At 68.4% G+C, this 57,671-nt stretch carries 47 protein-coding genes and 1 pseudogene (2 of these 48 running past the window's edge); 28 read left to right on the forward strand and 20 right to left on the reverse strand.

Annotation, left to right across the window (positions count from 1 at the left end; all coding sequences use genetic code 11):
• The 5 genes from pheT to CMC5_RS30260 form a co-directional block, all read left to right on the forward strand.
• Window positions 1-2,145, forward strand: the 3' portion of a protein-coding gene (pheT, locus tag CMC5_RS30240) for a phenylalanine--tRNA ligase subunit beta (protein WP_050433652.1). It extends 345 nt beyond the left edge of the window; only the last 2,145 of its 2,490 coding nucleotides appear in the window; its start codon lies beyond the left edge, outside the window; the stop codon is at window positions 2,143-2,145.
• A 291-nt stretch (window positions 2,146-2,436) separates the two neighbouring features.
• Window positions 2,437-4,194 carry a fatty acyl-AMP ligase gene (locus tag CMC5_RS30245; RefSeq protein WP_082362934.1) on the forward strand — a complete coding sequence of 586 codons (1,758 nt, stop codon included), beginning with the start codon at window positions 2,437-2,439 and terminating at the stop codon, window positions 4,192-4,194.
• 10 nt (window positions 4,195-4,204) lie between these two features.
• Window positions 4,205-5,089 (forward strand): class I SAM-dependent methyltransferase, encoded by an 885-nt coding sequence (locus CMC5_RS30250; RefSeq protein WP_050433653.1) that lies wholly within the window; start codon window positions 4,205-4,207, stop codon window positions 5,087-5,089.
• Between the two features lie 36 nt (window positions 5,090-5,125).
• Window positions 5,126-5,377 carry an acyl carrier protein gene (locus tag CMC5_RS30255; protein ID WP_050433654.1) on the forward strand — a complete coding sequence of 84 codons (252 nt, stop codon included), beginning with the start codon at window positions 5,126-5,128 and terminating at the stop codon, window positions 5,375-5,377.
• Between the two features lie 104 nt (window positions 5,378-5,481).
• The gene (locus CMC5_RS30260; RefSeq protein ID WP_050433655.1) at window positions 5,482-6,783 is read left to right on the forward strand and encodes a beta-ketoacyl-[acyl-carrier-protein] synthase family protein; all 1,302 of its coding nucleotides are present in this window, start codon (window positions 5,482-5,484) and stop codon (window positions 6,781-6,783) included.
• 43 nt (window positions 6,784-6,826) lie between these two features.
• Here CMC5_RS30260 and CMC5_RS30265 read toward each other — a convergent pair whose 3' ends face one another.
• Both CMC5_RS30265 and CMC5_RS30270 read right to left on the reverse strand, forming a co-directional pair.
• Window positions 6,827-7,150, reverse strand: coding sequence for a hypothetical protein (locus tag CMC5_RS30265; protein WP_156338966.1), 324 nt, complete (start codon window positions 7,148-7,150; stop codon window positions 6,827-6,829).
• A complete protein-coding gene (locus CMC5_RS30270) occupies window positions 7,131-8,918 on the reverse strand; it encodes an OmpA family protein (protein ID WP_245677836.1) in 1,788 nt (595 codons plus the stop codon). The genes CMC5_RS30265 and CMC5_RS30270 overlap by 20 nt, the downstream gene beginning before the upstream one ends.
• Before the next feature lie 394 nt (window positions 8,919-9,312).
• Here CMC5_RS30270 and rpmH point away from each other — a divergent pair, with 394 nt between their 5' ends.
• From rpmH to CMC5_RS30330, 13 genes and pseudogenes are all read left to right on the forward strand, one after another.
• On the forward strand, window positions 9,313-9,462 hold the full coding sequence (rpmH, locus tag CMC5_RS30275) for a 50S ribosomal protein L34 (protein ID WP_050433657.1): 150 nt from the start codon (window positions 9,313-9,315) through the stop codon (window positions 9,460-9,462).
• A gap of 9 nt (window positions 9,463-9,471) precedes the next feature.
• Window positions 9,472-9,855, forward strand: coding sequence for a ribonuclease P protein component (rnpA, locus tag CMC5_RS30280; protein WP_050433658.1), 384 nt, complete (start codon window positions 9,472-9,474; stop codon window positions 9,853-9,855).
• Window positions 9,856-9,938: 83 nt separating this feature from the next.
• Window positions 9,939-10,181, forward strand: a pseudogene (gene yidD / locus CMC5_RS48700) (membrane protein insertion efficiency factor YidD); the annotation flags it as partial.
• A gap of 252 nt (window positions 10,182-10,433) precedes the next feature.
• Window positions 10,434-12,188 (forward strand): membrane protein insertase YidC, encoded by a 1,755-nt coding sequence (gene yidC / locus CMC5_RS30285; RefSeq protein WP_050436215.1) that lies wholly within the window; start codon window positions 10,434-10,436, stop codon window positions 12,186-12,188.
• On the forward strand, window positions 12,181-12,759 hold the full coding sequence (locus CMC5_RS30290) for a Jag family protein (RefSeq protein ID WP_245677837.1): 579 nt from the start codon (window positions 12,181-12,183) through the stop codon (window positions 12,757-12,759). The genes yidC and CMC5_RS30290 overlap by 8 nt, the downstream gene beginning before the upstream one ends.
• A gap of 121 nt (window positions 12,760-12,880) precedes the next feature.
• The gene (gene rplS / locus CMC5_RS30295) at window positions 12,881-13,237 is read left to right on the forward strand and encodes a 50S ribosomal protein L19 (protein WP_050433660.1); all 357 of its coding nucleotides are present in this window, start codon (window positions 12,881-12,883) and stop codon (window positions 13,235-13,237) included.
• 237 nt (window positions 13,238-13,474) lie between these two features.
• Window positions 13,475-14,719: an FHA domain-containing protein gene (locus CMC5_RS30300; RefSeq protein ID WP_050433661.1), complete on the forward strand. Its 1,245-nt coding sequence runs from the start codon at window positions 13,475-13,477 to the stop codon at window positions 14,717-14,719.
• 99 nt (window positions 14,720-14,818) lie between these two features.
• Complete coding sequence (locus CMC5_RS30305; protein ID WP_082362936.1) at window positions 14,819-16,987, forward strand: FHA domain-containing protein; 2,169 nt, start codon at window positions 14,819-14,821, stop codon at window positions 16,985-16,987.
• A gap of 35 nt (window positions 16,988-17,022) precedes the next feature.
• Window positions 17,023-18,399: a PP2C family protein-serine/threonine phosphatase gene (locus tag CMC5_RS30310; RefSeq protein WP_156338967.1), complete on the forward strand. Its 1,377-nt coding sequence runs from the start codon at window positions 17,023-17,025 to the stop codon at window positions 18,397-18,399.
• A gap of 149 nt (window positions 18,400-18,548) precedes the next feature.
• Window positions 18,549-21,560, forward strand: a complete 3,012-nt coding sequence (locus CMC5_RS30315) for an FHA domain-containing protein (RefSeq protein WP_050433662.1) — start codon at window positions 18,549-18,551, stop codon at window positions 21,558-21,560.
• A 14-nt stretch (window positions 21,561-21,574) separates the two neighbouring features.
• On the forward strand, window positions 21,575-24,358 hold the full coding sequence (locus CMC5_RS30320; RefSeq protein WP_050436217.1) for a TonB-dependent receptor domain-containing protein: 2,784 nt from the start codon (window positions 21,575-21,577) through the stop codon (window positions 24,356-24,358).
• Window positions 24,359-24,361: 3 nt separating this feature from the next.
• Window positions 24,362-25,462 carry a hypothetical protein gene (locus tag CMC5_RS30325; protein WP_050433663.1) on the forward strand — a complete coding sequence of 367 codons (1,101 nt, stop codon included), beginning with the start codon at window positions 24,362-24,364 and terminating at the stop codon, window positions 25,460-25,462.
• Between the two features lie 253 nt (window positions 25,463-25,715).
• Entirely contained in the window at window positions 25,716-28,040 is a 2,325-nt protein-coding gene (locus CMC5_RS30330) for a RecQ family ATP-dependent DNA helicase (RefSeq protein WP_082363546.1), read from the forward strand.
• A 36-nt stretch (window positions 28,041-28,076) separates the two neighbouring features.
• Here CMC5_RS30330 and CMC5_RS30335 read toward each other — a convergent pair whose 3' ends face one another.
• The 5 genes from CMC5_RS30335 to CMC5_RS30355 form a co-directional block, all read right to left on the reverse strand.
• A complete protein-coding gene (locus tag CMC5_RS30335; protein ID WP_050433664.1) occupies window positions 28,077-29,243 on the reverse strand; it encodes a sensor histidine kinase in 1,167 nt (388 codons plus the stop codon).
• A gap of 517 nt (window positions 29,244-29,760) precedes the next feature.
• Window positions 29,761-29,988, reverse strand: a complete 228-nt coding sequence (locus CMC5_RS30340; RefSeq protein WP_050433665.1) for a hypothetical protein — start codon at window positions 29,986-29,988, stop codon at window positions 29,761-29,763.
• A 235-nt stretch (window positions 29,989-30,223) separates the two neighbouring features.
• Window positions 30,224-31,357, reverse strand: coding sequence for a tyrosine/phenylalanine carboxypeptidase domain-containing protein (locus CMC5_RS30345; RefSeq protein ID WP_050433666.1), 1,134 nt, complete (start codon window positions 31,355-31,357; stop codon window positions 30,224-30,226).
• 7 nt (window positions 31,358-31,364) lie between these two features.
• Window positions 31,365-32,690 (reverse strand): PhoH family protein, encoded by a 1,326-nt coding sequence (locus CMC5_RS30350; protein ID WP_050433667.1) that lies wholly within the window; start codon window positions 32,688-32,690, stop codon window positions 31,365-31,367.
• 53 nt (window positions 32,691-32,743) lie between these two features.
• On the reverse strand, window positions 32,744-33,727 hold the full coding sequence (locus CMC5_RS30355; RefSeq protein WP_050433668.1) for an aminopeptidase: 984 nt from the start codon (window positions 33,725-33,727) through the stop codon (window positions 32,744-32,746).
• Between CMC5_RS30355 and CMC5_RS30360 the strand changes: the two genes are divergently transcribed.
• Complete coding sequence (locus CMC5_RS30360; RefSeq protein ID WP_050433669.1) at window positions 33,726-34,205, forward strand: hypothetical protein; 480 nt, start codon at window positions 33,726-33,728, stop codon at window positions 34,203-34,205. The genes CMC5_RS30355 and CMC5_RS30360 overlap by 2 nt on opposite strands.
• Window positions 34,206-34,308: 103 nt before the next feature.
• On the opposite strand, the gene CMC5_RS30365 is transcribed toward CMC5_RS30360, so the two are convergent.
• Together CMC5_RS30365 and CMC5_RS30370 are read right to left on the reverse strand one after the other, a co-directional pair.
• The gene (locus CMC5_RS30365) at window positions 34,309-34,851 is read right to left on the reverse strand and encodes a GNAT family N-acetyltransferase (protein ID WP_050433670.1); all 543 of its coding nucleotides are present in this window, start codon (window positions 34,849-34,851) and stop codon (window positions 34,309-34,311) included.
• A complete protein-coding gene (locus CMC5_RS30370; RefSeq protein ID WP_050433671.1) occupies window positions 34,851-36,212 on the reverse strand; it encodes a sigma-54-dependent transcriptional regulator in 1,362 nt (453 codons plus the stop codon). Before CMC5_RS30370 ends, CMC5_RS30365 begins: the two co-directional genes overlap by 1 nt.
• Before the next feature lie 789 nt (window positions 36,213-37,001).
• On the opposite strand from CMC5_RS30370, the gene CMC5_RS30375 reads away from it, so the two are divergent.
• From CMC5_RS30375 to fabZ, 4 genes are all read left to right on the forward strand, one after another.
• Entirely contained in the window at window positions 37,002-38,708 is a 1,707-nt protein-coding gene (locus tag CMC5_RS30375) for an aminotransferase class I/II-fold pyridoxal phosphate-dependent enzyme (protein ID WP_245677838.1), read from the forward strand.
• A 319-nt stretch (window positions 38,709-39,027) separates the two neighbouring features.
• Window positions 39,028-39,918: a hypothetical protein gene (locus CMC5_RS30380; protein ID WP_050433672.1), complete on the forward strand. Its 891-nt coding sequence runs from the start codon at window positions 39,028-39,030 to the stop codon at window positions 39,916-39,918.
• A gap of 61 nt (window positions 39,919-39,979) precedes the next feature.
• Window positions 39,980-40,591: an OmpH/Skp family outer membrane protein gene (locus CMC5_RS30385; protein ID WP_245677840.1), complete on the forward strand. Its 612-nt coding sequence runs from the start codon at window positions 39,980-39,982 to the stop codon at window positions 40,589-40,591.
• A gap of 18 nt (window positions 40,592-40,609) precedes the next feature.
• Window positions 40,610-41,077 carry a 3-hydroxyacyl-ACP dehydratase FabZ gene (fabZ, locus tag CMC5_RS30390; protein WP_082362939.1) on the forward strand — a complete coding sequence of 156 codons (468 nt, stop codon included), beginning with the start codon at window positions 40,610-40,612 and terminating at the stop codon, window positions 41,075-41,077.
• A gap of 25 nt (window positions 41,078-41,102) precedes the next feature.
• On the opposite strand, the gene CMC5_RS30395 is transcribed toward fabZ, so the two are convergent.
• From CMC5_RS30395 to CMC5_RS30410, 4 genes are all read right to left on the reverse strand, one after another.
• Window positions 41,103-41,708: a hypothetical protein gene (locus CMC5_RS30395; protein ID WP_050433674.1), complete on the reverse strand. Its 606-nt coding sequence runs from the start codon at window positions 41,706-41,708 to the stop codon at window positions 41,103-41,105.
• Entirely contained in the window at window positions 41,705-42,316 is a 612-nt protein-coding gene (locus tag CMC5_RS30400; protein ID WP_218920093.1) for a hypothetical protein, read from the reverse strand. Before CMC5_RS30400 ends, CMC5_RS30395 begins: the two co-directional genes overlap by 4 nt.
• 5 nt (window positions 42,317-42,321) lie before the next feature.
• The gene (locus tag CMC5_RS30405; RefSeq protein ID WP_050433676.1) at window positions 42,322-44,505 is read right to left on the reverse strand and encodes a DUF3570 domain-containing protein; all 2,184 of its coding nucleotides are present in this window, start codon (window positions 44,503-44,505) and stop codon (window positions 42,322-42,324) included.
• Between the two features lie 181 nt (window positions 44,506-44,686).
• The gene (locus tag CMC5_RS30410; protein WP_156338970.1) at window positions 44,687-45,436 is read right to left on the reverse strand and encodes a hypothetical protein; all 750 of its coding nucleotides are present in this window, start codon (window positions 45,434-45,436) and stop codon (window positions 44,687-44,689) included.
• 225 nt (window positions 45,437-45,661) lie between these two features.
• On the opposite strand from CMC5_RS30410, the gene CMC5_RS30415 reads away from it, so the two are divergent.
• Together CMC5_RS30415 and CMC5_RS30420 are read left to right on the forward strand one after the other, a co-directional pair.
• Window positions 45,662-46,237 (forward strand): TlpA family protein disulfide reductase, encoded by a 576-nt coding sequence (locus CMC5_RS30415; RefSeq protein WP_050433678.1) that lies wholly within the window; start codon window positions 45,662-45,664, stop codon window positions 46,235-46,237.
• Between the two features lie 138 nt (window positions 46,238-46,375).
• Complete coding sequence (locus tag CMC5_RS30420; RefSeq protein WP_050433679.1) at window positions 46,376-47,449, forward strand: dipeptide epimerase; 1,074 nt, start codon at window positions 46,376-46,378, stop codon at window positions 47,447-47,449.
• 71 nt (window positions 47,450-47,520) lie between these two features.
• On the opposite strand, the gene CMC5_RS30425 is transcribed toward CMC5_RS30420, so the two are convergent.
• Window positions 47,521-48,723 (reverse strand): PP2C family protein-serine/threonine phosphatase, encoded by a 1,203-nt coding sequence (locus CMC5_RS30425; RefSeq protein WP_245677841.1) that lies wholly within the window; start codon window positions 48,721-48,723, stop codon window positions 47,521-47,523.
• Window positions 48,724-48,888: 165 nt separating this feature from the next.
• Here CMC5_RS30425 and CMC5_RS45155 point away from each other — a divergent pair, with 165 nt between their 5' ends.
• A complete protein-coding gene (locus CMC5_RS45155) occupies window positions 48,889-49,038 on the forward strand; it encodes a hypothetical protein (protein ID WP_156041040.1) in 150 nt (49 codons plus the stop codon).
• A gap of 429 nt (window positions 49,039-49,467) precedes the next feature.
• Window positions 49,468-50,445, forward strand: a complete 978-nt coding sequence (locus CMC5_RS30435; RefSeq protein WP_050433682.1) for an FHA domain-containing protein — start codon at window positions 49,468-49,470, stop codon at window positions 50,443-50,445.
• A gap of 149 nt (window positions 50,446-50,594) precedes the next feature.
• Here CMC5_RS30435 and CMC5_RS30440 read toward each other — a convergent pair whose 3' ends face one another.
• The 4 genes from CMC5_RS30440 to CMC5_RS30450 are packed head-to-tail and all read right to left on the reverse strand — an operon-like array spanning window position 50,595 to window position 52,945.
• Window positions 50,595-51,734: an acyl-CoA dehydrogenase family protein gene (locus CMC5_RS30440; RefSeq protein WP_050433683.1), complete on the reverse strand. Its 1,140-nt coding sequence runs from the start codon at window positions 51,732-51,734 to the stop codon at window positions 50,595-50,597.
• 48 nt (window positions 51,735-51,782) lie between these two features.
• Window positions 51,783-51,926 (reverse strand): hypothetical protein, encoded by a 144-nt coding sequence (locus CMC5_RS46145; protein ID WP_169796710.1) that lies wholly within the window; start codon window positions 51,924-51,926, stop codon window positions 51,783-51,785.
• Window positions 51,926-52,213: a CcmD family protein gene (locus CMC5_RS30445; RefSeq protein ID WP_245677843.1), complete on the reverse strand. Its 288-nt coding sequence runs from the start codon at window positions 52,211-52,213 to the stop codon at window positions 51,926-51,928. Before CMC5_RS30445 ends, CMC5_RS46145 begins: the two co-directional genes overlap by 1 nt.
• Window positions 52,214-52,216: 3 nt before the next feature.
• Window positions 52,217-52,945 carry a cytochrome c biogenesis protein gene (locus CMC5_RS30450; protein WP_050433684.1) on the reverse strand — a complete coding sequence of 243 codons (729 nt, stop codon included), beginning with the start codon at window positions 52,943-52,945 and terminating at the stop codon, window positions 52,217-52,219.
• A gap of 149 nt (window positions 52,946-53,094) precedes the next feature.
• On the opposite strand from CMC5_RS30450, the gene CMC5_RS30455 reads away from it, so the two are divergent.
• Window positions 53,095-54,810, forward strand: coding sequence for a serine/threonine-protein kinase (locus tag CMC5_RS30455; protein WP_050433685.1), 1,716 nt, complete (start codon window positions 53,095-53,097; stop codon window positions 54,808-54,810).
• Between the two features lie 57 nt (window positions 54,811-54,867).
• On the opposite strand, the gene CMC5_RS30460 is transcribed toward CMC5_RS30455, so the two are convergent.
• Together CMC5_RS30460 and CMC5_RS30465 are read right to left on the reverse strand one after the other, a co-directional pair.
• Window positions 54,868-56,283 (reverse strand): TolC family protein, encoded by a 1,416-nt coding sequence (locus tag CMC5_RS30460; RefSeq protein ID WP_050433686.1) that lies wholly within the window; start codon window positions 56,281-56,283, stop codon window positions 54,868-54,870.
• A gap of 236 nt (window positions 56,284-56,519) precedes the next feature.
• A protein-coding gene (locus tag CMC5_RS30465; RefSeq protein WP_063796375.1) for a sigma-54-dependent transcriptional regulator crosses the window boundary here: on the reverse strand, window positions 56,520-57,671 show its 3' portion. Its footprint extends 468 nt past the window's final position; only the last 1,152 of its 1,620 coding nucleotides appear in the window; its start codon lies off the right edge, out of view; its stop codon occupies window positions 56,520-56,522.

The raw sequence follows: 57,671 nt of genomic DNA on the forward strand, positions 1-57,671 counted from the left end.
GTGGTCAGCGAGGGCATGCTGTGCTCCGAGGTGGAGCTGGGGCTCTCCTCGGGGGGGAAAGAGGGTGGAGAGGATCCTGGTATCCTGATCCTGGAGCCCGGGAGCGCGACGCCAGGGACGCCACTTCGGACCGCACTTCCGGGATGTCACGACACGATCCTGGAGATCGGGTTGACCCCGAATCGCCCGGACGGCCTGGGACACGTCGGGCTCGCACGCGAGGCGGCGGCGCTCTACGGGCTCTCGTTCGACATGCCGCGCCCGGGGGCTCCAGAGCGCATCGCCGAGGGCGACGTGCTCAGCCGGCGCTTCGCCGTCGATGTCCAGGATCCGGAGGGATGCCCCTGGTACGGCGCGGCCATGGTGGTCGACGTGGCGGTGGGTCCCTCCCCGAGCTGGCTGCGCTACCGGCTGGAGAGCCTCGGGATCCGCTCGATCTCGAACATCGTCGACATCACCAACCTGCTCTTGCTGGAGTACGGGCACCCCACGCACGCCTTCGACGCGGACCGGATCCGGGGAGGTCGGCTGGTCGTGCGGCGAGCGCATGCGGGTGAGGCGTTGAAGACGCTGGACGGGGTGGCGCGCAAGCTGGAGGCCGACGATCTGGTGATCGCCGACGGCGAGGCCGCGGTCGCCCTGGCAGGGGTGATGGGCGGCGCAGGGAGCGAGATCGACGCCACGACGCACAACGTGCTCCTGGAGTGCGCCTACTTCGCGCCGCGGGTGGTCCGCAGGGCCTCCAGGCGCCACGGGATCCACAGCGAGGCCAGCCACCGCTTCGAGCGCGGCGTGGACCCAGGAGACACGCCCGACGTGCTCGCGCGCGCCGTGGAGCTCCTGACGCAGCTCGGGGGAGGAAAGGCCGTCCCCGGGGTGATGCTGGAGGGGCCTGGACCGGGCGCGCGGCGCTCGATCCGCTTGCGGTCGGAGCGGATGAACCAGCTGCTTGGAACGAGGGTGCCGTTCGGGGAGGCGCTGGAGATCCTGAAGCGCCTGGGGTGCATGCCGCGCACGCAGGATCCGACGCTGGGCAGCTCCGACATGCCCCGATCCCCCTACGCCGAGGTGCTGGCGCCGTCGCACCGCCCCGATCTCAACATCGAGGCCGATCTGATCGAGGAGGTGGTCCGTGTCCGCGGCCTCGACACGGTGCCGACGGTGCTGCCAGCGATCCGGCCGCAGCCCCCTCGCGGCGCAGGCAAGCTCGAGGGGCGCTTCCAGCACGTCGCCGCCGAGCTGGGGCTGAGCGAGGCGATCACCTTCAGCTTCATCTCGCCGAAGGACGTCACGGCGCTGGGGCTGCCGGACGAGGGGCTCCGCCTGATGAACCCCTTGAGCGAGGATCGCAGCGTGATGCGTACGACGCTGCTCCCGGGGCTCCTGGAGGTGCTGCGGCGGGCACGCCGGCGCGGGGTACCGGACGTCCAGATGTTCACGGTGGGCGCGAAGATCCTGCCGGTCGGGGGCGCGGCGCTGCCCGACGAGATCCCCTCGTTCGCCGCGGTGCTCGCCGGGTTCCGGCGTCCGACGCTCGCCCCCGCCGTGCCGCTCGACATCTACGACGCGAAGGGCGTGGCGGTGGAGCTGCTCGAGCGGGTGACGCGGCGGACGGTCGACATCGATCATCAGCCCGCGGAGAAGCGGGTCCCCTACCTGCACCCCCGCGGAGCGGCACAGCTCTTCATCGATGGCACGCCCGTCGGGACCTTCGGCTTGCTGCACCCCGATGTGGTCGACGCGCTCGATCTGGGTGGCGCAGCGTTCGTGATCGAGGTGGACATCCGCGCGGTCGAGGCCATCGGCCAGCGCACACCCCACTTCCGAGGGCTCCCGATGCTGCCGGCGGCCACCCGCGACATCGCCCTCGTGGTGCACGACGACGTCAGCGCGGGCGCCGTGGGCGACGCCATCAGGGAAGCGGCAGGCGATCTGTGCGAGTCCGTTGCGCTCTTCGATCTCTACCGCGGTGCCAACATCACCGCCGATCACCGGTCGCTGGCGTTCCACGTGGTCTACCGCGATCCGCTCACCGTCACGAACCCGGAGAAGGCGCGCACCCTCACCGACCAGGAGGTCGACGCTCGTCATGCCGCCGTGGTCAAATCGGTCAACGAACGGTTCGGGGCGGTGCTCCGAGGGTGATGGTACTCACCCGCGAGAGCGTCCAGGATGCGACGAAGCGCGAAATACACTTCCCACTTCGCCCCGTCAGAGCGTCGAATTTTCGACGCGGCCTTCCGTAAAGTGCGTATCCATGGCCCCGCCCTGAGATCATAAATCCAATCATTCCAACAGGTTGCGACTTTCGCTTTGCTCTGGCCTGGGATTCGCTTATGGCATCGCTCACGAACGGACGATGGTCAGGATTCTCCTGTACCAAAAAGGTGCTGATGCGAGGCGTCACGCCGTGGCTGTCCGCTCCGGGCTCAACTCATGCGCACGCTCATTGAGGTCCTCCGAGACAACGCGGTGCACACGGACCGCTCCGTCACCTTCGTCCGGTCGAACGGTGAGGAGCTGTCGGTCAGCTACCCCGATCTCTGGCTCACCGCTCGAAAGCGCGCTCATGCGCTGCGGTCGCTCGGGCTCGCGCGCGGCGATCGGGTCGCTCTGATCCTGCCTGATCCGGACGAGTTCGTCCTGACGTTCCTGGCAGCACTCACCGCAGGCATCGTGGCGGTCCCGATGTATCCGCCGCAGACCCTCGCCAAACTCGAGGCCTACGGCGACACGGTCCGGCACGTCCTCGCCGCGTCGGGCGCGCGCGCCGTCGTGACGACCGAGGCGCTCCGCGGGATGCTGGAGGAGCACCTCCTGGCGGGTGGCGGAGTGAAGACGCACGGCGGGGTCCGGGTGGTCCTGGAGCGCGAGATCCACGAGGCGGACGGGTTCGATCCCGACGCAGACTGGTCCGTCGAGCTCGACGAGACGGCATTCCTCCAGTTCACCTCGGGCAGCACGTCCAGCCCCAAGGGCGTGATGGTGACCTTCCGCAACCTGGCGGTGAACAGTCACGCCATCATGTTCGACGGGCTCCGCTCGACGCCCGAGGATCGCGGGGTGAGCTGGCTGCCGCTGTACCACGACATGGGCCTGATCGGGTTCGTCATCGCGCCGCTGTACGCGCTGGTGCAGGTGATGTTCCTGCCGACGACGGCGTTCATCCGCAGGCCTTCCATCTGGCTGGACGCGATTCATCGGTTCCGCGGGACGATCACGTTCGCTCCGAACTTCGCCTACGCCCTGGCGACGCGGGCCGTCACCGAGACGCAGGCCGCTGGCTGGGATCTGTCGTGCATGCGGGCACTCGGCTGTGGCGCCGAGCCGATCCAGGCCGAGGTGCTTCGCGGGTTCCTGACGCGCTTCGCCAAGAACGGGCTCCGGCCGGAGAGCATCCTGCCGTCGTACGGGATGGCGGAGGCGACACTGGCCATCACCTTCAGCGACATCGACGCGACGCTGACCACCGATCGGGTCGATCTGATGGCCATGCGCGCAGGGATGGCCAAGCCGGCGGCCGATGGCGCCGCGGCCGCCCTCGAGCTGGTCGCCTGTGGGCGCAGCTTCCCGGGGCACGAGATCTCCGTCGTCGCGCCCGATGGGACGCACCTCGAGGACCGGCAAGTGGGTGAGGTGTGGCTGCGCGGGCCGAGCGTGACGGTCGGTTACTTCAACGAGCCGGCGTCGACCGAGGACACCTTCGGCGGCGGCTGGTTGAGGACGGGCGATCTCGGCTACCTGGCCGACGGGCAGCTCTACATTTGCGGGCGGGCCAAGGATCTCATCATCCTCGGCGGCAAGAACTACTACCCGCAAGACGTGGAGCGCATCGTGTCGCGCGTCGACGGGATCCGCGATGGACAGTGCGTCGCGTTCTCGCGGCTCGATGCGAGCGGTGGGGAGCAAGCGGTGGTCGTCGCGGAGTGCCGGAAGAGCACGCCGGAACTGTCACAAGCGGTGATGCGCGCGGTTCGTGCTGAAGTCGGTGTTCAACTCGCCGAGGTGATACTGATCAAGCGCGGCACGCTCGCAAAGACGTCGAGCGGCAAGGTGAGGCGCCGCGAAATGAAGCGTCGACTGGAGACCGGGGAGCTGGAACTCGCAGTCGCAGAGGACAAAGGTGGCGTTGCGCCGCCGCCCGTTCCTTCCCGGAGCGGGGTGTTCCCCCCGCTCCTGAGTGGAGCGAGCTGAGGAGATACGGATGGGATCGACGAAGACCGAGGTCGAGGTCAGCTACGACGTCTCTAATGAGTTCTTCCGGCTCTGGCTGGATGAGCGGATGAACTACACCAGCGCCGTCTTCGAGACGCCGGAGCAGTCGCTGGAGGCAGCGCAGCTCAACAAGCTCCGCATCCTGTCCGACTTCGCGAAGCTCACCCCCGAGAAGAGGCTTCTCGACATCGGGTGTGGCTGGGGCGCAGCCGTGGAGTACGCCGTCACGACCCGGGGCGTGAAGCGCGCCGTGGGCCTGACGCTGTCGACGGCGCAAGCGCAGGAAGTGAACGCGCGGAAGCTGCCCGGTGTCGAGGTGGTGTGCTCCGACTTCCGGACCTGGGAGCCGGCAGAGAAGTTCGACAGCCTGATCAGCATCTGCATGATGGATCACCTCTGCTCGCCGGCCGAGGCGCGGCAAGGCAAGGCCGTCGACATCTACCGCTCGTTCTTCAAGCGCTGCTGGGACGCGACGAACCCCGGCGCCTGGTTCGGGCTGCAGACGATCCTCCGCAACCGCACGCCGCGCATGACGCCCTGGGGCGGGCTGCCGGCCGGCACGAAGAAGGAGCTGGAGGACATCTACTTCTGCACCCACGACATCTTCCCCGGGGGCCTGAACCCGCGGATGGAAGACATCATCCAGGCCGTCAATCCCTGGTGGGAGGTCGTGACGGTGCACACCCGGCGCGAGCACTATCAGCGCACCACGGGGGAGTGGCTGCGGCGGCTGCGTCTCAATGAGAAGACCATCCGTTCGACGTGGGGGGACAAGGTGTTCGACGATTACGATCGGTATCTGTCGACGTGCGTGAACGCATTCGACAAGCACTACGAATCGCTCGCTCAATACGAACTCCGCCGGATCGACTGAACCCGATCCCTGGCGATAGCCTCAGAGACGACTGACATGACCGACGAAGCCAAGCTGCTGGACATCTTCAAGACCGTCGCTGCCCGCGTGGACAAGCGACAATTCCCCAACGTCACGATGGACTCGGTGATCACCGATCTCGGGATCGACTCGCTCTCGATGATGCAGATCATCGGGGAGATGGAGACGTCGCTGAAGATCATGATCCCCGACGAGGACCTCGTCGAGCTGATCACCGTCGGCGATCTCTGCCGGAAGGTCGGCGAGCGCCTCAGCGCGACGGCGTGAGCCACTCTTCGTCGCGTCCCCTCCCCTGCAGCTGGTGATGCTGGCATTTCCCGCCGGTCACCTCCCCTCGCCCCCTGATTCCACCCCCAAGCCACCCGAGATCCATGCGAAGGCGTGTCGTTGTCACCGGTATCGGCGTCGTGAGCCCTCTGGGCAACGACGCAGAGACGACCTGGCGTAACCTGCTGGAAGGTCGCTCCGGCATAGGAAAGCTCGAGGGCTTCCCCACCGACAAACTCCGCAGCGATGTCGCTGCCTCGGTGAGGGATTTCGAGGCCGAGCGGTATCTGTCGGCCAAGGAAGTGGAGATCCACGGGCGCGTCACGCATTTCAGCGTGGCCGCCGCCGTCGAGGCGATGAACCAGGCGGGGATCTCTCCCAGCGCGGGGTCGCTCGCCGCGGACGACGAGGAGGACGCTTCCGGCGCCGGGGATGTCTCTGGAAGCGCCGAGCGAGCGCGTTACGGGTGTCTGATGTCGACGGGGATGGGCTCCGTCGACATCTTCGAGGAGCAGATCGCTCGGAGCGCCCAGCGGGGGCCGCGAGCGGTGTCGCCGTTCTTCATCCCGGGCGTGATGCCCAACAGCGCGACGGCGGTCATCGCCATCCGTTACGGGCTGATGGGGCCGTCCTACAGCCTGGCCAGCGCCTGCTGCACCGGGACCCACTCGATCGCGACCTCGGCGCTGATGATCGAGTCGGGCGACGCCGACGTGATGGTTGCTGGGGGCGCAGAGGCCGCCACGCGAATGAACACGGTGGCCGGGTTCGGGAACGCCCGAGCCCTGGCACGCGCGGTCGACGGAGACCCGACGAAGGCGAGCCGACCTTTCGATCGAAAGCGTCAGGGCTTCGTGATGGCCGAAGGCGCGGGCGTGCTGGTCCTCGAGGAAGAGCAGCACGCGCTGCGGCGAGGAGCGAAGCCGCTCGCGTACATCGCCGGCTTCGGGATGACCACGGACGCGACGCACCTCACCCGGCCCGACACCTCGGGCTCAGGGCTGGTGCGGGCGATGCAGCGTGCGCTGGAGCGCGCCGAGCTCGGTCCAGAGGTCATCGGGTACATCAACCCGCACGCGACCTCCACGCCCCAGGGCGATGCGGCAGAGGTGCTGGCGCTCCGGAGCGTCTTCGGCGAGCGGCTGGAGCAGATCCCCATCTCGGCAACGAAGTCGATGCTGGGGCACATGCTCGGCGGCGCCGGGGCGGTGGAGACCATTGCGGTCGTCTGCTCCCTGCGCGATCAGGCGCTGCACCCGTCGATCAACGTCGAGGATCTGGATCCGGCCTTCTCCTTGGAGCTCGTGAAGGAGCGTCGTTCGCTGGATCTGCGCTACGCGATCAAGGTCTCCGCCGGCTTCGGCGGCCACAACTGTGCGCTGGTGCTCGAGCGAGCCCAGGGCTGAAGACACCGAGCCAGGAGGCCCGTCAGCCCCTGCGCGCCTCACGTCAGTCGTCGCGCACCAGCGCGCAGTTCCCCACGTCACAGGCCGCTGGCGGGCTCACCGGCTGACACGAGCACGTCTGCACCGGGCCCGGGGCCCCCGACTGGGCGCACCCCCGCGCAGTAGCGATGGAGCGCGCAGCGTCCGCGGCGCAGACCGTGACCCGTTGCCTCGACTCGTCGTCGAAGTCCGTGACGAAGGTGCACGTGCAGTCGTAGGGGGAGCCTCGCTCCGAACGGCAGCCCGACGCGAGCGCGCTCGATGCGCTCAGCGTCAGGGCCAGCGCGAGGCAAGCGCCCCGCGCTCGGTCACGGCGGCGCCGCGCCACCACCACCGCCCTCGGTTCCCTCGCCTCCCACGCGGCTGCGGATGTGGAACTCGACGCGGCGGTTCTTCTGCCGCCCGTCGGCGGTGTTGTTGTCCGCGATGGGAACCTTGGGACCGAAACCCTTCGCCGACAGGCGCCCTGCGTCGATGCCACCCCGGTCGATCAGGTACTTCATGACCGAGTGGGAGCGATCGTTCGAGAGCTTCTCGTTCAGCTCGTCAGAGCCACGGTTGTCGGTGTGACCCTCGATCGCCAGGTGCTGGATCTCGGGGTTCACCTTCAGAAGCCGCACAACCTCGTCGAGGATCGGGTAGCTGCCGGGGAGGATCACGGCGCTGCCCGTGGCGAACTGAACCTGCTTGAGGATCTGGATTTCGCTGGAGCCCGAGATGCGCCGGATGAACTGCGGGCAGCCGTTCTTCGCGGGGTCGGTGCTCGGCTCACCAGGCTCCTTGGGGCAGGCGTCTTCCGCGTCCGGGATGTTGTCCTGGTCCGCGTCGTCCTCGGGGCAGCCGTCCAGATCGTCGATCTTGTCGAAGTCTTCCGGCTCATCGGGGCACTTGTCCGAGGAGTCGGGGATCCCGTCGCCGTCACGATCCGGCAGCGCAGGGCAGCCGTCGTCCGTGTTCGGCGGCTTCCCGTCCTCGGGCTCGGTCGGGCAGAGATCGATGTCGTCCGGCAACCCGTCCTTGTCCGTGTCCGCTCCGTGATCCGCGTAGCGCTGGGACTTGAAGCGGCGGTCCGGGGACGGCGGGTCGGTGTCGCGAATGCCGAAGGAGTAACCGGCCAGGAGCACCCCTCGGAAGTCGGGGGCGTAACCCGCGCTGATGCGCGTACCGCCGCCCAGGCCGATCCATCCTTGCTTCTTCTCCCCGAGGTACATGCGCCCGTCCGCCATCCACTCGATTGGCGTGTTCGACCCCTTGAAGAACTTGTCGCCGGTGATCCCCGTCGAACCGAAGACCTGCAACCCGAGGCGCACCTGCCCGTCACGCAGGGGTACATACCCACCGACGCCCCAGCGCCACTCGCTGGAGGTCGAGAAATCCGTGGTGGAGTCACCGAGCCCTCGCGCAGGCCGGAAGTGCAGGCCCGTGTTCATGATCACGAACAGCTTCTTGAAGTCGAGTTCGCCGGAGACCATGAACCCGCCGGTCGCCTGCGTGTCGCTGCTGAACGAGTAGCGATCCCCCGACGGCACCCAGACCATGCCGTTCACGCCGATCTTGAAGAAATTGTCGTTGGTGTGCCACGCAAGGAACCGGAGATCGAAGCGCGCGTCCATCAACGCCGCGGTGCTGGGAGACGCCAGGTTGGCCGTCTGCACTGCGATGAAGGGGAGCGAGACCTGGAGGCCGAATTTGCCCAGCAGCTCGACGCCAGCGTCGAGGTACGTGATGAGCTGCGTGGAGACGGGCGTGTTCTGGTAGATGATGCTGCGGTCGTAGACGTTCTCGTTGCGCAGCGGGTTCAGGCCGAAGCCGAGGCCGAGCTGCCCGTAAAAACGAGTTTCGGGCGCCATCTGAGGCCGCCAGACGGCGATGCCGTCGTCAGGAGCGCCAGCCATGTAGAGGCGGTCCAGGTAGAACGTCGGCTGCTGCGCCGCGGCGTCCGGAGCCCAGAGCGATGCCGCGAGTCCAGTGAGCGCGCCGATGCACGCGAGCCCCCACCGCGCTGCGCTCTTCCGCCGCTTCGCGCCGCTGGCAGGAGTGCCCTCTGCCTTCGCCTGTCGACCCATCTTGCTGCTGTCCTCTGCTTCGCGTTCCATATGCCGGTCGGCGCAAAGCGCCGGGCTCTGGCGTTCATCGCGCGCGGCTGACATAGCCACCCGCGACGAGGAGGCTACACCAGGCACTCTGGAAGGGGCGAGAGAACGTAAAGCCAGGACAGTCGCAGAACATGGCCGAAGCCGCGAAGAACACGGCACATCTGCGTGACCTGCGAGGTGCGAAGTGTGCCCGTCAGGCGCGGCGCTCGCTTCGCGCACCCCGAGTTCTCGCGTCACCCGCGCGCTCGATCCCGCAAGTTGCGCCCCTCGCCTCGACCTGGGGAAGCCCACAGTGGGGTTGACCGGGCAACCCCCCTGTGCTTAGTTGCGCGCCCCGCGTATCCGTGAGTCTCCGCGACTCCAGCGCGTGATCCAGTTTCGAGGGACTATTGCGATGAAACGCACATACCAGCCGCACAACACGCGCCGCGCTCGCACTCATGGTTTCCGCGCTCGGATGGCGACGTCCGGAGGCCGCAAGGTCATCAACAACCGCCGCCGCAAGGGACGCACCCGCCTCGTCCCCTCCATCTACAAGAAGTAACCGGACGCCATGGGGCGCCTCTCGCGGGCGCAGCGTATCCGGAAGCGGCCCGACTTCATCCGAATCCAGGAGGGTGGAATTCGGGTGACGAGCAGGCACTTCCTCCTGTTGCTTGCCCCCTCATCCGATCGAAACCTCCCCCCGCGCCTCGGCGTGGTCGCCTCTCGCAAGGTCGGAGGGGCCGTCGAACGGAACCGCTCGAAGCGCCTCGTACGTGAGGTCTTCCGTCAGAGCGGCGCTGTCTTCCCGGCTGGCATCGACGTCGTGGTGATCGTCCGTCCTGGAGCGCACTTGCTTTCCTGTGCCCAGATGGAGGCAGAGCTTCAGGGCGTGGCACCGTTCATCCGGCGGCGCGCCCAGGAGGTCCTCCGGCGCGCCCATCCGTCCTCGTGAACGCAAGTTTCCTCCGGGCGTCGGAGGGTAGAGGCTTGCGCACGGAAAGATGGCGACCCAAGCTGGGAGGCGCTGATCGAGCCATGGTGGCAAAGCTTCTCCTCGCGCTCATCCGAGCTTACCAGCTCACCCTTTCGCGGCTGATCCTCGCCACGCTCGGCCCCGTGTGCCGGTTCGAACCCTCCTGCTCCCGCTATGCAGCAGCCTGCATTTCCGGGCACGGACCGCTCCGGGGAAGCTTGCTTTCGCTGAAACGACTGTGTAGATGTCACCCGTTTCATCCAGGCGGGATCGATCCCCCACCGCCACCCCGTATCAGCCCCTCCGTTCCGGTCCAGAAAGCAACGTGGCAGGACAGATCGGCCGGCGAAGAACCCAGCCGTCAGGCTGACCCAGGATCCACCGGCAGCGCTTGGCCCAACGCCACCTGAGAGGACCAGAGCCTAGACGCTTCCTCGTCACATCCCCCGCCGTCTGGTACGCCCCGCAGCGCCCTCGCTGCTGTGTGCCTGCCGCCCCCCGTGGAGGACAGACGCAATCGAAGCGATTCGCTGGAGTGGAACGACCCGAAGGATCTCATGGAACGCAGCAACCTGTTGAAGTGGCTGTTCATCGGCCTCGCCGTCCTGCTTTTCATCCAGTTCGGGCCGAAGTTGTTCGGCGAGGAACAGGTCGAGCGGCAGCCGCTCGGAAGCCTCCGCGATGATACGCAGGCTCCGGAGCGCGCCGCCGAAGAGATGTGTGTCATCGAGGGCGAGGGCTTCAAGGCCGAGCTGTCGAGCCGTGGCGGATCACTCCGGCACTTCTGGCTCACCTTGCCGAAGTACCAGATCGTCAAGGAGCAGGATCAGAAGCTGCCCCTGGATCTGGTCAGCACGACCCTCGAATCGCGCAGCCCCTTGAGGACCGATCTGCGCCTCCTCGCAGACGCCCCGCAGCAGCAGGTCGAGTTCCACGATCTCGACTGGAAGCTCGCCGCGCAGGACGGCAAGAGCTGCACGTTCACCCACGCCGACGCGAACAGCGACCTGACCAAGGTCGTCGCCGCCACCGGCAAGTCGTACGAGCTCGAAGTCACGCTGAGCGTGAAGAACCTGTCCGCCGAGAAGCGGAAGCACCGACTCACCGTCGAGCAGACCGCGTACCACACGCAGTCCGAGACCACGGGTAGCTTCCTCCAGCCCACGACCGAGTGGGCCACGGAGACGATCGCGTCCACGAACGAGCGCACGGATCGCCAGCTCCCCACCGACTTCGAACCCAAGGACTTCGAGGACAAAGAGTTCACGTCCGAGAAGTGGCGCCGCACGCCTGGCGATGCGCAGTTTGCCGCCGTCTCCAGCAGCTACTTCAGCAAGATCGTCATCCCCATCGAGGGCCCTCGCCCCGCCGCCGAGACGCAGATCGAGGAGATCTGGGACTCGCGCAAGTACCGCAAGCAGGCCTCTGATCCCAACCACGGGTACGTCTATCGAGCCCGGCTCGCCTACCCCGAGACCGAGATCGAGCCGCAAGGGACGACGACCTACAAACTCGTCGCCTACGCTGGCCCGAAGGAGCGAGAGCTGCTCGGAACGCTGGGACACAACACCACCGAGGTCATCAACCTCGGCTGGTTCTCTCCCATCGCGAAGGTGCTCGTCTCCTACTTGTACGTGCTCCACCGGGCGGTCGGGAGCTGGGGCTGGGCGATCGTCCTGCTCACGATGACCGTGCGCATGCTGCTGTTCCCGCTGAGCCTCCAGCAGATCAAGAGCGCCGCCGCGATGCGGAAGCTCAAGCCGGAGATGGACTCGCTCAACGAGAAGTACAAGGACGACGCGGCTCAGCGTGCCGTCGCGCTGCAAGAGCTCTGGCGGAAGAACAAGGTCGCGAACCCCCTCGTGGGCTGCTTCCCCTTGCTCCTCCAGATGCCCGTCTGGTTCGCGCTGTACACGGCGCTGCAGACGGCCGTGGAGCTGTATCACACGCCATTCGGCCCCTTCATTCGCGACCTCGCCTCGAGAGATCCTTATTTCGTCATCCCCGTCGTGCTAGGCGCATCGAGCTTCATTCAGCAAAAGCTCATGCCGCCTCAAGGCGACCCGGCTCAGCAGAAGATGATGCTGTACATGATGCCGGCCGTCTTCACGGCGATGATGCTCTTCCTACCCGCCGGCCTGGGCGTGTACATGCTGACGAACACCTGGCTCGGCATCGGTCAGCAAGTGCTGGTCGAGCGCTATCTCAAGGGTCGCGACGGGGGGGGCATCGAAGTGCGGGAAAAATCTTCGGGTGACGACGGGAAGTCGGCGCCTGCTCTTGGAAAGGGAAAAGCACGTGTCCGTGGATAGCACCGCTGCGGAGAGAGACGCCGGTTCGGCTGCCGAGGCGCAGCCCGCAGGTCTCGACGAAGAGATCAACGAGACGACTGGCGCCGACGAGCCGTTCGTCGAGGATGGGCGAGCGGACATCGCCCTCGACTTCGTGATCGACGTCCTCGCCGCGATGGGGATGGATTGCACCGTGGACCTCCTCGAAAACGACGACACGGATCCTCCCGAGGAGATCCGTATCGAGATCGAGGGCAAGGATGCGGGTCGAGTGATTGGAAAGAAGGGACAGACGCTGTCGGCGCTCCAGTTCCTGACCAACCGGATCATCAATCGTCCTGGCACCAAGCGACGCCATGTGATCATCGACGCCGAAGGCTACCGGGCGAGGCGTGAGGACACCCTCACTTCAATGGCGCGCCGGCTCGGGAAGCAGGCAGTCGAAGAAGGGAAAATCATCACGTTCGAGCCGATGAGCCCCCAGGATCGTCGGGTGGTTCACCTCGCGCTCGCGAAATTCCCTGGCGTCGTGACGAAAAGCGATGGTGAAGGCGATGCCCGTCGCGTCCAGATCATTCCCGTGCGGAGATGAGCCAACCCGGTTGCATTGACAGTCATCGCCCTCTGTGCATAATCGCGGCCCCTCGGACAGCGCCGTGGGGCGGCGTACCACGTCCTCGTACTACCTACCCCATTCTGGTTGAAGGTTAACCATGCAGACCTCGAACATCCTCGCGAAGCTCGAAGCTCCCATGATCCGGGAGAGCCTCCCCGACTTCCGTGTCGGCGACACGGTGCGGGTGCATTATCGGATCGTCGAGGGGGAGAAAGAGCGGATCCAGGTGTTCCAGGGGGTGGTGCTGAAGCGCCACCGCGCCGGTGTTCGGAGCACTTTCACCGTCCGGAAGGTGAGCTTCTCGGTCGGCGTCGAGAGGATCTTCCTGCTTCACAGCCCCCGCATCGACAAGGTGGAGGTCGTCTCGCGTGGCCTCGTTCGCCGCGCGCGCCTCTTCTACCTCCGCAAGCTCTCTGGCAAGGCCGCCCGCGTCCGCGACGCGCGCGAGCAGTGATCTCGTCGCCCGGAGACTGCTCCGGGCCGACTCTCGGTTCCACGTTTCTGCCCCACATTGCGTTGTCCGCCGCTCGGCTTTCGATGTCATGGGGTCTACGACCTCGGATGACACGATCGCGGCCGGGCATGTACGCCGCAGTCCTCCGGTCTCACTTCTTCTTGATCAGCGCCTGAGCGCCCACGGTATGCTCGCGCCGGCGGCGCTCCCACGTCGCGAACACCAAGAAGGATCTACATGCTCTGTCCGCGTTGCGGCGCTCCCGCGACCCCCGCCGACAAGTTCTGCGCCATTTGCGCCTCACCGCTCGGCGCTTCAGGGTACGGCGCTCCGCCTCCCCCTCCCCCGCCCCCTCCGTTCGGGGGAGCCCCTGGTTTCGGCCCTCCGCAGGACGCTGGGTTTGGCGCTCCTCCGGGTGGGGGCTTCGGACCGCCAGGGCCTGGATTCGGACCTCCGCCGCAGCCAGGCGGCTTTGGACCTCCGCCGCCCCAGCCGGGTGGCTTCGGGCCGCCTCCGCCGCCCCAGCAAGGGAGCTTTGGACCTCCGCCGCCCCAGCCGGGGGGCTTCGGGCCGCCTCCGCCTCCGCCGCAGCAAGGGAGCTTTGGCCCTCCGCCACCTCAGCCGGGTGGCTTCGGGCCGCCCCCACCTCCTCCCCCTCCTGTGCCGGGCAACATGTTCGGCTCACCGCCTCCGCCCCCACCTCCCGTGCCTCTTGGCCCCTCCGATGGCTTCGGCGCGCCACCACCTCCGCCCCCCGGCTTCGGTCCTCCACCCGCAGGTGGGTCGGGCGGCTACGCCCCGCCGCCTCCCCCGCCTCCAGCGGCCGAGCCTGCAGGGAGCGGTGGTTATCCCCCCGTACCTCGCCCGGGCTTCGCGCCCCCCGCCAAGCCAGCTGCGCGCTGCGTCCAGGGACATGTCATCCCCGCGGGCGGCTCCTTCTGCATGGAAGGCGGGCACCCCATTGCCCTCGACAACGACAGCTTTGGAAATGACGCCTACGGGCCCACCGCCTATGCGCCGCAAGGCGGTGGCTTCGGTGCGGAGCCTTATCCCGCGCCCCCTCCCGCCGGGATCCCGCCCCTGCCGCCTGGCGGACCGAGCGCCACCCCCGGGGCCCCGAGGGCTGTGCCGGCCGCCGAGCCGCCCAAGGATCGCGCCGCACTCGCGGGCTTCCTGATCAGCTTCCAGGACGACCCGCTGGGCAAGCACTGGGTGCTCTACCAGGGCAAAAACCTCATCGGGCGCGCAGAGACGGGCCAGAAGGTGGACGTACCCGTCGCGCATGGAACCACGTCCACGCACCACGCCACGATCGACTGCGAGGGCGGGCGCATGATCCTCTCCGATCTCGGCTCGACCAACGGCACCTTTCACAACGAAGAGGCCATCGGCTTCCAGGGGCGACGCGAGCTCCGGGATGGCGATCGCATCCGCTTCGGTGGCTTCAGTGTCATTGTCATCAACGTCGCGACGAGAAGCTAGCGCCTGCGAACTGACCGCAACCGCGACCGCCGTTGCGCGGTGGTCGCCCCGCCCGCGCCGGAGCACAGGCTCCGCTCCGTGCGCTGGAGACCGTCACGTATGATGTTGCACGAACCAGCCTGCCCGCCGCAGCCCAATCCTGGGACGGGTCCCAGACGAAGCCGCAGCCCTCTGCTCCTCCTCGCCATCACGCTGCTGGCGCTCATCGTTCTTCCCCGCGCGGCAGCAGCCGCCCCGGAAGCGCGCATCCTCCGGATCGATCCCCGCGCGAGTACGGTCGACGGCCAGCCCGTTCTGACGACCGTCCTCGATCTCGTCCAGAACAAGCGCCTCGGGGACATCACCAAGCAATGCGCGACCCTCACGGGCAATGCGCACATGGACTGCGTGGCCGACGCGCTCGAGCAGCCGCAGGCCCTGTATTCGTCATTCGATTTCCCTGACAAGAACGCGCTGTTCACCGTCACGGTCGACGGGACGGACCTGCCCTCCAAGTTCGAATCGAAGGCCCGCTGGGGCGACAGCGCTGGTCAGCCTGGCGTCGGTACGGCCTGGCTCATTCTCATCGACGCCGCGTCCACGATGGGCGCGCGCTTCGACGAGGCCAAGGCCGTCGCCAACGCCTTCGTCAATACGATGACGCCGAACGATATCGTCGACGTCATGTTCTTCAACGACCGCGTGGTCGTCGAAGACTCGAAATGGGTCAACAACAAGCAGCAAGCGCTCCAGAGCATCTCGAGCGTCACGCGCACCTACCCGACCCAGGGGCGAACCAGGCCCCTGCTCAACATCATCAAGAACGCCGCGACCGACGCCTTCCGTGATCTCGGGAACGTCGGCCAGGGTGTTGCCGCGCCCATGCACCAGGCCCTGGTGCTGCTCTCGAACGGCAGCGCCGGCTCGGATCCGAGCTCCTCGGGTGCCGGCGCCACGGTGCTGCGCGACTACCTCACCAAGGGACGCTTCCCGGAGAACAACGACGTTCTCCCGAAGACCCCCGTCCCGGTGATCTCCATCCAGTTCCCGAGCGTGCTCATCGACGAGTTCGCACTCAACTCCCGGGAGTTCATGGAGGGGCTGACGAACCCCGAGATCGGCGGGTTCTTCAGCATCGTGCGTGACGGCCAGGTCCGACGCGCCGCCAACATCGTCAACGCGGTGCGCACGCGCTTCAACCGCATGCACATCGTGCGCTGGCGGGTCTCCTGCATCGCGCCGAGCATCACCCAGACCTTCAAGCTCGCCTTCGCCAACACGAACCCGCCCATCGCCGGCGACGCCACGTTCCAGAACGTGCCTGTCGGCATCGACCCGACCACGTGGCCCCTCGACATCGATCGTGAAGCCACGGAGCGGGCAGCGAAGAAGGACCCGGCCTACCCCGGCGGCACGCTCAAGATCTTCGGCAACTTCTGCTGGGGCGGGAATGCCCAGCGCGCCGAGATCTACATGGTGCCCAAGAACCAGGCGGCCCCGCAGTCGCTGCAGGGCGGCAGCCTGGATGACGCCAAGAAGGCGCAGCGCTCGCTCATCGAGCAAGGGATGCGGGGGAAGGCGCTCAGCACGGGCGACACGATGGCCGAGTTCGAGCTTCCGAACTCCGACAACTTCCTCGTCGGAAAAGGCGAGCAGATGTCGGGCCGGATCATCCTCTACGACAACCAGGCGCGTCGCACGAGCGCGATCACCGCGGACAAGATCCTGACGGTGCGCGCGCAAGAGGCGCCCCTTCCGTACATCCTCATCGGCGGCATCACCTTCGGCGGCGTCGTCCTGGTGCTCCTCGTGGTGTCGATCTTCCGCGGTGGCGGTTCGAAGCAGCGCCGCGGCGGCACGGCTGGACCGCCCCCGAAGCCCGTCGTCGCAGGCATGGCGCCAGTGGCTGCGCCCATGCCGGGTGGCGGTGCCCCGTTCGGCTCGGCGCTCCCCTCGGGCGGTGATTTCGGTTACGGCGGTCCCCCTCCTGGTGGTGGCAGCCGTGCCGTCCTCTCGGGCGCAGCGGGCATCTTCACGGTCACCCCAGGGATGGAGATGCGGGCTGGCCGCGACGGCTCCGCTTGCCAGATCCTCCTCACCGAGCCGCGTGTCTCGGGCGTCCACGCCGTGGTAAAGTTCGAGGCTGGCCAGTTGTTCGTTCGCGATGAGAACTCGAACAACGGGACCTTCCTGAACGGCCAGCGGCTGTCCTCCGGCGTGTGGACGCCGGCACCTCCCGGCGCCCTGATCCGGTTCGGTCCAGTCGAGTTCAGCACGCGGCTGGAGTAGGCTGACAAGCGCCCCTCGCCCCCCCTTGGGGCCTCATGATGCCCAACCTCGGCTCCTCCACACGCTTGAAGATCGATTTCGCTCAGGCGAGCGATCCCGGTCGCGATCCCAACAAACAGGTCAACGAAGACTCCTGTGGTGTCGCAGAGACCGGCCTGGGTCACCTGGCCGTGCTCTGCGACGGGATGGGAGGGCATCACGGGGGGCGAGAGGCGAGCCGCACCGCCATCCAGACCATCTTCGAGGTGGTCGAGCGGGCCACGCCAGGCACGCCCCCCGGCGCCACCCTGAAGGTCGCCATCGAGGAAGCTGGACGACGGGTCTTCCAGCTCGGGGGCCCGATCGAGAACCGGGGTCGCCCAGGCTCGACCGTCGTCGCCATGCTCCTGCACGATCGGGGTGTGGACGTCGCCCACGTGGGCGACAGCCGTGCCTACGTGATCCGCGCGGGCCAGATCTACCCGCTGACCCGCGATCACTCGATGGTCCAGAGCCTGATCGACGCCGGCATGATCACCGAGAAGCAGGCCATCGGACACCCGGACGCGAACAAGATCACCCGCGCGCTCGGCATGAAGCCCGAGGTCGATGTCGAGGTGCGACCGGAGTCCATGGAGCTGTACCCGGGCGACCTGCTCCTGACGAGCAGCGACGGGCTCACCGATCTCGCGCTCAACGACGACATCCTCGGCTGTGTCAGGCAAGCGCTCGCCTCCGGCACGCTGGAGCACGCCTGTCAGATGCTCGTGCAGATGGCCAACGACCGAGGTGGCCACGACAACATCACCGTGCAGCTTGCCCGCGTCGTCGAGACCGGGGGACGCCGCATGACCGTGCCCGGCGAGCCCGCTGCGATCCAGCACGCCATGGGGCCCGAGCCCACGATGCCGGCGACCGACGCCCCCATCCCAGCCGGGCCGACCGTCCCCTGGAGCGCGGCCCCGCCGACGGAGCCCGAAGGCCTCGCCGTCCGCCCCACCGAGGTGGGCTCCCCCTCGCTCGCCGACCTGCACCCAGGCGGAGGCCATGCACCGCCCCACCGACCGCAGATGGCCACCGACGGCCGCGCCTCTCGGCCGGGGCACGGCGCGCATGCCCACCTCGGACAGTACCGAGCCGAGCACGCCCCAGGTGGCCTCCCGCTGCCACCACCTGCGACCGCCGGCTACGTCGCGGCAGCGCTGAACGGTGATCCGGCCCGAGGCGCCCATGGCGGCGCTGCAGGCCCGAACCATGGCCCCGCCGTCGCGGCCCACCGCCCCCACATCCCCGATACGACCTTGAACGAGGCCGGCCACCGAGCGCCCGAGCGCCAGCCCCCTCGAGGGGGCATCGTGCTCCTGATCATCGGCGTGTCGGCCGTGATCGCCGTGCTGCTCGTGATGATCCTCTGGGCCGTGCTGCCTCGCTGACGAACGCCTGAAGCGTCCACCGACACGTGCTGCGGGCCCTCGCGCGCCCGCAGCACGCAGGTGCGAGCCCCCCCCACCGCCTGGCTCGCTGCCCGCGTCGTGCGCTTCTCCTTGCCGCTCCCGGCAGCTTGTGATGAAACCCGCCAGCTATGATCCCTGGGGCTGGAAAGCAGAGCATCACCATCGGGAGTGCACCCAACGCGGACGTGGTGCTCTCCGGGCCGGGGGTACTACCGGAGCACGCCCGCATCATCCATCAGGGTGGCGGCAAGCTCACCTTCGTTTGCGGCTCTGGCCCAGCGACGGCCAACGGCCGCCAGCTCGTGCCAGGCGAACAGGTCGCGTTCGACTTCCGCACCCAGTTCTTCGCCGGCCAGACGCCCATCCCGCTCAGCCACCCGGCCATCACCCTGATGCTCGCGACCCCTGGCAACGTCACCGCGCCCGCGGGCCAGGTCATCATCGGTCGCGACCCGACGCGCGCCTCGCTGGTCCTCCAGCACCCCAGCGTCTCCAGCCAGCACGCCACCATCCAGCTCGACCGGATGATGGCCGTCGATCACAGCTCGACCAGCGGCACCTACGTCGGCACGCAGCGCATCGCGCCCAACAGCCCGACCCCGGTCGACCCCCAGGGCGTCGTCGCCTTCGGCCCCGTCCCGGTTCAGCTCAGCCTCCTGATGCAGATCGCCCAGGGTTCGCGCGGCTCCGCCCCGCCTCCCGGCCAGGGCGCCGCGCAGCCTGCGGGCTCGGCACCTCCGGCGGCGGCAGCCGCCCCTGGAACGGCGCTGGTCCCGGCCATGAGCCACATGTCTTCTGCCCCTGCCGCGGGCGCGCCGGCCAAGAAGAACAAGACCGTCCTCGGCCACCTCGACTTCTCCGCTGGCGGCAACAGCGTCAAGCGCATCGGCCGCACCCCGGACAACGACATCGTGCTCGCGCACGCCCAGGTGTCCAGCAGCCACGCCCTGCTGCACTCGATCAACGGCCAGCTCTTCATCGAGGACCGCGGCAGCGCCAACGGCACCTACGTCCGCGGCAACCGCCTCGCCCCGGGCCAGAAGATCCCCGTCCAGAATGGCGAGAAGATCTACATCGGCCCGATGCCCCTCCAGATCGAGGTCGGCGGCGCCGGTGCCGTCGAGCTGGTCCAGGAGGAGTACGCCCCCGATCGCTGGGCAGGCCGCCCCCTCTACGAGATCGAAGCGTGGAGCCTCCGCCTCGAGGTCCCGGACCGCGACAACCCCGCCGTCCAGAAGACCCTCCTCGACGACATCTCCTTCAAGGCCCTCCCCGGCGACATGATCGCCCTCATGGGGCCCTCGGGTGCCGGCAAGACCACCCTCTTGCTCACGCTGAACGGCTACCTCCCGCCCACCAGCGGCGTCGTCCGGATCAACGGCGAGGACCTCTACAACATCTACGACACGCTCCGCGGATCCATCGGGTACGTCCCTCAGGACGACCTGGTGCACCCCGAGCTCACCGTCTGGGAAGCCGTCCGCTACAGCGCCAAGTTCCGCCTGCCACCCGACTACTCCGAGGAAGAGATCAACGCGCGCGTCGAGCAGACCATCAAGGATCTCGGCCTCGACACGGTGAAGAACCTCCAGATCGGCAAGCCCGAGAAGAAGGTCCTCAGCGGTGGCCAGCGCAAGCGCGTCAACATCGCCCTCGAGCTGGTGACCGATCCCGTCATCCTCTTCCTCGATGAGCCCACCTCCGGCCTCGCCGCCGACGACACCACGGCGCTCATCAACCTCCTTCACGACCTCACCAAGGCCACCGGCAAGACGATCATCATGACGATCCATCAGCCGGCGAAGGACGAGTTCGAGAAATTCAGCCACGCGCTGATCATGGGTTTCGGCGGCATCCCCATGTTCTTCGGGCCCACCAGCCCCGACTCCTACCGGTTCTTCGGCACCTGGAAGCAGCGCCAGGGCCAGTCGAACGACATCGACAACCCGCGCGACATGTTCGAGATGCTCGCCCAGCGCGAGCGCCCCATCTTCGACCAGCTCAAAGCCCGGGATCCAAACACACCACGCGGCGAAGCCAGACGCCTCGCCGCGCTCGAGTGGCGGCGGGAGTTCTTCAGCGACAGCAACTCGACCTACCTCAAGATGTACTCCGGGCGCCGCGCCGTCGGCACCGGCCAGGGCCAGCGTGGCCTCCCCCCTGGACGCACGCAGACCTCGGGACAGCTCCGGCTCCTCCTGTCCCGCTACTTCAAGATCAAGGTCAGAGACACGGCTGGAACGGCGATCATGCTGCTCCAGGCGCCCATCATCGGCATCCTCCTCGCCATCGTCTTCGGCGGCCAGGAGAAGGCCATCCCTGCCTGGTGCCTCGGCGCGCTGCAGGAGCTCGGCCGCAAGACGGGCGACGAAGGCGCCGGCGCCGACGTCATCAAGACCATGACGGCCACCGGCGACAACACCGGGGCCATCTTCTTCCTCGTCGTCGCTGCCGTCTGGTTCGGGACGTCCAACGCCGCCCGCGAGATCGTCAGCGAGCGCGCCATCTACATGCGCGAGCGCATGGTGAACCTCGGGCTCATCAATTACGTCCTGTCCAAGTATCTCCTCCTCGCCGTCTTCTGCATCGTGCAGTGCACGATCCTCCTGGCGATCGTCTTCTTCACCCTCGGATTCCAGGGCGGCGGAGAGGCGTTCCTCTTGCAGCTCGCCTCCCTCGTGGCCACCTCGCTGAGCGCCGTCGCGCTGGGGCTCCTGCTCTCGACCGTCGTCTCCTCCTCGGAGGCCGCCATGGCCCTCACGCCCATCGCGCTCATCCCGCAGGTCGTGCTGGGCGGGCTGATGGTCCCCATGACGACCGTCCCGCACCTCAAGATGCTGATGCAGGTCATCCCGGCGCGCTGGGGCTTCGAGGGTGCGGTGGCCACCGAGCGCAAGGCCCTGGTGAACGACCCCGCCTGGGTCATCGACCTCCAGCGTGGCGAGACGAGCCCGCCGGACTTCATCGAGGCCGGGAAGTTCAAGTGCGCCCTCGCCCAGATGGCCTCCGACACCTACGCCGGCGCCTGGGGCTTCACCTCCTACGAGAAAACCTGGCTCCCCTTCATGGTCCTCGGCGGGTCGACGGCCGCCCTGCTCGTGGTGCTGAGCCTCATCCTGAAGCGCCGTGACCCGGTGTGATCTGAGTGGTTCTCGTGCACAGGTCTGAAGCGCGGCAACAGAGGTGCCGCACACCTCCCAGCAAGCCCGCCGGTCGCCTCGGCGTCACCGCGTGCTTGCTCGCGCTCCTGACCACCTCGGCGTCCCCCGCCCTGGCCCAGCAGCCTTCCCCTCCGGCCAGCGGCTCGGCGCCACCAGCGTCGCCCACCGCGGCGCAGGCTCACGCCGACGCGCCAGCCTCCCCGGACGGTGCCAAAGACCAGCCCACACCGCCCGTCGCGAAGAACTACGTCCCGCCGGACTACCCACCGGAGGCCAGGGCGGCCGGCAAGGAAGCCACCGTCACCCTCCAGCTCGACATCAATCGCGACGGCAAGGTCCTGCGCGCCGTGGTCGTCGAGCCGGCTGGACATGGCTTCGACGAGGCCGCGACGGCCGCCGCCGAGAAGCTCGACTTCGAGCCCGCCCGCAAGCCTGACGGGACCCCGTTCGCCGCCCGCATCCTTTACCGCTACACGTTCAGCCTCGAACCCGAGAAACCCAAGGACGATCCCGCCACCGAGCCACGCGAGCCTGGCGTCTCGACCCAGCGCCTCAGCGGCATCGTCCTCGCAGAAGGCGAGATCCCCCTCGCGGGTGCCAGCGTCACCCTGACCCCGTCCCAGGCTGACGCGAGCCCCCTCGCCCTGACCACCGACGAGACCGGCGTCTTCGCCTTCCCCACCATCCCTCCGGGGAAGTACCGCCTCGCCATCACCATGCCCGGCTTCGACCCGCTGGAGGTGCTCGAAGAGGTCGCCCCTGGTGAGCAGATCGAGGTCAAGTACCGCCTGCTTCCCGTGGGTGACGGCCTCGAGGTCACCGTGCGCGGAAAGCGCCCCCCGCGCGAGGTCACCAAGCGGACCATCGAACAGCGCGAACTCCTGCGCATTCCCGGCACGAACGGCGATGCGCTCCGCTCCCTGCAGAACCTCCCTGGCGTCGCGCGTCCCCCGGCCATCGCCGGCATCCTCATCGTCCGCGGCTCCTCCCCTCAGGACACACAGACCTTCATCGACGGCACGCCGGTCCCGTTGATCTACCACTTCGGCGGCCTCTCCTCGGTCGTGCCGACCGAGATGCTGGAGAAGATCGACTTCTACCCCGGCAACTTCGGTGCCCAGTTCGGCCGCGGCATGGGCGGCATCGTCGATGTGGCTTTGCGCTCGCCCAAGGAAGACCGCATCCACGGCCTCGCCCAGGTCGATCTCATCGATGCCCGCGTCCTCGTCGAAGGCCCCGTCCCCTTCCTGAAGGGCGTCCGCTTCGCCGCCGCAGGGCGCCGCAGCTACGTCGACGCCTGGCTCGGGCCGGCCCTCACCGCGGCTGGCGCCGGCGTCACCCAGGCCCCCGTCTACTACGACTACCAGTTCATGCTGGAGGCCGACGTCACGCCCTCCGCGCGCCTCCGCCTCACCTACTTCGGTTCGGACGACGCCCTCGAGCTGCTCATCGACGAGCCTTCGCCCAACGAGCCCGCCCTCACCGGCAACATCGGCCTCCACACCGCCTTCCAGCGGCTACAGCTCCGCTACGACCACGAGCTGACCGACAAGGATCGCCTCGCAGGGGTCATCGCGTTCGGCAAAGAGGACCTCGATTTCGGCCTCGGGCCTTTCTATTTCCTCCTCGACAACCTCTCCGTCTCCGGGCGCCTCGAGTATACCCGTCGCTTCTTCCAGGGCGTCACGCTCAACACCGGCCTCGACATCGTCTGGAACGACGCCACGGTGAACCTCCGCGCCCCGGCACCCGGGCGTCCCGGCGAGCCGCCAAACCAGCCCTTCTCCACACGCACCGTGCAGGAGCTGTCGGTGAGCAACGTCCTCTACCGACCGGCCGCCTACGCCGAGCTGGAACTCGTCCCCACCCCGCGCGCCCGCCTCGTCCCGGGCCTGCGCGTCGACTACGCCAAGGACACGCAGCAGTGGACGGTGAGCCCCCGCTTCAGCGGCCGCTACGACATCGTCCAGGGCTTCCCGCGCACCACGGCCAAGGGCGGCGTCGGCATGTACCACCAGCCCCCGCAGCCGCAGGAGGTCATCCCCCCCCTCGGCAGCCCCAACCTGCGCTCCAACCAGGCGATCCACTATTCCGCCGGCGTCGAGCAGGAGATCACCCGCCAGGTCGAGGTCTCTGGCGAGATGTTCTACAAGCAGCTCGACTCGCTCGTCATCGGCACCCCGCAAGAGAACGGCAGCGGCACCGAGTACAAGAACCTCGCCTCGGGGCAGGTCGTCGGCGGCGAGTTCCTTCTCAAGTACAAGCCCGACGACCGCTTCTTCGGCTGGGCCGCGTACACCCTCTCCCGCGCCACCCGCACCGATCGCCCTGGCGAACCACCGCGCCTGCTCAACTTCGATCAGACGCACATCCTCACGGTGCTCGGCAGCTACCGTCTGGGCCACGGCTGGGAGTTCGGCGCGCGCTTCCGCCTCGTCTCCGGCAACCTGACCACGCCCAGCGTCTGCAACGTGCAGGATGTCACCTGCGATCCCGCACGAACCAACGCGCTGTACCACGCGCCGAGCGGCGTCTACACGCCCATCCCCTTGACGGGACCGGGCAGCGAGCGCCTGCCGATCTTCCACCAGCTCGACCTGCGCATCGACAAGCGGTGGAAGTTCACGAACTGGCAGCTCTCCGCCTACCTCGACGTCCAGAATGTCTACAACAACCAGAACACCGAAGGCATTCAGTACAACTTCAACTACACGGCGCGGCAATTCGTCTCCGGCCTGCCCATCCTCCCGAGCATCGGCATGAGAGGAGAGTTCTAGCCCATGAGCGCGCGCACCCCTGCATCACCACGCCGCTCCTCTCGGAGAGGACGCCTGCTCCGACCGCTCCTCGGCGTGCTCGCGGCCGGCATGCTGGTCGCTCCTGCCATCGGTGCAGGCTGCGCCGCCGGCTTCACGCCACCGAGCGAGATCGAGACGCTGCGCATCTTCGCCGTGACCGCGAGCCAGCCCTACGCGCAGCCAGGCGACGAGGTGACGCTCACCATGAGCTACCACGACGGCCTCATCGCACCGGATGAGAGTGCGCGCCCCATCCAGATCGTGTGGCTGCGCAACTGCATCAACCCTCCTGGCGACCAGTATTACGGCTGCTACCCGCAGCTCGCCGAGCTCTTCGCCGCGATCGGCTCGGGACAACAGCCACCTCCAGGCACGATGGGCATCGGGCCCGAGTTCACGTTCAACGTCCGGGAAGACATCCTCGACAACCGGGAGCGGCCCGAGGTCGGCCCCCTGTACGGCACCGAGTACGTCTTCTTCGTCGCCTGCGCCGGACGCCTCGGCCCCGTGCAAGATCCAGGAGGCCGCGCCGGCTCCTTCCCGATCGGCTGCTTCGACGACGAAGGGCGCCGGCTCGGCGCCGACAGCTTCATCCCGGGTTACACGCAGATCTATGCCTTCGATGATGGCCGCACCAACGAGAACCCGGTGGCGACCGGGATCAGGCTGAACGACGAAGAGATCGTCGAAGACTTCTCCCTCATCCCCTCGGTCCCCCTCTGCCCCATCCCCGAGGAAGAGCGACGGATGACCGGGTGCAGCGCCGCCGACCCCATCGCGGAGTGCACCACGCACGAACTCAACGTCATCGTGGATCGAGATCGGCTCGCCGAGATCGATCCTGATGGCGAGACCCTCGACGGCAAACAGCTCACCGAGGTCGTCTGGGTCAACTACTACACGGACCAAGGCGAGCTGCGCGCCGACACCCAGCTCGTGAACGACGCCGTGAACGGCTTCAACCCCGACACCCAGGCCACCTGGATCCCACCGCCAGAGCCCGGCATCGCCACCATCTGGGCCGTGCTCCGCGACGCCCGCGGCGGCTCCTCCGTCGTCCAGCGCCGCATCCGCGTCGAGTGAGGCGCTGACCAGCGGAGCGTCGCGCTCCCCCGCCCTCCTCCTGCCGATGGCGCTCTCGCATTGTCGTGCTGTCGCCGACTCTGCCATCGACCTGCTGAGAAACGGTGCGCCACGGTCTCGCGCATCACCTTCCGACGAACGCGACCCGACCTCGACATGGCGCCGCCAGGGGCAGAGGCGACGCAACCCTGCGGAAGTGCTAACCGCAAGGCGTGGCACACCGAGCGCTATGCCGACGCGAGTGGCTCTCCAGATGCACTCTCCTCCTCAGGGTCTCTTGAGCGGCGCATCGCGGCCAGACCGGACCGCGTCCAGGCGCCTCGCACCCGCCCTGGATCTCGACGCCCTCTTGCAGGAGCGCTTCGGCATCCCCTCGTTTCGCCCCTGGCAACGCGAGGCGATCGACGCCTTGCTCGGGGAGGACCGGCGCGTGCTCCTCGTCGCGCCCACGGGCGGCGGAAAGTCCCTCTGCTACCAGCTCCCCGCCGTCGCGCTCGACGGCACGGCCCTCGTCCTTTCGCCGCTCATCTCCCTCATGGAAGACCAGGTGCGCGCCCTCGAGAGCCGCGGCGTGCCCGCCACCTTCTTCGCCTCCACCCTGCCGCGCGAAGAGATCACCCGGCGCTTCTCCGCCCTCCGCCGCGGCGCCTACAAGCTCGTGTACGCCGCCCCCGAGCGCCTCGCCTTCGACGGCTTCCTGGAGGCCCTCCAGGCCAGCCGCCTGTCGCTCGTCGCCATCGATGAAGCCCACTGCATCGTGCAGTGGGGCCACGACTTCCGGCCCGAGTACCTGCGCATCGGCGATGCACTTCGGCGCCTCGCCCCCTCCCGCGTCCTCGCATGCACCGCCACGGCCACACGCGAAGCGCGCGACGAGATCATCCGGCGCCTCGGCTGGTCCGTGCCCGGCGCCGAAGACGCGCCCTCGGATCTCGCCGGTCCCAGCTCCCAGGCCTCCCCCGCCACCGCGCGCGATGCCCCCCGCATCATCCTGCGCGGCTTCGCTCGGCCGAACCTCCACCTCGAAGTCCGCGGCGTCGACGGCCCGCGCGACGCTGCTCGCTGGACCGCGCGCACGCTCACCAGCGCGCTGGGCCGTCCCCGCACCCCCAAGGGCGCTGGCATCGTCTACGCCGCCACCCGCAAGGGCACCGAGAAGCTCGCCACCGCCCTCCGCGCCGACGGCTGGAACGCCGAGGCCTACCATGCAGGCCTCCCGCCCGAGGTCCGCGCGCGCATCTCGACCGCCTTCGCCGACCGCGAGCTCCACCTCGTCGTCGCCACCAACGCGTTCGGCATGGGCATCGACCGCGCCGACGTCCGCGTCGTGGTCCACGCCCAGCCCCCCTCCTCGATCGAGGCGTACTATCAGGAGGTCGGGCGCGCTGGACGTGACGGCCTCCCGGCCTCGGGCGTGCTCCTCTTCTCCCCTGCGGACATCGCCCTCCGGCGCCGCATGTGCCAGCTCGGCCCCGACGGCGGCGAAGCCTCACCTCTGGATGCCGCGCGCGCCTGGCAGCTCTTTCGCGAACTCCTCCGCTACGTCGACGCCTGGACCTGCCGCCATGACTTCATCCTCCGCTACTTCGGCGACGAGGCCGAGTCGCTCGGCGGCTGCGGCCACTGCGACGTCTGCGAGGCCCTCGTTGCGTCGACCACCGCCGATCCCGAAGCGCTGGAGCGCGACAACGACATCGTGCGCCGCGCCCTCGCTGGCGTCGCCCGCGTGAAAGGCGCCGCGGGCATGCAGCTCATCGGCTCGATGCTGGTCGGCGAGTCGAACGAACGGCTGAGGCGCATCGGCCTCGACAAGCTCTCCACGTTCGGCGTCCTCCCGGCGAGGACCCACGCCGAGGCGATGATGGTCCTGCGCGTCCTCCTGGCCAACGGCTGGATCGACCTCACGGACAGCGAGTATCCCGTCCCCCTGATCACCCCCGCCGGATGGCGCGTGATGCGCGCCGAGGTGCCGACCCGCGTCCGCCTCCCTCTCGGTCTGTCCCGCCGCGCGATCCGGCCTCGCGTCGCCCGCGCCGAGCGCCGCGCCGAGGTCGCGCTCGTGGCCGACGCCCGCCACCCCCTGCATCCTGCGCAGCCTGAGCCCGCCCCTCGGCGACGCAAGCGCCGCACCTCCACCAACGACGCGCCCGACGACACCCTCGAGGCTCCCGACGACGCCCTCGATACGCTCGATGACGCCGACGCCACCCCCAACCCACCCGACGAGCCACGCAGCAAGGCGCCCAGCAAGGCATCCCACAGAGCGCCGGCGTCTTCTGCCCTTCAGCGATCCAGCGGGGAGCGCACCGTCGAGCGACTCCAGGAGAACACCGACGATGCCCTGGAGGAACGCGACCAGCCCCTCTATGCGGCCCTGCGCGAGCACCGCGCCGAACTCGCGCGAGCCCGCAAGGTCCCCCCTTACGTGATCGCCCCCGACAAGACGCTTCGCGATGTCGCCCGCATCCGGCCCACTTCCACCGATGATCTCGCGCTCGCACGGGGCATGGGGCCGTCGAGAATCGCGCAGTACGGAGAAGCCGTCCTGAGCATCGTGAAGGCCTTCAGCGGTAGGTAGTTCCACACGACCAGCCACGGCTCGCCGGCCGGTGGCTCACCCCGAGCCGGTCGCTGCCACGCACGCGGGGCCCACCGAAGCGGACGCCACGTCACGCTCTATCGCTGGCAGGATGACCGAGAAGTGCGCCCCGCACCCCGCACCGGCGCTCTCCACCTGGATCCGACCCCCGTGCAGCTCGACCAGGTGCCTCGCGATGGCCAGGCCGAGCCCGAGCCCACCACGAGGGGTTGGCTCCACAGGCCCCTGCCGGAACGGCTCGAACACGTGCGGCAACAGATCCGCCGTGATGCCCTGCCCGGTGTCCTCGACGCGGATCTCCAGCTCTTGCTCCTCCGCGTCGAGCACCACCCGCACCACGCCTCCCGTCGGCGTGAACTTGACGGCGTTCGTCGTCAGGTTCCAGACCACCTGCAGGATCCTCGCCGGATCGATGTCCGCCTCCACCCCGGAGACCAGCGACTGCTCCAGCCGCACGCCCTTCGTCTCCGCCAGCGGACGCACTGCCTCCAGCGCCGCCTCGACGATGGGCGCGAGCTGCGCCAGACGCCGCTCGATCCGCAGCTTGCCCGAGGAGATCCGGCTCGAGTCCACCAGATCCTCCACCAGCCGCCCCAGCGCTTGCGCGTTGCGATCCACGATGTCCAGCGCGCGACTGTGCTTGTCGGCCGGGAGCACGCCGTCACGCAGTAACCGCGTCCAGCCGACGATCGCGGTCAGCGGCGTCCGCAGCTCGTGCGAGATCGTCGCCAGGAACACGTCCTTCGCGCGGCTCGCCTCCTCGGCCCGCTCCCGTTCTTGCTCCGCCACCTCCAGCAACCGCGCGTTCTCCGCGGCCAGCCGTTCGGCACGGCAGCGCGCCCAGACCTCCTCCGAGACGTCGAAGGCGAACGTCATCACCCCCCGCACCGTCCCATCCTCGTCGCGGATGGGCTGAACCACCCCGTCTAAAAAGCGCTCTTCCACAGGCTCCCCCTCCCCGTGCTGACGCAAAAGCCGCACCTCGCGGCCGACGAACGGCTCCCCCGTCGCGTAGACGCGATCGAGCACCTCGGCGAGCCCCGGGGTGATCACGTCCGGCGCCGCCTCCAGGAACGATTTGCCTGCCAGGTTCCGACCCACGAGCTGACAGAAGAGCGGGTTGCAGAGTTCGTAGACGTGCTCCGGCCCTCGCTGGATGCTCAACGCCGCCGGGATCTGCATCAGCAGATCGTGCAGCGCACGCCGCTGCGCGTTGGACGCCGCGTGCGCGACCCGCTCGAGCGCGAGCAGACGCCTGGGACCACGTTTGCGCAGATCGACCCCCGACCTTGGCGGCTCTCCCCGCCTGAATAGACGGCCCCTTCCACGTCGAGCGCGCAATAATCCCCCCATAACTGGATATATACCACGGCCCATGTACGCCACGGTGACCTGATCGCATGGGCGCACCCCAGCTGGTGAATTCCACCAGCGACCCCCACTCGCGACGCAGTCCGTACAGCGCCACCATCCACGCGGCGCAGTCCCTGGTGGCCCGCCGTCCACGCGGCGCGCCACGCACCCATGGTCTCCTCGACGTGCGGCTCACACGCGGCCTCACGCGCGCGCTCGATCATCGCAGCGTGCGCCGCAGGTCTCCGCCACGAGAGCACCGCCTCGCACGAGCGCAGCCTCGCTCACGCCTACCCGAGCACTGCAACGAGCACCGCAGCCCATCCCCGGCGCGAGCCCACCTTGCTCATGCGTATCCGACGACCCGCAGCTCCACGAGGAGCTGACCATTCACGCTGAGGAACGTGGTCAGCCGCCCCTCGATGTTGACGAACACGTCCAGCAAAACACCACGCCCCAGGTCCAGCACATGGAGCTCCTGATCGAACACCGACGAGAGAAGCGGCTCCGTCACGAGCCGCAGGCTCTTCCCCGTCGTCCTCTCCATCACACGCTTCACGCTCTGTCGCGGCATGTTTGCACCCCTCCACCTCCGACAAGGCGTATTTCATGCCGCCCGTGGCTGGGCACGGGCGCCACGAATCCGCGTGCGCCGGCGGATCCTTCGCGCCCTGGACACGCCTTGTGGCTCCGGTCTGCACGCTCCACCCCGCGCGTGTCCACGAACTACCGGCCGCTCCTGTGGGCCGCATGCCGAACATCGTCCTCGGCCCAGGACACCGCCCAGCTTCCCTCTTCGCCCGCACGCGTCATCGCGGAAGCCACGCCGCCAGGACCTCGGCCGCCTCCACAGACACCCGTCCCGCCCCGAGCACCTCGTCCAGCGCGGGCTGCGCCGAGAGCGCCGCTTCCACGCGCAGAAGCGCGGGCACGTACACCACCTCCCGTGCGAGCCCCCCCCCGCGGTGCACGCGCGCCGCGATCCGCAGCGCGTCACCGACGTCCGTCCGCCCCGTGGACAGCAGACGCTGCGCCGTCTCCACGAAATCGGCCCCCGCTTCCACGCTGCGCGCTGCCAGATGCCGCAGCCCCAGCTCCCGCTTTCGCCGCTCCCCCAGGAACCCCGCCCCCTTCTCGATCCACAGCGCCCGGCCCTCTTGATCGTCCGACCCCCAGCGCGTCCCGACCGTGAAGATCCCGAGCGGCATCGTCGCCGCGCGCGCCCCGGGCATCGCGTGTCCCTCGACTTCGTGCAGCACGGTGCGCTCCACGTCCTCCCGACGCACCCGCCGACGTGCAGCCACCTGGATCACCCCATCCCCCGTGGCCGCGAGCGGCGCGATGCTCAGCACGATCACCCGGAACGGGATCCGGCGCGCCCCCACCTCCTGCCGCATCCGCGACACCAGCGAGCCAGGCGCCTTCTCGTCGTCGCTCCACGCCTCTTCGGCGCCCCACGCTCCTGCTCCGCCGCCCTCGCGCTCCCTCTCGTCGTGCCCCTCCTCGCCCCTCTCCCATGACGCGCCACCACCGCCCAACCACACGGACACCACCGCATCCGCGGCCCCATCGAACCCGTCCCGCCGCGCATACCTCCGCCGCGCCGCAGCCCAGCACGACGCGCTCCCGGCGGCCTCGCAGATCGCGGCCTCTGCCTCCAGCTCTTGCGCCCGCGCCGCGTAGATCGACCCCAGCGCCCCCTCCTTCGACAGCACCTCTGCCGCGCGCACGAGCCCCGCTCGGATCCCGCTCATCGAGGGCGGCGGCGCGTACACGAAGCGTGGCATCGTCGCGCCCACCCGCTCCCAGCTCGCCTGAAGCTTCTCCAGCTCCTCGTGCAGGTTGATCGGCGTCGTCAGCCCCACGACGCGGACGCGCGCTGCCGCGTCTGCGAGCGCCCGATCGGCGGTGGGGACCCACCCCGGGATCGAAGCTCGGCTCATCGCGCCGCTACAGCAGGTTGGCCGCGAGTTCCGCCAGCTCGCTCCGCTCCCCCTTGGAGAGGACGACGTGCCCGGCGATGCGCTCCCGCTTGAACCGCTCCGCAGCCACGCTGAGCCCGTTGGTCGCGTGATCCACGTACGGGTTGTCGATCTGGTGCGGATCACCCGTCAGGATGATCTTCGTCCCCTCGCCGCAGCGCGTGATGATCGTCTTCACCTCGTGGGGCGTCAGGTTCTGCGCCTCGTCGATGATCAGGTACTGGTGCGGAAGGCTGCGCCCACGGATGTAGGTCAGTGGCTCGACCTGGATGATGCCGCTCTCCAGCATCTCCAGCATCGACGTCGGCTGCTCTCGCCCTGTCTTCACCCCACCGCTCGACAGGAGGAACTCCAGGTTGTCGAAGATCGGCTGCATCCATGGGTTCAGCTTCTCCTCGACGTCACCTGGCAAGAACCCGATGTCGCGCCCGAGCGGCATGATCGGCCGGCTCACCAGGAGCTTCGTATAGACGCTGTCCTCGGTGGCGCGCTTCACCCCTGCGGCGAGCGCCAGGAGCGTCTTTCCCGTGCCCGCCTTGCCCATCAAGGTCACCAGCCGCACGCCGTCGTCGAGCAGCAGATCGAGTGCGAAGGCCTGCTCCTTGTTGCGCGGCCGCACGCCCATCACCCCGTCACGAGGGACGCGCAGCGCCACCACGTGCCCCTTCGTCGCGTCGTAGCGACCGAGCGCCGTGTGCCCCGGTGCGCTCGCGTCTCGCAGCAGCACCGCCGCGTTGGGGAGCAGCTCGGCGAGCGTCGCACCGCCCAGGTAGCCGTGCTGGAAGAACGCGTCGACCTCGGCCCCGGGCACCTCCAGCTCCACCACGGACTGGATCGTCTCCGGATCCTCGACCCGCTGGTTCTCGTACGTCTCGGCGACCACCCCCAGCGCGTCGGCCCGGATGCGGAGGTTCGTGTCCATCGTCACGAAGATCGTCGGCTTGTCGCCGTCTCGATCCCGGATGTCGATGGCCGTGGCCAGGATCGCGTGGTCCTGCGAGCTGGCGTCGAGCCCGACCATCAGCGAAGGGCGCCGCTCCGGGATCGCGATCCGCAGCGACCCACCCCCATCGAACGGCACCCCCGAGGCCAGCGACACCCCACCGCGCCTCAGATCATCGAGCAGCCGCGCAATCTTGCGCGCATTGCGCCCGCGCTCCGATCCCTCGTGCTTGAACTGGTCGATCTCCTCGATCGCGTAGATCGGGATGACCAGATCGTTGTCCTCGAACTTGAAGATGGCGTGCGGATCGTGGAGGAGGACGTTCGCGTCGAGGACGTAGTTCTTCTTCATGTTCTGCGCACCGTGGAATTAGCCGTCGCCCGGAGCGGCGGCAAGGGCGCAGGTCACACGAAGCGGACGTATCTCGTCCGACGGATCAGGGGCTCGCCGTCGAGGTCCACGTCGGCCGCGCCACTCGCGAAGGCGAGCTGCCCGTACGCGGTCCACGTTGCTCCCGTCCGTGTCGGGACGGTATCGCCGAGCGAGAGGTGGAGGCCGGGCATGTTCTCGTCATGCACCACCTCACCGAGCGCCTCGCGGATCCCCAGGTTCGCGCCCAGGCTGAGGAGCCCGACCCGGTCGCGATCCTTCGACTCGGCCATGAAGGTCTCCACGTAGCGCCGCAGCGTGATGTCGCTGCACTCGACCCGGCGCACCCGGCTCCCCTCGATCGTCAGCTTGATCGGCCGCGACGTGAGCAGCCCTGACCGCGCCCCGAACCCCCCGCCGATGGAGGCATCCACCACGTAGACGCCGTTCACCGTCGCCGGAGAGCTGATCAGCGCGCCGAATGGCACGTTGATCCAGTGCCCAGGCACCACCGCGTGGCCGTTCGCGAACCAGCGGAGGTGCGGCGCCATCTCCACGTCGAGGTGGGTCCCCGCCAGGCTGCGGACCGAGAGCCGGGACGCCGGCCGCATCGCGGCGCGCACCGCCTGGAGCAGCTCGAACACGCGCCCCGTGCTCGCCATCATGCTCCCGATGAACGCGCGTCGCCCGGTGCCGATCATGTGCACGTGCCGCGTCCTCGCCCCGATCACCGCGTTGATCAGCGCGTAGCGGGCGTCGTACTCCCCCTCTTCCCACGAGACCACCATCACCGTCGCCGTGGCCCCGTGGATCGCGCGCAGGACGGCCGAGGGACACGCCGGCAGTGGCCTGCGCTCGATGCTCCCCCACGCCAGCCGCTCGACGAGCACGCCCCGCTCGGCGGCCGCATGCTCGAACGCCGCGGCGATGTCCGCGTTCGCTTCGTCGTGCACGATCACCACGTGATCCGACGGGCCGATTCCGAGCAGCTCCTCCACGACGCGACAAGCGGGCGTCATGAGACCGAAGTCGAGCTTCGGTGCCCCCGAGCCCGGCGGCGGGTGCGACGAGGGCCGGGAACTCGGCGAGACAGCCCGCGGATTGCTCGACGGCGTCGCCCGTGGGGCACCAGGTGGGATGGTCTTGGTGCGCGCCGAAATCGGCGACCCTCCCGAGAGCGGCGCGCTTCCGCTCTGCGGCGCGCTCACGCCGTGCGGCGGACTCGACTTCGTCGGAATGCTCGACGGTGGCGCGCTCGGTGGCGACGAATTGAAGAGGTTCGGCCGCGAGCTGCTCACCGGCGTGGGCCGTCGAGGGAGCCCCGAACGCGGTGGTAGAGAGGCCGGAGCTGGTGTCCCCAGCGGCGGCGTTCGCTCCTCGGGCCACGTCCCCTCCCCCGGCCGCTTCGTCGAGCCCATCGTCCAGGGCGACCCTACAGGAAAACAGACCGCGATGGACCTTTGCGCAAGAGATCCGCAGCTCATGACGCAAGCATGACGAAGGCAGGGGTGCGAATCCAACTGCGCACTCCGGCGAGCCTCCGCAAGCGTCCGGTCGCTGTGGCCGGCGGGTTGCGCCAGCTTGCGCCAGCGGATCGAAGTCAGCTCGCGTCAGCGGCGCGCAAGGGACGCCGGAAGAAGAACTCCACCGTGTCGCTCTTGTCGTGGAGCTCGCGCGTCTCCGTGCCACGTACGTAGCCGAGCCGCTCGTAGAGTCGGTGAGCGTCGAGGAACCGGGTGTCGCTCCACAGCTCGACGAATGCGGCGCCTCGAGCGCGGGCCTCCAGCTCCACCAGAGCGCAGAGGGAGCTACCCAGACCGCGCCGCCGCGCGCTCGACGACACGTACAGCTTGCAGAGTTCCACGCCGGCGGGGTCGCTCGCGGGCCGACAGCCGACGCAGCCGACCACACGCCCCTCGCTCTCGACCACCCAGAACCGCCCTCGCCGCTGTTGAAAGGCGGAGGCGATCGCGCGCAGCTCGGGCATCTCGCCGTCGACGTCGAGGATGCAGCCTGGGTATTCGGAGAACACGCGGCCCATCAGGGTGATGAGGCCCTCGGCGTCGTCGTCGCGCGCGTCACGCACATGCAGCGCCGCGTCCGGAGGGAGCGGGGGAAGAGGGTCGTTCGGAGGCGCTTCCACTAAAGATCGATCCTGTAGTCCTTGATCTTGTAGAGCAGCGCACGGTGGCTGATCTCCAGCACCTCGGCAGCCTTGGTGCGGTTGCCTTTGGTCTTCTGGAGGGCGCGCCGGATGAGGATCTCCTCGATCACGCGCGAGGTCTTCTTGATCGACAGTTCGCCGCTCGCCAGGTGCATCTGGATGGGGTCGCGTGCCTCGCGGATGCGCTCGGGCAGGTCGCCCTCGCCGATGCGCTCCCCCTCGCAGAGCACCATGGCGCGCTCGATGGTGTTCTCCAGCTCGCGGACGTTGCCAGGCCAGCGGTACTCCGTGAGGAGCCGCCGCGCCTCGGGCTCGAAGCCGCGGAGAGTCATCCCGAAGCGCGCATTGTTCCGGGCGACGAAGTGGTCGAGCAGGATCGGAATGTCTTCCCGACGCTCCCGGAGCGGCGGTACGTGGATGGGCAGCACGTTGATCCGGTAGAAGAGGTCCTCGCGGAAGCGGCCAGCCTGGGTCTCGGCGGCCAGGTCACGGTGCGTCGCGGCGATGATGCGCACGTCGACCTTGATGTCCTTGCTGTCGCCCAGGCGGCGCATCGTCTCCTCCTGCAGCACGCGGAGCAGCTTCACCTGCAGGGGCAGCGGCAGCTCGCCGATCTCGTCGAGGAGCAGGGTCCCGTGGTTCGCCTGCTCGAAGAGGCCCACCCGGTCCATCGTGGCGTCGGTGAAGGCGCCACGCTTGTACCCGAACAGCTCGCTTTCCAGCAGGTTCTCGGGGATGGCGCCACAGTTCACGCCGATGAAGGGGCCACCCCGGCGATCCGATCGCCGGTGGACGGCGCGGGCGACCAGCTCCTTGCCCACCCCGCTCTCGCCGGTGATGAGCACGGTGGTCTTGTAGTCGGCGATCTTCAGGATGGTCCGGAAGACGCCCTGCATCTGGGGGCTCTTGGCGAGGATGTCCTCGAAGGTGTTCTCTTTCAGGATCTCCTGCTTGAGCGCGCGGTTCTCGCGCCGGAGCGCCTCTCGCTCCTCGGCCTTGCGCAGCGCGAGGATGACCTCCTCGGGCTTGAAGGGCTTCTGGATGTAGTCGTAAGCACCTGCCTTCATGGCCTCGATGGCCAGGTCGAGGTTGCCGTAGGCGCTCATCACGATGACCGTGGCGTCGTTGCCCTTGGCCTTCAGGGTGGCGAGCAGGTCGAGACCGCCCATCCGGGGCATGCGGACGTCCGTGAGGATGACGTCGGGCCCGAAGGTTTCCACCAGCGCGAGCGCCTCTTCGCCGCTCTGCGCCACCTCGACCTCATACCCCTCCCGCTTGAGGAAGGCGCGCGCCACCACGCGGAGGTTCTCTTCATCGTCGACGACCAGGATGCGTCGCATGGACTCTGAAAACTTTTCTACACCTTGACCGTCCACCATGCAACGAGTTGCAAACGGCGCCACCCCGGCGTCTCCTCCGCGGGGCCTGATCGGCCGAGGATTTCGCTATGTTCGCCGTGCTTTACGTGATGCCGCACGAAGCCGATGCCGGCAGGGCAGCATCGGTTGCAGAGTTCCACGTCGACGCGCTCGCCTTCGTCGATCAGTCGCTGGCGTAATACGCAGACTCGCCGCGAACCGCACCACCGCGAGGGCGACGAAGCAAAGCGCACGTAGGAACAGGACCACGCTCCTCCCGAACCGGGCAGAGCGCGATGCCAGCAGGTCGGGGGAGCGTGCCTGCAAGCTGCGGTGGTCGTGCCAGCAGGTCGGGGGCGCGTGCCAGCACGCCGAGGCGACGTGTCAACGCGCCGGGGCGTCGTGCCAGCACCGACGGCAGTGCGTCCCGGCGAGGCGGTCAGGTCGACCCGGCACCGTGAACGACCGGACCCGGCCCCCACGGCGACCCGTCCGCAAACCATCGACGCACGCCACGAGGTGCTGGCACACACCCCCGACCTGCTGGTTCGCTCCCCGACCTGCTGGCACGCGCCCCCGACCTGCTGGCTCGCGCCCGCCCTCCCCCGACCTGCTGGCTCACGCTCGCAGACGCGATGCGGTGCTCCGCAGCGCACGCACTGCGTAGGGATGCACGCACGGTTCGTTGCGCCGCGTCGCGCCTCGCCGGCTCGCTGAGGTTGACGCGCGCCGCGAGGTCGACGATTGCCCGCCACGGAGCAGTTCATGACCATGAAAGATCTACTCGTCGACCAGGCAAGGAAGCTCGCGTCCTCTGGACCGTTCTTGCGTCTGGTGAGCAACGACCGCGTGATGAAGCTCGCCACGGGCTTCATGGACGCGCGAGGCCGCTTGCAGGCCGCCGGAGAGCGCGCGTCGGAGGCGCTCGACATTCTGTGGAACGGCTACGAGCTGCCCACCATCGATCCCGCCCTCGATGACTCGATGCCCGTCCACGAGGCGAGCCCGCGCAGGAAGGCGGCGCAGCACGAGGGGAACGGGGCGAGCGCGAGCGAGGCGGCGAGGTCCGCGGAGGTGGGCTCTGCCCAGCGCACGAACGGGGCGTCCAGCGCGGCGCACGTGAATGGCGCGGCGTCCGCTTCGGCGAGCGCAGCTGGTGAGGAGGGTGAGACGGCAGCCAGCGCCCGGCCCGCGTCCTCCTACAAGCCCGAGGCCGGCAGCGACGAGGCGAAGCTCGCGACCCAGATGGCGTCGCGCGTGTCCCTTTCCCGCCTCGGCGGACGGGACGTGTTCGAGAAGTGCTTCAAGTTCATGACCGCGGACAACGCGCGCGCCATGGGCGTGTACCCGTTCTTCCGCCCCCTCGACTTCAACCAGGGGCCCGAGGCCCAGCTCGAGGGTCGGCGGGTGACGATGTTCGGCTCGAACAACTACCTCGGGCTGACCACGCACCCCAAGGTGCGCGAGGCGGCGAAGCAGGCCATCGACAAGTACGGCACGAGCATGACCGGCTCCCGCCTGGTGAACGGGTCGATGCGCCTGCACAACGAGCTGGAAGAGAAGCTCGCGGCCTACCACGGCAAGGAGGCAGGCCTGGTGTTCACCACGGGCTACCAGGTGAACATCGCCACCATCTCCTCGCTGCTCAGCAACAAGCGCTGCGTGGCGGTCATCGACAAGGACGACCACGCCTCCATCTACGACGGGGTGCGGCTCGCCCTCGCCACCGGGGCGCGGATGGTGCGCTACAAGCACAACGATCCCGCCTCGCTCGACGCGGCCCTGTCCGAGCTGCCCGAGACCGAAGGCGCGCTGGTGATCACCGACGGCGTGTTCAGCGCGCAGGGCGAGATCGCGAACCTCCCCGGGATCGTGGAGGTGGTGAAGAAGCACAAGGCGCGCATCCTGGTCGACGACGCGCACGCGCTCGGCGTGATCGGGCCAGGCGGTCGCGGTACGGCAGCGCACTTCGGGATCAACGATCAGGTGGACCTGATCGGCGGCACGTTCTCGAAGTCGCTCGGCTCCATCGGCGGCTGGCTGGTGGGCGAGCGCAAGGTGCTCGATTACATCCAGCACTTTGCTTACAGCTTCCTGTTCGCCGCGAGCGCCGCGCCGCCCTGCGTGGCCGCGGCCATGGCGTCGCTGGAGGTGATGCAAGAGGAGCCCTGGCGGCAGGAGAAACTGCGCGAAAACTTCACCTACATGCGCACGGAACTCCGCCGTCTGGGCTTCGAGCTGGGCAAGACGGAGACGGCGGTGATCCCGATCTACATCCGCGATGATCTCAAGACCGTGATGATGTGGAAGTCGCTGCTCGACGACTTCTCGATCTACGTGAACCCCTTCATCACGCCCGGGGTGCCGCCGAAGCAGCAGGTCCTCCGGACGAGCTACATGGCCACGCACGAGCGGCACCACCTGGATCAGGCCCTGGAGGCCTTCGAGAAGGTAGGCAAGAAGTTCGGCGTCATCTGACCTTCCGCCCCCCGCCTTGCTTCCCCGAGCGTCTGGCGGGGGAAGCGGGGCACGCCTCGAGGACGCGGCGCCGTCCCTCCCCTCCTCCCCGGCTCTCCACCCGTCCACCACGCTCTCTCCCGCCTCCGTCGTGACCTCTCCGACGCCGGCTGCCGTGAACTCGCTGGAGTGCGGTCCGGTGAACCCTGGTTCACACCCCCTGGACGGGCGGAATTCTGCGCGATCGACACCGTTGAACGATGCTGGCACGATGCGTGTACGGCGCCTGCGTGGTACTCGTCCTGGGAGCCGCGCGCGGCTCGCTGCTGGAGGATCCTTCATGCGTCAGCGTTCGCCTCGTCCTAGCAATACGGCGCTCTCCCTCCTGACCTCGCTCGGGCTCGCCGTGCTCGCGGCCGTCACTGCGGGGGGGTGCAGCGGCTGTGATGAGCCCTCCATCACCTGCGATGCCACGGGTCAGAACTGCGTCTACTGTGATGCATACGGGTGTTCGCCCGTCGATCCGGGTCACAGCAGCAGCTCCGGTGGGCTGGGCGGCTCGGGTGGGAACACGGGCGGGAGCGGTGGTGAAGGCGGCGGGGTCGGCGGCGGGGTCCCTGCGTGCGATCCCGAGACGGCCATCTGCCCCTGCGACGACGCCGGGGCCTGCCCGGGGGACCTGCTGTGCAGCGACGGGCTCTGCGTCGAGGGCTGCGACTTCTCCTACGAGTGCGCGGTCGGGAGCGTCTGCGCCGATGGGCAGTGCGTCCAGGGCTGCGTGACGCCGGCGGACTGCGCGTCCGGCGCGACCTGCGAGAACGGGGTCTGCGTCCCCGATCCGCAGAACCCGGCGTGCAGCAACCAGAACCCTTGCCCGGACCCGAACGACGTCTGCGTCGAGGGGCAGTGCGCGACGGGGTGCTCGCAGAACAGCGACTGCCCGGACGGCGAGGTGTGCAATGCGTCGACGGGCGCGTGCATCCTCGATCCTTCGCCGACGCAAGGGTGCAGCATGCCCGGCTCGGAGTGCGGCGGCCTCGGCCAGGTGTGCATGGGGGACGGGTACTGCCACTACCCGTGCACGACGACGCTCCAGTGCAAGCAGATCGACAGCCGCTTCTTCAGCTGCGATCAGGGGATCTGCAAGACGGAAGAGCAGGCGAACCCCGAGTGCACGAGCCAGATTCCGTGCCCATCCGGGAAGAGCTGCATCAACAACCGCTGCCTCTGACGGGCAACTTGACGCTCCTCGGGCCCCTGGGTAATCGCCTGGGGTGATCAGCCGCCTGCCTGTGACACGCCGCGTCGGTCTCCCTGCCCGCTTCCTCGTCGCTCTCCTCCCCGCCCTGCTCGCGTTCGCGCCGGCGCGTGACGCCGCAGCGCAGACGCGCATCGGCGTCGTGGATCTGCAGCACGCCGTGATGCAGACCGAAGACGGGATCCGGGCGCAGGCGACGTTGAAGAAGGTCTTCGACAAGAAGCAGCACGACCTCGACGCGAAGCAGACGGAGCTACAGCGCGCGCGCGAGGACATCGAGCGCCAGTCGCGGGTGCTCTCCCGCGAGGCCCTCCAGAAGCGGATGGAGGACTGGCAGCGGCAGATGGTGGAGCTGCAGACGGTGTTCGTCGACTACAACAAGGAGCTGCAGAAGCGGCAGGGGGAGCTGACGAACCCGATCATCAAGAAGATGATGATGGTGATCAACCGGGTGGCCAAGAAGCAGGGCTTCGAGCTGATCATCGACAAGCAGGCGGCGCCCTATGCGCGCCCGGATCTGGATCTCACCGAGCAGATCATCCAGCTCTACAACTCGGGCGGCGGTGGCGACGGCGGTGGTGAGGAGGGCGGTGAGCCCAAGGGCGACAAGCAGCCTGCCGCCAGTCCCTCGGGCGCGCCTCGCTGAGCAGAAAGGAGCACGGGCGTGACCGAGCGGAATGAGACTCCCGTGAGCCTCGACATCCACCAGATCCTGTCGATCCTGCCTCACCGGTATCCCTTCGTGATGGTGGACCGGGTGACGGAGGTCACGCCCGGGAAGAGCATCCGGGGGCACAAGTGCGTGGCCTACAACGAGCCCTGGTTCCCGGGGCACTTCCCGCAGCGGCCGATCATGCCGGGGGTGCTGATCATCGAGGCGCTGACGCAGATCGGGGGGATCCTGGCGTATGCGTCGGATCCGTTCGATGCGACGTCGAACTTGATGTTCTTCCTCGCCATCGACAAGGCGAGGTTCCGACACACGGTGACGCCAGGGGACAGGCTCGATCTCTACGTCGAGGTGATGCACCACCGCTCGAACGTGTGGAAGATGCGTGGGGAAGCGAGCGTCGACGGGACGCTGTGCGCCGAAGGCGAGCTGCTCGCGTCCGTCGTGGATCGGCAGCCCTGATCGGACAGCAGCGGGTATCAGGCGCTCAGAAGTGCTCGCACGCGGCCTGGTTGACCAGGGTGCCGGGTTCGACGGGGATGAGCCACTGGACGAGGCACTGGTCCGGATTGTCGTTCACGCGCCAGACGCGGCCGCCCTTGTGGCGCTCTTCGAGGCGGGGTTTGCGGACGATGGTGAGCAGCTCGCCCGCGAGTACGGGGGCCTCGTCTTCGTCTTCCTTGCCGACGCGCTCGCGGAACTCGGCGATCATTTCGGGCTCGAGTCCGCAGAGCGAGCGCGCGTTCTCCAGGAGCTCGGGCTCGGTCGTCTCGATGCCACCCGTGTGGTAGTTCGGCCAGTCGGAGGGGCTGAAGCCGGCGTCTTCCGGGAGGTTGCCCTCGGCGTCGAGGGCCACGGGCTTGCGCAGGCCGTCTTTCCCGTAGATGCGCAGCGGTCGGAAGCTGTTGCCGTGGCAGTCGAGGGTGCCGCAATGGAACTCGATCACCTTGGAGACGCGGCGGAAGTTCGCAGCGTCACCCGGGGGGCAGTCGATCGAGGTCTTCTCCAGCTCGGGGCCGCAGGCGATCGGCATGAAGACGGTCGTGGCGAGGGTCAGGGGGAGCAGGATCTTGAGCAGTCGTCGTGCGCTCACGGGACACCGTTGCAGTTCGCTTTGGTCGGGGGGTCGAAGGGCGGATCGGGCATCTTCTCCATGCAGTAGATCCTGCCGACGGAGCCCTGGTTGGCGTCGCCGTTGTGGCAGGTGTTGCACGAGCCTTCACGCTGGATCCAGGTGGCCATGGCGGCACGCAAGCTCTGGGTGCCCTCGGGTGGGGTGAACTCGATCTCGGCGTAGACAGGGAACACCGGATCCCATTGCTCCTTCGTGAGGTAGAAGTTGCCGACGCAGTTGGTGGCGACGGGCGGCGAGCGTCTGCCGAACGCGTCGTACATCAGGACCGAGACATCTCCGACCGGGGGCGGCGCGATCCGGGTCGGCTCGCCTTCGGCGGGCTCGGGATTGGGGACGAGGCCCTTCACCGCGTAGATGGTGCCCGCAATGCTCATGACGGGGGCGTCGCCACCGTAGCTGCTGTGGCACAGCACGCAGGGCTGCCCAGGTCGGTGGAACTCGCCGACGGGGACGTTCGGATCCTCCTCCGGGAGCTCGGCGATCCGCACGTCGACGGCGGGATTGCCGCACGCCACGAGTGCGCCGCCCGAGAGGAGCAGGCCGAGAGAGAACCAGCGTTGCACCATCGCCTTCATTCGAACTCCGCCTCGAATGCCGTGGCCCCGAAATAGCCGAATTTCTGCGGTAGGAAGAGATGATCCAGGTAGCGGCTGTAGATGAAGTCGCCGTTGACGAGCATCGAGAACTGGTTCTTGGAGCCGAAGGCAAAGCGGACGCCGCCGCCCACGGTCGCCTGGATGTACGGACCCAGCTCGCGATCGCCCGTGCGGTAGTTGGGGAGCTGGAGGACGCCCAGCTCGTCGCGTTCGGCTTCGTAGGCGAGCCGCCAGAAGCTCGCGCCGGTCTGCGCGTGGAAGCGGACATGGGGCCAGACGCGAATCTGGTCGTTGAGATCGACCAGGTAGCGCATGTCCGTGGTGGTCGCGAGGACGCCCCAGCTGTCGGTGTAGAGGCGCTCCTCGACGCGGATGGTGCTCGACGAGAAGCGGTGGGCGAGGCGGCCAGCGACGGCGTAGCGCTGTCGCCCTTCGACGGGGACTCGCTCCATGGCGCGCTCGGCGAGGCGCACGTCTTGCACTCCCTTGATGGAGAAGCCGGGCGGGACGATCTCCGCCGTCTCGGGGCTGAAGAGGGGGATGGCGCGGTACGGCTTGGAGAGGTTGCCGAACTCGAGGACGACGGTGGCGCCGAGCGAGAGGAAGGTCGCCTTGTCGAGAACGAGCCCCACGCCGCCGTCGAGGGAGTGGCGGTGAATCTTGTAGCTGAAGACGGAGTAGGGCGTGCCCGAGCGGCCAGAGAGGTCGTAGCTGAAGCCGTAGCTCAGGCTGGGGGTGATCGACTTCTGGGCCAGCTCGACGGAGGCACCGATGCCCGCGCCGACCGAGGTGTAGTCGGGCTCGACGGACATGTTCGCGCCGCCGGAGATGTCCCACGCGTCGATCTTCTTGTGGCCACCGATGGCAGGGCCGACGCGCGCCTCGGTCCAGCGCGGGGAGGCGGTGGCGAGGATGTCGCTGGAGGCAGTGGTCACGACGTCGACGAGGAAGGAGCCGTTGATGCCCCAGCCGCCGGTCGGGCTCTCGACGCTGAACGTCACCGCGGGGGTGACGACGTCGACGTGGTCGGAGTCGTGGTAGCCGCTGACCTCGAGGCCCATGCGGTAGTTGAGGTTGGCGCCTTCACCGCCGCCGGCGATGCACTGGGCGAGTTCCTGACGGGTCTGCGCCTTGGCCATGCACTTCATGATGGCGGGGTCGGGGCGCTCGCCCTTGGGCACCAGCTTGATGTCGATGGTGACCGTCTCGAACTCGGCGACGTCGACGAGCTGCTGGAACTCGAGCAGGGCGCCGTCGACCTTGCCGGTCGCCTGGACGAGGCGCTGGCCAGGGTTGACCCAGATCTCGCCACCGAGGCGCTTCGTGGGCACCTCGTCGCCATTCATCTTCACGACGAGGTCGGTGGCATTCGCGGGCTTGCGCAGGACGATCTTGGGGATCTTCTCGCGCAGCTCCTGGGAGCGGTTCTGGGCCTTCTCGGCGACGTCGTAGAGGCCGGTCTTGCCGCCGGTCTCGGCGACGATCTGGTAGTCGGAGAGCGCCTCGATCCACTGGCCGGAGCGCTCTGCGCAGCCGGCGGCGAGGAAGCGGGTACCGACCCGGTTCTCCGCGGCGAGCGAGGCCTGCGCGTAGTCGGCGCAGTCCTGCCAGTCCTGCTCTTTCTCGGAAGCGACGGCCTCGCGGTAGTAGAAGTGAGCCTCGGCCGACTTCCAGCCGCGCGGGGGACGGCCGCCTCCGGAGAACTCTTTCTTCGGCTTGCGATCGCTCTTGGCCGTCTGCTCCAGCGAGCTGCTGCCGGTGGCGACGCCGCGCGCATCGTTGAAGGCGCGCTGGATGTCCGGCGTGATGAAGTCGCTGTAGAGGGAGGCCGTCGCGTCTTCGCGGAGGGCGTTGGTGAACGCCTCTTTGGCTTCCGGGATCTGCTTCATCCCGCCGGCGAGGACGGTGCCGATGGCGATGTAGAGCCGGGCGCGCGTCTTGGGGCTGCAGCCTTTGCCTTCGCAAGCGGAGCGCGCGAGCTCGAGCTGCTCGAGGGCCTCGATGTGCTTTCCGCTCTTGAACTCCCCTTCGAGGACGCTCTGGACGAGGATCTCGACATCTTCGTCATTCGAGGCCGCAAGGGCGCCATGCGGGCTCGCCGCGACGACCAGGAGGAACAGAAGGAGCGAAGAGAACCAGGTGAAGAGTCGGGAACTCACGCGGCGACCACTATAACCTCATCGGAGCCGCTGATGGCCAGCGCGCGCATGCGCTCTCGACGAGGAAATCGTTCGACGGTTCGAGGTGGTCGCGCCGTGTGGCTCGATGCCGACAGCGCAGCGCCGTCCCGCGACGGGGCGGAGGCCGGAGCGCGCTGCGCTTGCAGCGGTCCGGGCGGGGTTACATCGAGCCGTCTGCCCCGCCAGCGCCGCCAGCGCCCCCCGCACCGCCCTCGCCCGGGGTCCCACCGCCTCCGCCGTAGTTGCCGGTCCCAGGTCCGAAGCCCGTCGGGTCCTCGACCCAGCAGGCAAACCAGTTCTGAAGGAGCTCGCGATCCGCAGCGGTGGCGAGGCCGTTCGGCTTGGGCATGGGCGAGCCCCCGCTCAGGATGCCGCGGAGGTTGCACACGAACCACGACTGCCGTCGCGTGTTCTCGTCAGGGCCGTTGTTGATGTACGCGCCCCCGCGCGCCTCGATCGAGTAGGCCGTCAGCGCGTCCCAGGCCTTGGTCTCGTCCAGATCGACCTCCAGCGAAGCGCTCGTCGACCCCTGGCCGTGGCAGCCCCCGTTCGTGCACTGGCCGCGCGCCGTGTCGATGAGCATGGCGTGCACGTCCTTCCAGTGGACGTTGCACTCGGCAGGCTTCTGCAGCAGGCGGTTGTCCTCGAAGCAGTTCGTGACCGGCAGCTTGGGGCCGCCCACGTCGCCGTAGGGGCAGCCTTCGTCCTTCCCACTCAAGGGGTTCGGGTTGAAGTTGCCAGGGCAGAACTGGTCTCCGACGCTGCAGCCCGTGGTCGGGCCGCCGGCGAGGAGCGCGGCCGCCGCCGCTGCTGTGATTCCGAGCAGGCCCGACCAGACGGCGCGGGACCTCGGGGCCCCCATTCTCGACCAAGCTCGCAGGCGGCGCAGTGCGCCGGGCGTCAGGCTCATGGTGGGTCATCCTATCCGTCTGCTCGGCCCCCACAAAGCCAACATCCTCGGGTAAGCTGCACGGCCGGTCCTGCGCCCCGATGGAGAGCGGAGTGGGTCCGACGACCGTCTGTGGTCGCGGCCTGCCCCGATCCTGTATAAGGGCGCCGGTCCGCGCCGGGCCACACTCGGCTGGCCGGCCCACACCCCACGTTTCAAGCACGTTTCAAGAGGGAGTACCTCGTCATGATCACGAGTTCGACGATCTTCCGCACGGCCGCTCTCTGCGCCTCGATGGCGCTCTCCGTTGCTGCGCTGGGCTGCGGCGGCGGTGCCGCCGAAAGCGGCGCCGGCGCCGCCGAGACGGGTGCCAATCAGGGCGGCCTCGTCGGGCAGAAGGCGCCGGAAATCTCCGCGGAGGCGGTGACCGGCGAAGGCCCCAAGACCCTGGGCGAGGCGAGCGGCAAGGTCGTGATCCTCGACTTCTGGGCCACGTACTGCGACCCCTGCAAGAAGTCGTTCCCCAAGTACCAGGAGATCGTGGACGAGCTGGGCAGCGACCTCGCCGTCATCGCCATCTCGGTGGACGATCCCGATGATGCCTCGGAGGACAAGCTGAAGAAGTTCGCCGAGGAGACGGGCGTGAAGTTCGCCATCGTCTGGGACAAGGAGAAGGCGACGGCCGGCAAGTACAGCCCGCCGAAGATGCCGACCTCGTTCATCATCGACAAGGAAGGCACCGTGAAGCACATCCACGCCGGCTACGAGAGCGGCGAGGAAGCGAAGATCGTCGAGGAAGTGAAGGCGCTTCTCGGCAAGTGAGCGCTGGGCGGGCGCCGGAACGCCTTTCGAGGCTCCGGCGCACCTCTCTTGCTCTCCACGTCACGTTCCCCTGACATCGTCGATCCCCGCTCACGCCTCGGTCTTGGAGGCGTGGCGTGATCCCTCCTCAGCACTGCCATGACGCCCACCGTCGTCCGACGCCTCTCCGTCGAAACCCTCGACATCGCCATGCGCGAGCCCTTCGGGATCTCCGGTGGCGCCCAGGAGCACGCCGCGAACCTGCTCGTCACCGTGGAACTCGCCGATGGAACGGTGGGTCTCGGCGAGGCGGCCCCGTTCCCGGCCTTCAACGGGGAGACGCAGGCGAGCACGCGCGCGGCGCTGGAACTCTCCCGAAGCGATGTGGAGGGGGCCGACGTGAGGCACTACCGGCGCGTCGCGATGGCTCTCCGGGACAAGATCCCGCACGCGGGGGCGGCACGCTGCGCGCTGGAGACGGCGATGCTGGACGCGCTCACGCGGCGCGCGGGGATGCCTCTCTGGGCGTTCTTTGGCGGTATGGAGACATCACTCCGCACGGACATCACCATCCCCACGGGTACGGCAGAGCATGCCGAGAACGCCGCAAGGCGTCACGCAGCGGCGGGGTTCACCACGCTCAAGCTCAAGGTGGGCGGCAATGATCTCGACACGGATCTCGAGCGCATCGCGTCGATCGCTGCTGCCGCTCCCGGGTGCGAGCTGATCCTCGACGGGAACGGGGGGCTCTCGGTGCAGGCCACGCTGGCGCTGCTCGCCGGCGCGCGCCGTAGCGGTGCCCGCGTCACGTTGCTCGAGCAGCCCGTCCACCGCGACGATCTGGAAGGAATGCGCGAGCTGGTGACGCGTGCGGGGGTGGACGTCGCCGCCGACGAGTCGCTCACGAATGCCGCGGATGCAGTCCGCCTTGCGCAGCTCGGCGCCGCCACGGTGCTCAATCTGAAGCCCATGAAGCACGGGCTCGTCGAGGCGCTGGACATCGCAGCAGTCGGTCGGGCTGCCGGGCTGGGGTTGATGATCGGGGGCCTCGTGGAGTCGGTGCTGGCGATGAGCGCTTCGGCCTGCCTCGCCGCGGGGTTCGGTGGGTTCCGGTTCGTGGATCTCGATACGCCGCTGTTCCTCGCGGAGAACCCATTCGAGGGTGGATTCGCACAGGAGGGCCCCCGTCTGGATCTGACACGCATCGAGACGGGCCACGGCGTGCGACGGTGAGGGAGAAGATCCGGGCGCTCCGAGCAGCGCTCGGCTGCGGGGCGGGAAGGCGCGCGGGCCGGAAACGTGCGCTACTCGGTCGCAAGGAATGCCGCGAGCCGATGGTAGAGGGCGGCGGCCAGGATCCGATCTTGCTCGCAGACCTCGGCGAAGTCGTCCTTGCGGATGCGAATGACGCGTGCGGCGGTCCGCACCACGGGGAGATCGCCTTTGCGCCGGACGCCCACCAGCGACTCCGGGAAGATCAAGCCGGATGCGCCCAGGCGGCGTCCGTCGCGGATCTCGACGATGCCGTCGAGCACCAGGTAGGCCACGAGATCGCTTGCCACTTCGCGAGGGAGTCGCTCGCCTGGGGCCATCTCCAGCTCGACGCCTGCCGCGAGGGCTCCCAGCACGGCCGGAGGAGCCATGCCCGCGAGCAAAGGGCACGCGCTCAGCGTCGTCAGATCCGAGGCCGAGGGCCCCGCGTCTCCTTCGCGCTTCACGAAGCGATCGCACATCTCGATCACGACCGCCGTGGCGTTGTCGTAGCCGCCTCGGTCGCGCGCGTGCTTGATCAGTCCCTCGGCGACGTCGTCGACCGTCCCCTTCGCGCAGAAGCGACTGAGCGCGGCCTCGCTCTCCACCGCTCCGTACACACCGTCGGAGCAGAGAAGGATCCGGTCACCGCGCGCGAGGTCGACGAACACGGTGTCCACGGTGATGGTCGAGGCGAGCCCGACCGCGTTCACCAGGGGGTTGCGCGCAGGACGCCGTGGCGGTGTCGGGTTTCCTGCTGCGCGGAGCGTGTCGTACAGCACGTGATCCTGGGTGAGCTGCACCGTCACCTTGGGCCGGATGAGGTACGCTCGGCTGTCGCCCATGTGGGCGAAGAACGCCCGGCTCTGGGCGAGGAGCACGAAGTCCAGGGTCGTTCCCATGTTCTCTCGTCCCGGCGCTTCGTGGCGCGCCTCCCGGACGGCATCGTTGGCCACGGCGCCGACGCGACGCATCAGCGCGAGCACCTCGCGACGGGCGTCCAGGCTGGGACCCTGGACGTAGGCGTTCACGATGGCCGCGGAGCGGGGACGCGCCATCTCCGTGCGCACGGCAGCCAGCGCCACCTCGGCTGCGACCTCTCCGGCAGCATGTCCTCCCATGCCGTCGGCAATCCCGAAGAGTGCAAGCTCGGGACAGTGGAGCAGCCGGTCCTGGTTCGTCTCTCGGACCAGGCCGATGTCGGTCGCGGTCCCGACCTCGATGCGAAAGTCGAAGCGAGGGAGAATCCGGGGCACCAGAGCGAGCATAACAGCGCAGGTTCATCCCGATGGATCCATCGGATGCTGCGGTCGGAGTCGTTCCCACCGGCCGCGCCCGTCCGGAGGTGGTCCCGACAGGCACACTTCGTTCCGGCGGGTACGGATCCTGGTGTTGGCCCATCTCTCGCGTTCAGCAGCTTCATGCAATTCATCGAGGTAGATACGGGACGCTGGCGGCTCGAGCTGGGCGGAGGCATCGGCCTCGAGCTGATCATGCTTTTCAGCCGTTCCGTGGCCTTCTGGCGCGTGGGAGGGGAGCTCGTGGCCGAGGTCGCCGTCGGCGAGAGCTGACGGGAGCGCCAGCGGGTCCCTGCGAAGGGTCGAGGCCATCGAGGTCCAGGTGAGGCCGCCGGCACGGGCTCGGGGCGCGGGCGGCCCGACCCGGTCCTCGACGCGCCAGGAAGCGAGCGCAGGGGTCAGACTGCCCCCTGTCGCGCGGATCGGGGGCGTTCCGGGGCGTGTGAACGCCCGGTCTCCGCCGCCAGAGGGGCGATTGGAGGGGACACGGCGGGCCTTTTCCCGGGCGGTGTCCCCGACGACGCAGGTCATGGCCGGCGGGAGACCCACCCGCGACAAACTCCGGTAGGATGCAGCGGCACCCATGAGGCGTGACCGCGCGCGATCCCTGCCTGCCCGTTCCCAGCCGGGAGACCAGCCCTCGTGCGCGCACAAAAGCGAGCGTGTCGGGAGCGTCTCCGGCGGCCGGGAGGCGATCTCCGTATGATCGATCGGCCGCGCATCGACGTCGCGACCATGCAGCGGGCCATGTCCACCGCGGAAGCGGTGCTCACCCTGAACCCGCCACCGAACCAGGATCTCGAGGGGTATCGCCTGTTCCGCGTCTCCGGCGGCGATGTGACGTGGTTCGACATGCCCGCCGACGGCAACGCCTACGCCGTCATCGGCTCGCACCCGCGGTGCGACGTGCGGTTCGCCGCAGGTGACGACGTCAGCGTCCGACACCTCGTGGCGACGTGCTGCACCTTGCCCGAGGGCAACATCGGCCTGCGGTTGATGGACTTGCAGACCGGCATCCCCTTCTTCGTGGACGACGACATTCCGCGCCGGTCCATCGTGGTGAGCGGTCCGCTGCTCGTGCGCGTGGGCAAGCACGTGATCGGTGGCCTCCCCGTCGGGGATCGCACGTCGAACCATGCGGTGCGGATCAGCTCTTGCGGGATGACGGACGAAGAAGGCCCGCGCCCCGTCGCCGCAGCGACCGACGGCGGAGAGCTCGTCGACAAGGTGCAACCGGTGATCGCGCTGCCGATCACCTCGGGGGCGACGACGAGCCACCGCTTCGGCCGGGAGATTTCGCACATCACCTCGGTGCGCCCGGTGGCCCACATCGAGGATCTCGCGCCGCGCGCCCGCGATGGTTACGTGCGCATCACGCTCCAGTCTTACGATCGCAGTGCAGCGGTGGAGTTGGCCGAGCAGATCCTGGAGCAAGGCGTGCTGCTCGGGCGCGCCGACAACTGCCTCGATCGCGGACTGCGCGCGGTCCTGAGCACGCACATCTCACGGACGCACCTGCTGTTGCTCCGCGAAGGGAGCGACATCTTCGCGCTCGACCTGTGCTCGACGAACGGGACGCGACAAGGTGGTCAACGCGTGCGACGGGTGAACATCCCTGCGGAGGGCGCAGCGATCACGCTCGGGCCCGAGCTGACGATGATCTGGCATCCGCGCACCTGAGGCGGCTGCCGACGCCGAAGTACAAGCGCGATCGCAGGCAGCCGCGCGGGCTGGCGGGCGGGAGCGCGTCGCGGTGGACGCAGCGGGCTGGCGTGGCAAGGGAGCGCGGCGCGCGGACGGCGAGGTGCCACCCGCACGCTGCGGACCTCTCAGGCGAGGAGCTGGCGGGCGATCACGATGCGCTGGATCTGGCTGGTGCCCTCGTAGATCTGGAGCACCTTGGCGTCGCGCATCAGCTTCTCGACCGGATACTCCTTCACGTACCCGTTACCGCCGAAGACCTGGACGGCGTCGATCGCTGTCTGCATGGCGCTGTCGGCGCCATAGGCCTTGGAGATGCTCGACACGACGGGCTCACGCGCACCGCGATCGAGGCTCCACGCGCCCTTGTGGGTGAGGAGTCGGGTGGCCTCCACGCGGATCGCCATCTCGGCGAGCATCCACTGCACGAGCTGGTGGTTCGCGATGGGCTGACCGAATGCCTTGCGCTCCTTGGCATACGCGACCGACTCTTCGAGGCAGCGCCGCATGAGGCCCGTGGCCACCGCGCCGATGTCGGGGCGCGTCTGGTTGAAGGTCTCCATCGCGACCTTGAAACCCGAGCCAGCAGGAGCGAGCAGGTTCGCCTTCGGCACCTTCACGTCCTCGAGGAAGATCTGCGCGGTATCGCTCGCGCGCTGACCGAGCTTGTCTTCCTTCTTGCCGACGCGCAGGCCGGGAGTGTCGCGATCGACGATGAACGCGGCGATGCCCTTGTGGCGCAGCTCCGGGTTCTCGGTGGCGAAGATGACGTAGAACTGCGCGTAGCTCGCGTTCGTGATCCAGCACTTCTGCCCGTTGAGCACGTAGTCGTCGCCGTGGCGCGTGTAGCGGGTCTTGAGTCCCGCGACGTCGCTGCCCGCGTCGGGCTCGCTGGTGGCGTAGCTCGCCATCACCGGCTCGGAGGTGAGCATGCCGAGGTACTTCCTCTTCTGTTCCTCGTTGCCCGCGAGCTTCACCGGGGTGAGCGCCAGCGTATTCGCGAGCATGCTCGTGGTGATGCCGCTGCAGCCGTAGGCCAGCTCCTCGATGATCAAGGTGTTGTCGAGTTCGCCCATGCCAGCGCCGCCGTACTCGACCGGGCAGGTGGGGTTGACGAGGCCGATCTCCCAGGCCTCCTTGAAGACATCCATCGGAAAGCGCGACTCGTGGTCACACGCCGCGGCGATGGGGATGATGCGTTCCTTCGCGAACCTTCGCGCCGTATCGATGAGGGCTTGTTGCTCTTCCGTCAGAGAAAAATCGATCACCTCGGACCTCCGGCGGGCGAGGCGCCATCGCCGCCAGCCCGCGCCACGTTACTGCTTCATTCTCCGTCGATGTCGTTCGAGCTCGGCGCGCACGGCGCGGCTACCGAGGATGTAGCCGACGATCAGCCCGATCATCAGCACCGCCGGGATGTACAGCACGTGCTGAGAGGTCATCTCCCCGAAGTTGGGCATCAGCCACCCTCCGCGCCCTTTTCGCTGCGAGCGCGCCGCAGCGCGGCTTCGAGGGTGTCGACGCGCGTGTCGAGCTTCTTCTGCCGCACCCAGGAGAGGGCAATCAGGGCGAACGCGATGATCCAGATGGCGGCGTAAGCCTCCACGAGGAGCATCTCGCCGCTCTGCATCTCGCCGCCCTGCACCGGGCGGAAGGCCTGACCACGCTCCTCCACGGTGGGCGTGGCGCTCTTCGGGGTCGCCGTCGTGGCGGCCGTGTCCTGTGCATTCGTGGGGAGGGGTGTCACGGGCTAGTCCTCATCGATACCGAGTTCCAGGGCTTCTTCCCGGAGCTCTCCCAGCCTCGACCGGGTCATGTTGATCCGCGTGCGGAGCCAGACGAGCACGATCGCGAGCAGCGTGAAGGACAGGAAGCCGAGCGCGAGGCCGAGCTTCATGTCGGGGTGCTGAAGGCCACCGCCGCCCGAGGTGATGACCTTCGGATGGTTACCGCCCCACTTCTGCACCGAGTAGTGAATGATCGGCAGGTTCGCGGCGCCGAGCACACCGAGCGCGGCGGCGAACTTGCGCTCCGCGTCACCATCCCCCGTGAAGGCACGGAGGAGCACGTAGGCGACGTACACGAGCACGCTCAACATCGAGGTGGTGAGGCGTGGATCCCAGGTCCAGTACACGCCCCAGGCCTTGGCAGCCCAGAGCGGCCCGGAGATGAGCACCATCAGCCCCATCGCCACCGCGACGTCGGCCCCTGCCCGCGCAAGCGCGTCCCAGCCTCGGGTACCGCGGGCGAGGTAACCTGCGGAACCGATGAAGCAGGCCGTCGCGCCGAGGTACATCCCGTACGCCGAAGGCACGTGGAAGTAGAAGATCTTCTGGACGATCCCCATCGACGCTTCCGTGGGGACCACATAAGCGACGAAATGCAGCGTCCCCACGAGCGCGATCGCCGCCGCCCCGAGGAGCACCAGGAAGCCGTAGAAGCCGCGTCCCATGCCGCCACGACGGTAGTGCCAAGCCATCCCGCGTTCAAGCCAGGCCTTGTTGCCTCTTCCGGCAAGGGCGCGGCTGCCGCTAGACTCCAGGCCGCTCGACCCGGATCGGACCTCGCGGATGCGGCTCGGAAGGCCCACCCTCCGCTCCCCGTGTCAGCGGCGCGCCTTCTTCACCCATGCTCAAGCCCCCGCAGGAGACCGCGACCCCCGGGCACCCACCCGGCACCGTGATCGACGGCCGATACCGGGTGATCCGGTACATCGGTCAGGGCGGGGCGGGCCTGGTCCACGAGGTCGAACACCTCCTCACGGGCCGGCGTCTGGCCATGAAGACGCTGCACGAGGAGGCCGGCTACGGTCGCCTGGAGCAGGAGGCGAAGGCGACCAGCGCCATGAAAAACACCCACGCGGTGAAGATCACCGACATGGGGAGCGGCAAGGGGGGTGCCGGGGCGTACCTGGTGATGGAGCTGCTGGATGGTCAGAGCCTGCGCGAGCGCCTCGACTACCAGAAGCGGCTCCCGATCGAGCTCACGATCAACCTGGCGCTGCAAGTGTGCGAGTGCCTGGCCGAGGCGCACGCGCTCGGGATCATCCACCGCGATCTGAAGCCGGACAACATCTTCCTGTCGCCGAGTCCATTGCCCGGGCAGCACGACGTGAAGGTGCTGGATTTCGGGGTGGTGAAGATCTCCGGAGAAGGGCCGATCCCGCATGCGTCGCTGACGCGCACCGGGTCGACCGTCGGCACGCCCTATTACATGAGCCTGGAGCAGCTCCGGAACTCGTCGGCGGTGGACGCGCGCGCCGACATCTACTCGCTGGGGGTGCTGCTCTACGAGTGCCTCACGGGACGGACGCCCTTCGAGCAGGCCGAGACGTTCGGTGATCTCATCTATGCGCTCTGCTCGGGGCCCCCCAAGCCCGTGGCGCACCTGCGCCCGGACACGCCGGCCGAGCTCGGGGACGTGGTGATGAGGGCGCTCTCGGTCGAGCGCGAGGACCGACAGGCGAGCATGACCGAGATCGCCAAGGTGCTGGCGCCGCTCGGCAACCCGGCGTTCGGTCTGTGGCTGCGCACGGAGGCAACGGATGCGGGCCGCGCAGGCCAGGGGGGCGCGCCAGGGGTGTCCCGGAGGATGCTGCCCGCAGCGGGGACGCCCGCTCGACCGCAGGTCGAGGTGCAGACGCCGGCCACGCCCGACGAACCCGAGTGGGACACCACCACCACGACGCTGAAGCCCGATCCCAGGGCCATCCTCGCAGAGCTGAAGGGCGACGCCACCACCACGACGCTGAAGCCCGATCCCAGGGCCCTCCTCGTGGATCCGGAGAGCGAGGGGATCCAGGTGGTCATGACCACCTACCACGGGAGCGAGGTCGTCGATCGCGACACCCCCACGCGCGCGCTGCCCACCCCCATCCGGGCCCCCGAACTCGAGCGGCCCGCCCCGATGTATCGAGGGAACCACGCGGCCCCTTATGCGCCACCGCCGCCGCCACCGATGCGACCGGGCCCGCAGCCCAGCAACATGGATGGTCAGGCGACGTTGCTGCTCGCTCCACTCGTGGAGCAGACGGCGCCTTACGGGGCAGTCGCTCCCATCGTCCCCGCCTCACCCGTCGCGCCGGACGAGATGCAGACGGCGCGGCTCGAACAGCCCGTCTTCCACTCGACGCCCGACATCGACGAGCTCAGCTTCAAGCCAGCGTGGAAGCGCGCGCTGGATGGTGCGGTCTCGAGGATCGGTGCGGCGGTGACGGGGTTCACGCAGACCGCGAAGACGCGGTTCTTCGAGGCCAGCCCCGGTGAGCAGCTCGCGCTCGCGGTGGGAGGTGCGAGCCTGTTCGCCGCGCTGCTCGTGCTGCTGCTGTACCTGGTGTTCAGCTGACGGGTGCGCGAGGAGCGCCTGAAAGCGCGCTCGTGACACGAGGAGGTGTGGAGTGCGTCAGGTGCCGTCGGGCGCGATGGCGTCCCAGCCCGTCGCCCGTGCGAGCCGCGACATGGCGAGATCCAGCTCCATGGTGGCGTTGAGCTGGTTGTAGCGGTTCTGCGCGTAAGATTTTGCCGGATCGACGAGATCCTTGTCCGCCGACGTGCCGACGTCGATGCCTTGCTGGACCATGACCATCCAGCGCCGGGCGTAGCGGGTGGCCTTGCCGTAGGCTTCGAGCCGCTTCTGCGCTTCGACGACCTCGGCGTAGGCGATCTCGACTTCGCTCGCGACGCCGCCGAGGGCGAAACGCTGCTGGGCCGTCATCTCTTCGAGCTGGGCCTCCGCGAAGCGAATGCGCGCCGACTGAGGCAGGAAGTCGAGCTTCCATTGCAAGCCGATGGCTGCCCCGTACGAGAAGTAGTTCCCGGGATCGCTGACGAACGGGTTGATCTGGTTGGCGACCTCGGGCGCGGTGCTCATGCCGAAGTGGAGGATGAGTCCAACGTCCGGAAAGAGCTGCGAGCGCGCCAGATGCACCTGGGCGGTCCGCGCGGTGATGCCGGCACGCACCTGCATCAGCTCGGGTCGGTACAGGCGAGCAGCCGAGAGATACCTGGAGAGGTGCCCGAGCCGGTGCTTGGGCGGTGCGATGGGCGCGTCCGGGATGTCGAGGTCGGTGACGCCCGTGTAGAAGCGGAGCCCGGCGAGCGCCATGGTGATGAACTTCTCCGCTTCGGCCTGGCGCACGTCGATCTCGGCGGAGAAGGTCTGGAGCTTGAGGAGGTCGATGGGATCGGCGTCCTCGTCGTCCACCGCCTCCTGGAGCTTCTCCGTGGCCTTCCGGAGCGCGCCGCGCACCTCGGTCAGGAGGAGCCGCCCGTCACGAGCGAGCTGCAGACCGAAGTAGGCTTTGCGGACGTCGAGGCGCACCACGTCGCGCTCCTTCTCGACGTTCGCGGCGTTGACCTTGACGTTCGCCTCCGCGGCGTTCCACAGGTTGGTGATCTTCCCGAAGGTCCAGAGGGGGACCAGGCCGTCGATCCCGAAGCGCCAGGCGACGCCGAGGCTGCTGGTCAGCGCGACGTCGGTGTTCGGGCTGAAGACGTTGTTTCCGCGGACCGTGGGCGCAAGCGCGACACCACCAGCCACACGCCACTGGGAGAAGGGGGCGTAGTGGGCCTCGTCGAGCTGGGCGCGCACCTGCTCGAGGCGAGCGCGCGCCATCAGGACGTTCGGATGGTTGCGTTCGGCGAGCTCGAGGCAGCGCGACAGGCTGAAGCCCTTACCCGAGGCGCGCAGGGTAGGGGCCGAGGCAGGCTGCGCAGCGTCGCTGGCGTCTTCGTCCGCGGAAGCCACGGAGGCCAGCGGTCCCAGGGTCGCCAGGGCAAGCGCGACGAGAACGCGAATGCACCCAAAGCGTCGGCCCATGAGGTGGGCGACGCTAGCACAAGGACTGCTCCCGGCGTACGCGGCAGGCAGGGTTGGTGCGGTGGTCTTTTCTGGTCGAGGCGCTGGGCAGACGGGCGGTGGCGTGGGCGGTGTGAAGGGCGGGTGGACGCGGCAGGCGGAGGGGGACAAGCAGACAGCCACGGCGAAGCGGCGGGTCACGCCCTGGAGAGAAGGTCTCTCCCTGGGGGCGAAGGGTCGCTCCCTGGAGCGAAGGGTCACTCCCTGGAGGGCATGCGTGCGCCGAGCGCCCCATTCGTCACCCCGCCCTCGTCCTCATCGTCTCCAGCGAGCCCATCTCCAGCCAGCTCGTCGTCCCCAGCCAAGGCTGGCAGGCTCTCCGCAGAGGTTCTGCTGCCCTCGCTCGGTAGCCCCTCGCCGCCCCCTTGCCCTTCGCGCGCTCGCCCCTCGACCAGCGCGTCGTCCTTGCGCTCCACACGCTTCTTGAGCCTGCGGAAGTTCGCTCGGTCCATGCCCGCCTGGCGGGCGGCCTCGCTGACGTTGCCGCCCGTGCGCTCCAGCAGGGTCGCCACGTAGTCTTGCTCGAAGGCGTCGATGGACCGCTCGCGCGCCTCCACATAGGGAAGCTCGGCGAGCTCGCGAGACGCCGCGCTACCGTGTCGGCGCTCGGGGCCGGCGATGCTCGAGGGGAGGTCGCCCGGTGTGATCGCCTCGCCGCGAGCCATCAGCGTCGCGTGCTCCACGGCGTGCTCCAGCTCCTGGACGTTGCCAGGCCACGGGTACTCTCGCAGGAGCCGCATCGCTTCGGCGCTGATGCGCCGCACGTCCCGCCCCTCGCGCTGCCCGTGGCGACGAAGAAAATGGTGTGCGAGCAGCGGGATGTCCTCCCGCCTCCTCCGCAAAGACGGAATGTGGAGCGAGACGACGCCCAGGCGGTAGGCGAGATCCTCTCGCAGAAGGCCGCGCACCACGCGCTCACGGAGATCGACGGTCGTCGAGGCGAGGAGCCGGGCACGGAAGCGTCGACCCTGTGCCGAGGGGGCCGCCTCGATTTCGCCACGCTCGAGCGCGCCGAGCAGCCGCACCTGGGCGTGCAGCGGGAGAGCCTCCACCTCCGAGAGCAACAGCGTCCCCTCCCCTGCGGTCGCGAGGGCTCCTGGTGTGTGGGCTCCGCCGAACAGCTCTTCCTCGATCTGAGCTTGCGGAAGCGAGGCGAGGCTGAGCGCGATGAAGGGCCGATCCGCTCGCGGCGAGCGTCGGTGCATCGCCCGCGCCAGCAGCTCTTTGCCGACGCCGCGCTCGCCGGTGATGAGGATGGGCGTGCTGGAGCCTACCAGCCCCATCGCCTTCCGGATGAGCTCCTGAACGCGCGACGAGGCGCCGAGCAGATCGGTGTTCGACGAGAGATC

It is taken from the genome of Chondromyces crocatus (assembly GCF_001189295.1).
GTDB classification, from domain to species: Bacteria; Myxococcota_A; Polyangia; order Polyangiales; family Polyangiaceae; genus Chondromyces; species Chondromyces crocatus.

Excerpts from the sequence above, each read along its gene's own strand:
- CMC5_RS30245 (WP_082362934.1), top strand. The coding sequence starts at position 2,437 with ATGCGCACGCTCATTGAGGTCCTCCGAGACAACGCGGTGCACACGGAC.
- CMC5_RS30250 (WP_050433653.1), top strand. The coding sequence starts at position 4,205 with ATGGGATCGACGAAGACCGAGGTCGAGGTCAGCTACGACGTCTCTAAT.
- CMC5_RS30255 (WP_050433654.1), top strand. The coding sequence starts at position 5,126 with ATGACCGACGAAGCCAAGCTGCTGGACATCTTCAAGACCGTCGCTGCC.
- CMC5_RS30260 (WP_050433655.1), top strand. The coding sequence starts at position 5,482 with ATGCGAAGGCGTGTCGTTGTCACCGGTATCGGCGTCGTGAGCCCTCTG.
- CMC5_RS30270 (WP_245677836.1), bottom strand. The coding sequence starts at position 8,918 with ATGGAACGCGAAGCAGAGGACAGCAGCAAGATGGGTCGACAGGCGAAG.
- rpmH (WP_050433657.1), top strand. The coding sequence starts at position 9,313 with ATGAAACGCACATACCAGCCGCACAACACGCGCCGCGCTCGCACTCAT.
- rnpA (WP_050433658.1), top strand. The coding sequence starts at position 9,472 with ATGGGGCGCCTCTCGCGGGCGCAGCGTATCCGGAAGCGGCCCGACTTC.
- yidC (WP_050436215.1), top strand. The coding sequence starts at position 10,434 with ATGGAACGCAGCAACCTGTTGAAGTGGCTGTTCATCGGCCTCGCCGTC.
- rplS (WP_050433660.1), top strand. The coding sequence starts at position 12,881 with ATGCAGACCTCGAACATCCTCGCGAAGCTCGAAGCTCCCATGATCCGG.
- CMC5_RS30300 (WP_050433661.1), top strand. The coding sequence starts at position 13,475 with ATGCTCTGTCCGCGTTGCGGCGCTCCCGCGACCCCCGCCGACAAGTTC.
- CMC5_RS30305 (WP_082362936.1), top strand. The coding sequence starts at position 14,819 with ATGATGTTGCACGAACCAGCCTGCCCGCCGCAGCCCAATCCTGGGACG.
- CMC5_RS30310 (WP_156338967.1), top strand. The coding sequence starts at position 17,023 with ATGATGCCCAACCTCGGCTCCTCCACACGCTTGAAGATCGATTTCGCT.
- CMC5_RS30315 (WP_050433662.1), top strand. The coding sequence starts at position 18,549 with ATGATCCCTGGGGCTGGAAAGCAGAGCATCACCATCGGGAGTGCACCC.
- CMC5_RS30325 (WP_050433663.1), top strand. The coding sequence starts at position 24,362 with ATGAGCGCGCGCACCCCTGCATCACCACGCCGCTCCTCTCGGAGAGGA.
- CMC5_RS30330 (WP_082363546.1), top strand. The coding sequence starts at position 25,716 with ATGCACTCTCCTCCTCAGGGTCTCTTGAGCGGCGCATCGCGGCCAGAC.
- CMC5_RS30335 (WP_050433664.1), bottom strand. The coding sequence starts at position 29,243 with ATGCAGATCCCGGCGGCGTTGAGCATCCAGCGAGGGCCGGAGCACGTC.
- CMC5_RS30340 (WP_050433665.1), bottom strand. The coding sequence starts at position 29,988 with ATGCCGCGACAGAGCGTGAAGCGTGTGATGGAGAGGACGACGGGGAAG.
- CMC5_RS30345 (WP_050433666.1), bottom strand. The coding sequence starts at position 31,357 with ATGAGCCGAGCTTCGATCCCGGGGTGGGTCCCCACCGCCGATCGGGCG.
- CMC5_RS30350 (WP_050433667.1), bottom strand. The coding sequence starts at position 32,690 with ATGAAGAAGAACTACGTCCTCGACGCGAACGTCCTCCTCCACGATCCG.
- CMC5_RS30360 (WP_050433669.1), top strand. The coding sequence starts at position 33,726 with ATGAGACCGAAGTCGAGCTTCGGTGCCCCCGAGCCCGGCGGCGGGTGC.
- CMC5_RS30355 (WP_050433668.1), bottom strand. The coding sequence starts at position 33,727 with ATGACGCCCGCTTGTCGCGTCGTGGAGGAGCTGCTCGGAATCGGCCCG.
- CMC5_RS30370 (WP_050433671.1), bottom strand. The coding sequence starts at position 36,212 with ATGCGACGCATCCTGGTCGTCGACGATGAAGAGAACCTCCGCGTGGTG.
- CMC5_RS30375 (WP_245677838.1), top strand. The coding sequence starts at position 37,002 with ATGAAAGATCTACTCGTCGACCAGGCAAGGAAGCTCGCGTCCTCTGGA.
- CMC5_RS30380 (WP_050433672.1), top strand. The coding sequence starts at position 39,028 with ATGCGTCAGCGTTCGCCTCGTCCTAGCAATACGGCGCTCTCCCTCCTG.
- CMC5_RS30400 (WP_218920093.1), bottom strand. The coding sequence starts at position 42,316 with ATGGTGCAACGCTGGTTCTCTCTCGGCCTGCTCCTCTCGGGCGGCGCA.
- CMC5_RS30410 (WP_156338970.1), bottom strand. The coding sequence starts at position 45,436 with ATGAGCCTGACGCCCGGCGCACTGCGCCGCCTGCGAGCTTGGTCGAGA.
- CMC5_RS30415 (WP_050433678.1), top strand. The coding sequence starts at position 45,662 with ATGATCACGAGTTCGACGATCTTCCGCACGGCCGCTCTCTGCGCCTCG.
- CMC5_RS30420 (WP_050433679.1), top strand. The coding sequence starts at position 46,376 with ATGACGCCCACCGTCGTCCGACGCCTCTCCGTCGAAACCCTCGACATC.
- CMC5_RS45155 (WP_156041040.1), top strand. The coding sequence starts at position 48,889 with ATGCAATTCATCGAGGTAGATACGGGACGCTGGCGGCTCGAGCTGGGC.
- CMC5_RS30435 (WP_050433682.1), top strand. The coding sequence starts at position 49,468 with ATGATCGATCGGCCGCGCATCGACGTCGCGACCATGCAGCGGGCCATG.
- CMC5_RS46145 (WP_169796710.1), bottom strand. The coding sequence starts at position 51,926 with ATGCCCAACTTCGGGGAGATGACCTCTCAGCACGTGCTGTACATCCCG.
- CMC5_RS30450 (WP_050433684.1), bottom strand. The coding sequence starts at position 52,945 with ATGGCTTGGCACTACCGTCGTGGCGGCATGGGACGCGGCTTCTACGGC.
- CMC5_RS30455 (WP_050433685.1), top strand. The coding sequence starts at position 53,095 with ATGCTCAAGCCCCCGCAGGAGACCGCGACCCCCGGGCACCCACCCGGC.
- CMC5_RS30460 (WP_050433686.1), bottom strand. The coding sequence starts at position 56,283 with ATGGGCCGACGCTTTGGGTGCATTCGCGTTCTCGTCGCGCTTGCCCTG.